Source organism: Bergeriella denitrificans NBRC 102155 (assembly GCF_001592185.1).
In the GTDB taxonomy this organism is placed as follows: domain Bacteria; phylum Pseudomonadota; class Gammaproteobacteria; order Burkholderiales; family Neisseriaceae; genus Neisseria; species Neisseria denitrificans.
The window spans coordinates 1-54,322 of record NZ_BCWL01000001.1 but is presented as its reverse complement, the minus strand read 5'-3'; the positions used below and the strand labels follow the sequence as shown (position 1 = coordinate 54,322).

Here is a 54,322-nt window from a genome sequence, read left to right as displayed (position 1 = left end):
GGTTTCCTGCCCCGTGACCGTGACCGCCTGCATATTGCCCTGCGCCATAAACAGCGCGGGCTGCTCGAAACGGGAAACATCATTCCAATGCAGCAATTTACGGCTTTTGGTAACAAAGCCGTCCAATGCCTCCAGTTTCGCCCACAGTGCGGCATATACCGCTTCACGATTCATCATCTCAAAGCCCTTTCTACAGCCATCTGCAAATCCGCTTCAATTTGCGGCTGCAAATCCCGCAGCGCCGAGCGCAGAAAAGAGCGCTCCGGCAGCTTCACATGGCGCGAATGCGCCTTAATCTGCACAGAGCGGCTTTCCCTCAGCGGCCGGCCGAATGCCTGCTTAATTTGGCGTAAATGCGCCTTGACCGACACCGCGCCGCTAAAGCCGTATTCATGCGCCACGCCATAACGGACATTGGTTTTGACCATACCGACCGTTTTTGTGCCGTTCCGTTCGACCACTTGGTTTATCGAGCGGCGCAAATTACCCGTCCGCTTGCCCAACACCTGCCCGGACAGCTTATTGGCGACTACATAGCGCTGCAACATCAATACCGAGCGACCGATAGACGCCTCAATCTGCGCATCTATCCCGGCAGAGTAAGACTTCAACACCGCCGCAATGGTATCGCCGCCGATAAACTCAAAACGCACATTCATGGCTACACCTTGCGCCGGTATTTCTTTAAAATCTCAAACGCCGCAGGCGGCATACCGCCTGATTGCGAGAAATTTGAGAAAGAAACCGTCTCGCCCGCCAGCGATTTACTGGCTACGCCCTTGTTTTCCATCTCGTTCACACGCTGCGCCGCGATAATCAGCACCGCTTCCCGAATATCCTCAGGAATGGTCTCATAGCCCGCCACATAAGCGACTTCCACGTTACGCAGGCCGTCTGAAAAACTGTCATCATAAATCAGCAGCCAGTCGTCATTATCAAAGCCGTGAATCTCACGCCCGTTGACCTTGACCGACTTAACCTCCAGCACAGGATATTGGTTCAACACAATGGCCTTTTTGCGGTTGCCGTTGTAGCGTTCCACATAATCGCGTTTCAGCAGGGTGCGTTGCAGCCAGCTTTCCACCGCCGCTGACACACCCGCCAACACCTGTTTCAGCTCTTCATCGCGCCGATTGTGTTCAATCGCCAAGCGTATTTTCAAATCTGCTAAATCCGCCAGCATGGTTACGCACCCTCTGCGGGTTGGTCCGCTTTGGCACGGCTGCGGCGCGTTTTCTTCGGCTCTTCCGCCTCAGGTTCGGACGGTTCAGGTTCGGACGGTTCAGGTTCGGACGGTTCAGGTTCGGACGGTTCGCCTTGCTCCCCGGCAGCTTCCGGTTTTACCGTAAAGCCGAACTGAAACAGAAATTCGAGCGCCGCCTCCGGTACTTCGACCACACCGTCAACTACCGCGAAATTCTCGCCGCCGAACGACACGTCAGTCATGCACTCTGGTGCATTCAAAACAATTTTCGACATAAAAAAATCCTTTCAAAGAAAAGGCCGTCCAAAACCGGGAAAATCCCGTATTTCAGACGGCCTAAAGCCATTAAGCCGCGTTGGTAATCACGCCGAATGCCGGCATAAAGAAGCCTTGCAGCACCTCGTCCGCGTAAACGCCGTATTCATAGCGGCGCGTGCGCAGCGGCCATTCGATTTGATAATAATCTTGGCGCGTGCGGATTTGCACAAGATTGGTAATGCCTTGCACATAAGCGGGCAGCTTGCTGGAATAGAACATATAAGTACCGGCAGGCAGATTCGGATGCACCACAATATCCAGCTCGTCGCCCGTTACCTTATTCAGGTAAGAAGCGACGACCGTACCGGCCTTAATGCTGCTGATATTGTTCACGTCCACATTCAGCTTAATCAGCGGCGCACCGTTGTTGCCGATAATCAGGCGGGTCAGCGCCACCAAATCGCGGGCATTGCAGTAGATGGTATCGGGCGACAAGCGGTATTTCGTGAAGAACTGCACAAACGCTTCTTCAAATTCATACACGCCGCCCGCGCCGTCCGAAGTCAGGCCGGAAGCCTTATTGTCGCGGTAATAAGCGCCGGAATCGGGCAGGGCGATTTGCGTCAGCAGGCCGTCAAATTCCAAGCTGGAAGTGGAATGGTCTTTATCGGGCAGAGAAGCGGCTGTTTGGCGGCCTTGCGCATCGGCGGCGATTTCCACTTTGGCCGTTGTTGTGACCGCCCCCAGTTTTTCCGCACCTGCCGCGCCCCAGAACCACGCATAAGCCACCGCGCCGCGTACCGCATCCACCTGCGCCGTTACCACCTTGCCCGCACCGGCAGACACAGAGGCCGCCGCCGACTTCTGCGCCGAGCCGCCGCCGAAAGTATCGGTAGAGCCGTCTGCATTTTGGCGGGTGATTTCAGTCGGAATTTCCGCGTCCGCAATATTCAGATATTGGCCGACCGCGCCGTTGTTTGCGCCGGCCACGTCCCAGTAAGCCTGCAAGCCCAAGGCCACGCAGATAACCGACAGGCCAGCGCTGGAAATCGTCCCTTCGCCCGCCGCCGCAACCAGCTTCGGAGTAGGGGTTACGCCGAATTTCAGGCCGGTATTGCCGCCCAAAATCATCATTTCCTCCGCAAGCATCGTCGCTTGCAGCGTTTGCGTTACCGCCAAGGCTTTCACATCTTCAAAACCGCGTGCCGCGTAATCGGCTTCAAAAGTTACATTGTTTTCCAAGCCGAATGAGCGGTAAGCGGCCATGCGCTCCACAGTTTCATGCTCGATAACGCCGCCGCGTTGGCCTTCCGATACGCCCGCGCGTTGGTTTTTGGTATTGATACCGGTAATGGCTTTCCAGTTCGCCTGTACCGCGCGGCCGCCGCCGACACGCGGAATACGGTTACGCAGCGGGGTCAGCACCGGATAGAGTTTTTGAGACGGCGCAGACAGGTCATACATCTGCAAGCCGGTCAGCGCATCGGTCGGTTGGGTAAAGCCTTTGTGCAAGGCTTCACCGCCTAATTGAGCCGACTTCATCAGCTCGATGGTTTCTTGAGTAACACGATTCATATTTACACTCCAAAATAAAAAACCGCCTGCAAGGGCGGGGTTGCACTTACAGGCGGCCGGATTGGGCTGCCTTAACCAGCGTAGCGGCTTCGTCCAGCGAGCCGTCGCCTTTCACAATCGGCGTGAAGCCCTGCAAGAGGTCTTCATTACCGCCGTTGTCTTCGCTTTTCGCGATAACGTGTTTCACACCGCCTTTAGGCGGCGCAGCCTGTTTCTTCAAGGCTTCCAGTTCGGCTTTCGTATCGGCCAGTTCTTTTTGCACCTTAGTCAAATCATCGACTTTCGCATTAAAAGCCTTTTGCAAATCGTCGGGCGTATCGGATTTTTCCGCCGTTTCATCTCCGACCTTGCCTGCTTCGTGACCGACCAGCGACACCAGCGCATTAGCCAGCGTTTGCGCCGCCTGCTTTGCTTCTGCCGTCACATCGTCCGGCAATTCCTCATACTTCGCCGAATTGACAAACCATTGTACCTCTTGCAATACGCTTGCCAGCGACTTCACGCTGTACATCGACTTCTGCACCGACTCGGCTTTCGGCTCGTTTTGCGCCTCGGCCTGTTTCAGGAATTTACGCAACACATCCAGCTCGGCCGCCGAAAATGCCACTTTTTCGGTTTCGTCATCGTCTTTTTTACCGTTTTTGCCGGTATCGTCGTCAGATGATTTTTTGCCGTCTTCATGATCGGATTCAGACGGCTTTTTCTTGGCTTCGTCTTTATCCGCTTCGCCGTTTTCTTCAGGCTTTTCATCATCGCCCTTATCGATTTTGAAGCAGGTGAATACCGCATCGGGGTTAGCAGGGCGGTCAACCAAGCTGATTTCCGTCAGGTTGATGGCCGTAATTTCCGCCTTATTCAATTCGTTGCGGGCTTTCACGCTGCCGCCGATGGAAAAGCCCTTGTAAACGCCCGTTTCCACCTTTTTTACGGCCACAGGGTCAACGATATGCGCCTTGAAAAACGTGCGGCCGTCATCTTCAACCTTGATTTCGACTGCTGTTCCCGCCGCACTCTTGCCGTGCATTTCACGCACCGCGCCGAATTTCATATATTCGGGAATGGCCGCTTTCATCGCCTCGGCGGTAATGATTTCGCCGTCCGAATCCACCGCGCCGCTGGAAGCATAGCCCGATACCGTAATCGTACCGTCGTCCTGCTTCTCTGCCTTGCTGATTTCGGCATACAGTTTTGCCATAACTTGCTCCTTTAAAGGTTTTTCAACACAATGATTAATCCCGCAAAGACACTTCTTGCCTACCTGCCAAAAAAGCAGTATGATTTTCCTAATCCCTTATGCAACGGCTGGGTGTCGTACTTGCCGCTTTCGGTATCCGCCCCAGATATACTGCATAAGGGATTATTCGTCTTTCAGAACGAAATGGTCATAATATTTATGTCCGTCTTTAAGTTCTCTGACTACCATACCTATATTCAATCTTTCATTCCCTACTACTGCTATTCCGGAATATTTGTGTGCCGCAATAATATCAGGCCGTCCGCTTTTGTCCGGGAAAGAGGCTTCGTACTTTAATTTCACGGGTAATTCATCCAGCTTTACAAACAGTGCCAGCTCTACAGGATTGGCATTTGATGCCGCGTGCTTGACACCCTGCCAAGTAACCTGAATATCATGCCCGCTGCTTTCGTTGCGGTAGGTTTTACCGACAAAGTGATCGCGGGCATACTGCATGGCGGCCTTACGCATGGTTTTGGTATCGTCGAAGCTGCCCAACTCGTCTCCCGATACCGTTATTGCCGGAGAGCCGTCCGTCCACCGCCCGCTTTTATCGCGCGGCTGGTTCGGGTTGTATCCCTTGGCCAATTTAGCCGTATCGACTACCGGCAGCACCACACACCGACAATTTGGGTGCGACGGCGGCATTAAATCCCCACTGGGGAAATGCTCGTGCAAGCCGACCACGCCCGCCGCGCCGTTTTCATTGCAGATTTCAGATACCTTATCGTCTTCCGCCGTCAGCCACTCTTTGCCGTTTACCAGCCCCGTCTCCGACCAGCCGATATAAGTACCCATGCCGTCCGCCCGCGCCATCTCCGTGCGGGCAATCGTTGTCGCGCGGGTTTTGCTGAATGCGTGCGAGGTTTTCAGACGGCCTGCCAGTTCGGCGGGGCTGTCGCCGTTTTCCAGCGCGTCTTTAACCGCCTGCCGTATCATGCCGCGCGCACCCTCGGTAATCTGCCATTCGGCATTGGGGTTTTGAACCAGTAGGCCGTCAACCCATTTCATGCCGACCATTTCCGCCGCCCGCTGCGCCGCCCATGCTGCCGCGCGGGCGCGTATGGCCGTTACCATGCCCACGGCAGGGGCGGGCATAACCTGAATCAGCGCAGTATAGGCCGCTTGCTGCGCCGCCTGCCGCAAAACAGGCTCGACCGCCGCCGCCAACACCGCCCACGGCGCAAAGTCCAAGCCTTGCGATACCGTCTCGGCAATGCGGCGCACTTCCGCCTGCCAGTCATCGGCTTCAAAATCGATGGCCGCGTTTTTCAGCATGGCGGCTACCTGCGCCGCCACATCATCGGATAAGGCCGCCAGTTCAGCCTCAATAAGCGCGGCGGCTTCCTCTGCGCTGATTGGGCTTTCCGACTTTCCCAGCTTTTCAGCCTCGTTATCGGAGTTATCGGGTATATTTTCAGACAGCTTTTCAGGCTTGCCACTTTCGCCATCGGGCGGCGGCTCGTCATCGTCAGGCTTGCCGTTTTCAGACGGCATTTCATCTTTCGGCAACGGGTCTCGTCCCAGCTCCGCACGCACCTCATCAACCGTCAGAATATTGGCATTGGCGTACATCACGAAAATTTCCGCCTGCTCGCGCGGAGATTGCGCGTCATCGCTTACCCATACGAACTCATATTCAGCCATACCCATAAAACGGGAAAGCACATCATCAATAATGCTCTTGACCCAGTTTTTCAGCGGCTCCAAGCCCTCGGCCAGCGACTGCTCGCGGCTCGTTTCCGCCACAGCGCGGTTAACCTGCGCCACAAACGGCGTCGGCTCGATAGAGAAGCAGAAGCACACCACCCGCGCCAGCCATTCGTCGTACATATCCTTCAGCGGCGGTTGCTTCGTCTCATGAAAATTGCGGGAAAGCTCGCCCGGCACAAAACGCATCTTGCGCCGCTCGGCATTATTGCCCGAAATCAACAAGTCCCAGTAATCCTGAAAACGCTGAATATCATCGCGCGTCCACGATTCCGGCACACCCACAAGCGCGTCCGGCACGCTGCCCGAACGATAATACTCAAGCTGGTGCGACATACGGCGCAGCGCGATATTGACCGTAGTAATAATCTGCTCCACGGGGCTGTAACCGTAAACTTTATAAGTGCGCTGGTTACGCGGACGGTAAATCAGCTCATCTGCCGTATAGTCCACCGCAGGCAGGCCGCGCAGCACCTGCTGATAAGCCGTTTCAGGCGGCATCGGCGTTCTGCCGTAATCATCAATCACACGCTTGATGGTCGCCCCGTCTATCAGCTCCAGCGCATACAAATCCCCGCCCAGCGTTTTACGCGGATAAATGCACGGCGCATCAATCACAAACAAATCTTCAAGCAGCATCCGCAGCCAGTCGTTCCAGTTATTCAACTTGTCAGGCCGTCTGAAAAACGCCACCGCATCATCAATCCTGCCGTCTTTACGCTTCGATTCATCATCAGCCGTCGCCTCAACATCGCGCCGCTGTATCGTCCAATCCAGCTTTTCCATCTGGTCTTTGCGCGTCTCAATAACCAAGCGCAGAATGTCGTAGTTATCGGCCAAATAGCGCAAATCCCGAAAGCCGACAGCCTCGCCTTGGCGCGGGCGGCTCTGCCCCGTATTCCAATAAGGCTCGTAATCCTGCGCACGGCCTTTCACATCATCAGGTGCAACCGGCGGCGGCGCACTCCCCGCATTGAACCAATCCGACTTACCCGTCAATGCAAACTTGATACCCTCGGCTGCCCGGGCAACAAACCCTGCCGAAAGAGGCGTTTTATTGCCCATAATCAGCCTTTCAATACAAAAAATGCCAAGCAACCCGTAGGGCCGTTTGGCATTTGTGCTAAAAATTACTGTCCGCGCCTGGCCGCTTCTTCTGCAATCCAATCCAGCATACCGGTGGTACTGCGCGTCATCGGCTCCAGCGCATAGCGTAGCGCATCGATATAGTGGTTATGCTTGTCCTCGGGCTTAGGCTTCACATCGCCGCTTAAGCGGTCGGTCTCGTAGCTGTACAGCCTGAACTCCCGCGCCACCTCCTCACAGCGCGTATGAATCACCACCTTATCGAACGAACGGATAAAACCGATACCGTCTTCCACGCTGCCTTTGCCTTTCAGTGCCCCCGTAATGCGGGGCAGGCCGTGGCGTTTCAAATAGCTGATACTCTCAGGCCGCGCAGAATCCGCACGGATAACGTATTTCTCCACATCAGGCATGGCTGCTTTTAGCTCCGCCGCCGTATCGTCAAGCTCGATACCTGCGCCGCCCGCCTCACGCTCAATCCACAGCTTGCCGTCATAAATCCAACACTTCACACAAGCCGTCGGGTCAACCGAAAAGCCGAAGTCCAAGCCGAAATAAGGGCCTTCCCAATCTTCAGACGGCTCAAAATCATCTATTCGGTATTTATTCCTGAAGACTTGCGCGTCCGAAAGCTCATAATACGCACCCTCCCATATCCACGCATACCGCGCAGGGTCAAGGCTCTTTTGCTGGTGCAGGCGCTGCTCTTTAAGCACATCAGGGAAAAACGGATTGTCGTTGTAATTCATCTCCACGATACACGAGCGCGGCGGCACATCTTTTCTAAACCGCCTGTCTGTCGCGCTGTTCTCGTTTTTCGGATTCCAGATTACCCAAATTTCCGACTTAGGCGCACGTATCGTCGGCTCCAGAATTTCCCAGGCTGTCTCCGCAATATCCTCAGCTTCCTCAACGATACACACATCAATCTTAGCCAAAGACTTCACAGACTGAATATTGTTACGCAAACCCTTAAACAGAAACTCCGTACCGTTTGCCCCGCGCAGATAGTCCACGCCCACATCGTAAAACGTCTCCAGCCACGGCTCGGAAGCAATCGCCGCCTTCAACTCCGCATGAAAAGATTGCGGGATAGAGTTCTGAAACTCACGCACGCACAAAAAGCGTAACGGCTCCATATACCCCCATATCGCCGCCATCTTCGCAAAATTAAATGATTTGCCCGAACCGCGCCCGCCGAACGCCCCGCGATAACGCAGCGCACCGCGAGGCTGCGTAAACACCTGTCTTATTTTTCGGGGCAGCTTAATCTGTACCTCACTCATCAGGCACAACCAGCTTAATCACAGTAGGGGATAGGCTGCCGTCTGAACTTGTATTGTCCACCTTGTCAGTATAGCCGTGCTTCGTCATCAACAGCTTGGCAAACGGCGCATTAAACTCGCCTGTCAGCGTGTTATCAATCAGCAGCATTTCTTGTGCGGTGTTGATTGCCTTTAATATGTCAGAAAAATTTTCGTTTTTTCTTGCCCATTCGTAAACACATTCACGGCTTCGTCCCAGTGCAAACGCCAAACCGGCTATGCTTGGCACGGCATTTCCTTGTTCTTTATAACCGCCTTTCAAATATGCCCACGCGCACTCAATCACTTCATCAGTCAATTTACTTGACCCTAAAGGCCGCCCGACAGGGCGTTTTTTATCGCTCATATCAAACCCCCCATATCTTTTTGAAAAACAATAAAAAAATCCGCCACAAAAGGCGGATTTGTTGTGAAAAATGCTTGACTTTTGTTTTAGTTTTAACTAAAACAATACCTGTTGAGCGGTTCAACAACGGGAAAAGCCCCACCGAAGCGGGGCGATTACATAAGGGATTAGAAAATGAATAACATCACTATTCAAATTCTGTTCTTTCTGTTTCTGATGTTGGTAAGCGCAACGGCTTACTGAAAGCTAGGCGGTGGCGGCAACCGCCGCCTAGTTCCCTTATCTTACAAAACCCTGCCGAAAAAATCAAGGAAAAGCCATGACAAACATTTCCCCCGAAGCCAAAAAGCGCTATGCTAAAACTGCCACCGCCATTAATCAAGCCAAGCTCAAAAGCGGCGAATACCGCCGCATCGGCGTGCAGGGCAAAGCGGCAGAGATGGATATTATCGACGCCGCCATCGCCAAAGCGGGCGGCTCAAAAACCCAGGCATTGGTTGCCATCTGTTCATTTTATTTGGAAAACGCCTGATTTAATGATTGGCAGGCGGCTTCAGCATAAACAGCTTTTCATATTTCCCGCTGCCGTCATTACCGCCGCCCGCCAATGTTGAACGGGCTTTTTCAAAGTGGAATACGGCTTCAAAACGCGGGTCTGAAATATGATAGCTGCTGATAATCACGATATTCTTTTGCGCCATCTCTGCCGCCCAATCGTAAAACGCGGGGCTGTCGAAACGGCTTTGCGTGTAGCCGCCCATATCGCTGTTTTCATATGGCGGGTCGCAATACAAAACCGCGCCTTCTATTTCAGAAAAGGCGCGGTAGTCTTTGGCGGTTGTTTCCAGCTGTTGAAGCTGTTCCAACTGTTGAAGCCGTTGAAGCTGATGAATCCGTGTCATCTGTTCCAGCCGTATCTGTCCCAGCTTCAGAAGCTGCCGATAGGTTTCTGTTTCCCGATACCCGCTAAAGGTATCATGCCTGCGGATAATTTCAATCGCGGCCCGATACTTCATATCGGCAATTTTCCTACTGTACAGATAACTGCGGCGGTTGTAGCCGAAGCTGTTCACCAGCAGCTTGATTTCGTCATCAATACTTTTTTCAGGCAGGGCGCGGATATGCAAAAATTCTTCACGGCTGACAATCAGGGATTTCAGCCAATCGCGGTCTTGACTGATAACCCGTTTCAGCATCGCGCCCGAAATTGGGCATAAGTCGTTGTAGCGGACATCAAGGCCGTTCAACAGGCATTCCACTGTAACTGCTCCGCCGCCGCCGAACAAATCATATACAGGTTTTTCGCGTCCGAAATTCTGAATGATGATTTGCACAATCTGTTTGCTGATTTTCTTTTTACTGCCCTGATACGGTAAGCCGATAGGGCGGCCTTTACGGATTTTTGATGGGTTTAAATACAGCATAATCACAACCATAAAAAAGGCCGTCTGTTTTCAGACGGCTACCACCATTTCACGGCGGCAATTACTGCCGCCAAGCCAACCAAAGAAGCAAAAATCAAAGCGGCATTGGCCAGCTTGTCGCCAACTTTATCTGCACCGTATTCACTCATTTTCCCACCTATCTTTAAACGCGTTTTCGGGTTATACTTCATTCAATTTTCAATCCTTTGTCCGTTAAAGGGTTGTAAACAGAAAAGCCCTGAAAGATTCCAGCCTTTCAGGGCTTTTTGCCGTACTGCACGCCGATATTTCAGGCGTAAAAAAACCGCCTTTTTAAGGGCGGTTTCTCTAGATACAAGAAGATACAGTATCAAATTAGGGGGAATTATTTTACACTTTTGTCAAATTGTCAAGTGTAAAGGTTATTTGCCTACTTCAAGTTTGCTGCCGTCCTCAAAGATTACAACTTCTGGCTCGTAAGTGAATTTCATATCTTTTGTCGGGGTTTCTGCAAATTTAATATCCTCTTGGATAAAGTGATTAACATCTACCGTACCGCTAAAATCAAATTCTTTTCCCGGTGCCAGTTTTCCATCAAGCTCTATAAAATCGCTCTTGAACTCAACTTTTTTCAAGACATCATCAAATTTATCAGTAAAAGTGAGAATCCCTTTAATCCCGGTAATGGCTTTATCGGATTTATTGATAATTTTGAGTGCAATACGAACTTTGTCATCATATTTATATTTACCCTGCTGAAACTCATGATGAACAAAAATTACGTCAACCGCTGAATTTAACACAGTCCGCTTTGCCTCCAGCTCTTTTCGGGCTTTTTCTTCCTCAGCTTTTTTTGCCTCTTCTTTTACCTTTTGCTCTTCTGCAAATTGTTTTTGCCGCTTGATTGCTTCCCCTACAGTAATACCGTAGTTGTCACTTGCGTTTGCTCCAAAAATTTGCCCGGCTTCAGCACGAAAAACATAGGCAACCAATAATTTTTTCTCATCATCAGATAATTTTTTAATCTGCTCGGCGTTTTTCTCAACATCTTCTGCTTTTGTTAACAGAATATCTTTAGGATCTGAGCAAGCAGCCAGCAAGCCAATCATCAAAATAGCAATTAATTTTTTCATATTAATATACTCCTTTAGAGTTTAATTAATTTAAACATGGCGTAGAAATATAACATTCTGGGAATAGAATCATCATCAAGTTCATGATTAAATTCATATCTCAAGAACCATTTAGGAATTTTTGAAAGTCCCCAAATATACATAAAAGCGGCCATCGCCTGAGCTATTTTTGCTTGTTCTTTAGTTAGAAAAGGAACAGCCTGGATTGCATCATCGAAAATGGTTTCTAATATTTCAATGTTATTGGCGTACGGATAACCTTGCCAATAAATACGTCTATTCCCCCCAATTCCTCGAGGTTTTTCGCTGGATGCTTCATAAAGTGAAACAATTAACGTTATCACTTAAAACCGAACTACTTTTTCAAAAGCCACGCTGTAAATTAGCCGCCACGCCAAACCATGCGACCAAGCAACTGAAACTGATGTGAAGACTCTGGCGTTACTTCGATAGGAGGGTAGTCGGGATTACTACTAATTAACAGTAGACCATCTTCAGTCTGCCTAATACGCTTAATATAAAACTTATCTTTAAAGACAACGGCGTAAATTTCATCATCCGCTATATCCAAATCACTGATGTCTATAATCACAGTATCCCAATCTTTCAAATCGGGCTCCATGCTGTTACCGCGTACATACATCCCCCTAAGGGTGTTTGGATTCAGTCGCCTTGCTCTAAACCATCTCTCCCTGAAAGTTAGCGGATCTTCTTTGTGATTTGTGACCCATACGAAATTACCCGTACCTGCAGAAAGCTTGTATTCATACATTTGAATTTCAAAATGGGTATGCTCTGTATCAACTTCTTCTTGAATGGCAATCGCCCCTGCTTGAGGCATCAGGCTTTCTCCAAATTGCAGCCACGGCGCAGATACATTTAATACTTCAGCCAAACGCTCCATACCGTCCGTCCGTGGCTGCGCCAGCCCTAATGTGTAGCGTCTCACCATCTCATAGCTGATTCCAGTATTTTTAGATAGCTCGGGAAGTTCTATTCCGGCTTTTTCTTTCGCCTTGTTCAGGCGTTCGGCAAATTCAGGATATTTAACTTCTTTTGATGTCATGGTAGCTGCTTTCTACTTTTGGTAGAAATCATAACGAGAAAGTTAAGAGATTGCAATTCTATTTTCAGTAGTATAAAATCTACTTTAAGTAGCTACCTTAAAATTAATTGTGCACTGATTATGAATAATGAAGCATTTCAAAAAATGCTGGATAACTGCGGCAGCATTTCCAGCATTGCAAAACATTTTGGCATTCGTCCGTGGGCTGTATCGAAGTGGAAGAAGCAAATCCCGGCAGAACGGTGTCAGGAATTGGTAAAACTTTCTAAAGGGAAATTAAAGCCGTCCGAACTCCGCCCCGACATTTTCGATTAAGGGAAAGTAATGAGTGCTTTTGAAAAAACCGTGCTGCTTCTTTTAGGCATTCAGACGGCTTTACTGTTACGGATTACGATTGATCGAGCTCAATCATCAATTCGAGAGCTGCGAAAGCGTTTAGAGCGTCAATATGCACATATCTGTCGGAAACCCTCAGTTTCCCCGGTAGGCCGTAAATACCTTCGATATTCAGAATATCCCCTCGTTGCGGTATCGCAAATTCCGGTATTTCGATACTGGTATTTTGCAAGAGTGCGACGGCTGGGTGATTTGCTGAGGGAAGAAAATGTAGTTTGACCTTCATTGTTACTCCGTTAATTGTGGTTGTGGAGCTTCAATTATAGCGGAGACATGACAAAGCGGACAGACGCTTGACAGCCCGGACAGACGGGTAACAAACGTGAAAAAGCCCACGCGCGAACGTGGGCAATTTCTAGGTACTTACTTTTTGCAGGTAGGTTTGAAGATTATGAATGAAAAAACAGATTTAAGCAAGCGCGAAAAGCGACTTTATGAGTTGCGTATGCTGATTGTCGGCTATATGCAGATTGAAAACATTTCCAAAGCCCGTGAACATTTTGAGCTGTGGCAGGCTGAATTAGAGTTAGAGAAAGACAAGCAGGTGGCGCAATGAGTAAATATATCGTAAATGCCTTTCAAGTGCCGAATGCGGTTGTTGACGAACTGATGTGGCAACTTTCGCCAAATGCTTTCAAGCTGTACATCATGATTGTGCGCAAAACAACGGGCTGGGGGAAGTCTTCGGACAAAATTTCCATCAGTCAGTTCATGCAATACAGTGGCATTAAAAAGCGAGATACCGTTATGGCCTGTTTGGCCGAATTGGAAAAATTCAATCTGATATGCCCCGTAAAACGCTCAGGAATGACTAACGAATATACCCTAAAAAAATTGCCCGAAAATATGGGTGAACCAGTCCCGAAAATGGGGACTGCTACCAGTCCCGAAAATGGGGACTACCCAAAAAACGGCACCAGTCCCGAAAAATGGACTAGGGTAGTCCCGAAAATGGGGACTGCCACCAGTCCCGAAAATGGGGACACACAAAACCCAATACAAAACCCACTAGACAAAAAGAGTGTCGTCGATGGAAATTTTGCAGGCGAAAATGACTTGGCTGAAGACCAAAATTTTGCAGGCGAAAAACAGATTGCTGAAGACCGAGAGAGTGTCGCCGCCGAAGCGGCGACTCCCGCCCCGAAAAAATCCGTTGCTGAAAACAAAAAACGGTTTGAGGCGGTCGTCGAGGTGTTCAATCGGGTTTTCGCTGATTGCGATGGGGTTGTGAAAGTCAACCTGCAAACTGTACCCAACCCCAAGACTGGGCGCATGGGTTACACGCAAACCAACGAAAAACGCCTGAAGCTAATCCCCTACGCATGGCAGATTGCCAAACTGCGCTTGGAGGCTTGGAAAGACGAAAACGGCCTGATTGACGGCGAAGAGCCGAGCGGCAAGCACGTTTTGCAGTGGTTTGAAACCTACTTCGGGGAATGCCTGCAAGACCCGTTTATCAACGGGACGGCTGAACGCCACAGCCACAAAACTTGGAAAGCCGGGATTGATTACCTGCTGCGCCCTGAAACGCTGGAAGCCCGCGTACTGGAGAAATAACCGTGAACGAATTTGAAAACAACCCGATGGAAGAGCTGTTTAGCCAGGAAGCGGAGCAGGCAGTATTGGGCGGCCTGATGGTGGACACTGCCGCATTTGCCAAGGTTGCAGACCTGAAAGCCGAAATGTTTTACCTGCCGTCGCACCGCATGATTTTCAGCGCGATTGCTGACTTGGCCGCAGACGGCAAAAGCGCCGACGTAGTTTCCGTATCGGAACGCTTGAAGGCCAAAAGCCAAGCTGAAGAAGCGGGCGAGCTGGCCTACCTGATTGACTTGGCGCAAAACGTGCCGTCTGCCGCCAATATCCGCCGATACGCGGAAATCGTGGAAAACCGCCATACCGAGCGCCGCTTGCTGGCGGCGGGTGCAAAAATCGAAGAAATCGCCTTGAGCCGTGAAGGCAAAACAACTGCCGACAAATGCACGGAAGCCGCAGCGGTACTGCGTGAAGTCAACGACACGCTGCTCAAACGGGCGAAAACCGAAATGACGTATCACGAAGCCCTGAATGACGTGCTGGACTACATTTCCGAAGTTCACGAACGGGGCGATTTTTTGGGGTTAAGCACAGGACTGAAACAGCTTGATGACGCCATCAAAGGCTTGCAGGCGGGAAACCTGATTGTGATTGCAGCCCGCCCGAGCATGGGTAAAACCATCTTGGCAGAAAACATTGCCCGAGCCGTTGCCAAAGCGGGTAAGGTTGTTCACTTCCAAAGCTACGAAATGACGCAGCGGGAGTTGATGCTGCGAGCGATTGCAGCGGAGGCGGGCATCGACATGGGCAACCTGATGAAAGCAAGCCTGACACAATCCGAATACCACCGTCAAAGCGATTTTTTCAGTGCGGCGATGGACTGGAAATTTACCATCGACACCGCCCCGATTGACGCCGACCGCCTTTGCTTGCTGGCGCGGGATAAAAAACTTTCAGACGGCCTTGATTTGCTGGTTATCGACCATCTGCACTTAATCCCCAAGCCGGGCAGAAACAGCGAAGTGCAAGAGCTGGCCGATATTACGGGCAAGCTGAAACGCTTGGCGGCAGAGTTAAAAATCCCCGTGATTTTGGTGGCGCAGTTAAACCGCGCCGTTGCCAAGCAGAACGACAAACGCCCGACAATGGCGGATATACGCGGCAGCGGCGGGATTGAGCAAGACGCGAACATCATCATCATGCCCCACCGTGAACACTACTACGACCCTGAAAACAGTAATCCCGACCTGGCAGAGTTGATTATCGCCAAAAACCGAAACGGGGAAATGGGCAAGCTGATTGTCGGTTATCAAGGCCGTTTCCAACGCTTCACGAACGAGCCTGATTATTTCTGGCAGCCGCCGAAGCATGACGAACAACCGAAAAGGCGGAGCGCATGAAGCAATCTTGCCTGACCTGCCGCCATTGGCGCGTACCGACCGAAATCAACGCCGACGGTGTGCGTGTGCTGGGTTGGTGGGCAAGACAGGGTTACGGGGAATGCGCGAAGGAGGGCGTAGGGCATTGGAAGCCGCGCGGCCATGTTTGCGGGGATTTTCAGACGGCAGATGCGGTGGAAAAGGTGAAACGGGAACAGGCGTTTGCAAAGTTAAGGAGAAAATCAACGCTAGGCGGGTAAATTTAAGCAGGAAGGCGGGTTAAATCGTTTTCCTATATCTACCCCTGCCAAGAGCCAAAAGTGCGCTTAAAACGTAAATTTGAGAGATTTATTAAAAAAGAAAGCGGGCTGCAAAATGAGTGAAGCATTGTTTGCCGTAATTGTCATGGCGGGATTTTTTCTTTTGATAGGTTTTGCCCTTTATCTCGACTACAAAGACCGCAGCAAATATTTAGGACTGCTGGAAGCCTTGGCCAATATGGAAGAAGAACTTGAGAAAGAGCGTAAATCCCGAAAGCAGGCGCAAATCGAGCTGCAAGACTGCATTGAAAAGCGTAACCGTATGGGATTGGAATTTAGCCGCCGTTTGTGCGAAGAGCGGCGCAAGCGGGAAAGTGAAAACAAATGAGCATACTGATTGAAATGATTTGCAGCTTGGCCGTGGAGTTCGGTTTATGGCGACGGTAGGAAGCAAATACGGCAACCGCAAGACCAACGGCTACGACAGCCGCAGAGAAGCGCAGTATGCCGCCAAGCTCGAAGCATTGCGCCGCGCCGCCGACCCTGAAACGCGCGTGGCGGATATTCGAAAGCAGGTGCCGTTTGAGCTGATACCGGCTCAGCGCGGCGCAGATGGCAAAGTGGTAGAGCGGGCGTGCAAATATATTGCTGATTTTGTGGTAACGCGCGCCAGCGGCAGGGTAGATGTGATTGATGTGAAGGGTTTCAAAACGCCCGACTACATCATCAAACGCAAATTGATGTTGAAAGTTCACGGCATACGGATTTTGGAGGTTTAGGCAATGAGTGAGTTTATCGGGCTGTATGGCCGCGTGGCCGATGTAAAGGCGGTGAAATCGTTGGGCGTGTGCCGCGTGGTGGTGGAGGTGCCGATTGAGCAGCATAAGGCGGTAACCAACGGCTTTTGGGACGCTGATGTGTTGGTAACGCTTTCGGACGGCCGCCAAGCCTACGGGGTGGCGAAAGCGGAGGCTGCCGATGTGGAAGAAGCCGCCGACGCAGCCCAAGACTACGGCGCGTATTATCAAACTCTGTATAAAAAAGGTTTCTTCAACAATCCGTCCCTGTGGTTCGTTATCGGCAGCGATGAGGCTTATCAGCAATGGACGCGCAGCCGTCCGTCTGCCATCAGTAATAAGGGCGATTGGGTGGAAGAAATCGGCGAATACCGCTGCGAATATGCGCATGTGCGCCGTGTGGCCGCAGGCAGCGGCACGGCTTCCAAGCCCGAATATTCAGGCTTACCGCTGCGCCATGAAGAACACGCATTGCAGCATTCGTTGGGCGAAATGGGCGTATTACAGCACTACGGCAAAAACATCAACACCCCAAGCGAAGCCGCCGCGTGGTTTGAAAAGAAAGCCGCCGAAAACCGCACCGCATGGATTAAAGACGCGCTGCACCGTTTGTTTGGCGTGGAGAGCCTGAAAACCGTACCGCCGTCTGAATTTGCCGATTGGGCAAAGGCAAACGGCCTTTACGCCGCCTTGCCCGCCGCTTTTAAATGAAAGAACTGAAAAATGCTTGATGAAATCCTACATGTTTACGGGCAGCAGCAATATCACGACGATTTAATCATTTGCGGCACGCGTCCTGCATTGGAAAAGCTGAAATCCGCTATCGAAGCCGCCTTAACTCATTCTGACGGCTTTGAAATGGGAACAGGCTTTCAGAATGACGGGGAAGGCTATGACATCGAAGTTTACTTAGTTACAGAGGCCGAAGCCATGACACTAAACCACGCCTACCACAATACGGAAATGTTTCCGGATTCAATCGGCTTCGACGGCTGGGACGGCTACGATACAAAACCATACAGCCCGAAGTCTGCAAACTAACAGCCGTATTCAAATAACCCGCAGGAAATCCCGCACCATGACAGAGCAAGCACCATTCCGCAGCGCAGAAGACGCCTTAACATTCGCCTTTCATTACTCGTTTGAGCAATCCCCCAAAAACATCATGAGCGGCCTGTTAAATCAAGGCGCCATCGGCAGCGGCCACGGCTTACACGGTACAGACGGCGCAGCGCAGGCCGCCATGATACACAACATTTTAAACGAGCTTCCCGACCCGCAGCGGTGGGCATTGACCGTGCGCTTTGCCGACACCCCGGGCGAATGCCCCTGCTGCGGCGGCGAACGCCAATCGCAGGCATGGACGCAGGCCGCCGACAATTTGGGCTTGCTGGCCGCGCAGGATAAAGGCGAACTGGACGGCATAGGCAAAGCCGCACGGCGTGAGCTTATCGGCAAAATCCTGAACCGCAGGAAAACCGACATTACCGCGATTGCCCAATCCGCAAGCTGTACGAGGCAAACCATCAGCAACAAGGTTAAACGCCTTGCTCAACGCCTGAGCCACTACGAACGCGCGGGGCTGGATGCCTGCCGTGCTATTTTCAAAGAGCGGGGCGTTATCGGGTAAAATGAGATGTAAAACGGTTTAAATAGGCTGTTTTGTGTTTTGTAACAATATCTTCAACTTTTCAACTAAAATACTTGAAATATGCTTTATGGTTTGGTATTATCGGCCTGAATCAAATGCAGTATAGTTACTGTATATACAGAAAAGGAGCTTGCACAATGGGACTGACTACATTCGGCGAAGCCGTTCGAGCGGCTCGTCGTCAAACCAAACAAACTTTACAAACAATGGCGACTGCACTAGGTACTTCCCCTGCCTTTTTAAGTGCCATGGAAACCGGTCGCAGTAAAGTGCCAATGGATTTTGTTGAAAAAGTTGAGGTTTTTTTCGAAAAATTAGGTCATCCAGTAGATAACCTAAAGCAAAAGGCCATGGTTTCTAATGAGAATGTATCGTTAAGCGGCTTAAGTTTGCAGCAACAAATGTTGGTAGCTGGTTTTGCCAGCTCGGAATTCAGCAAAGAACAATTGAATCGATTTGCTGAATTATTAAGAACCATTCATCAGAAAGAGTCATTGAAAGAAGGTGATGATGCAGCAAATTAAATACTCAATGCGTGGTACGCGCGTGGAAACGTTAAGTGAAGATACAATTCGGTTTTTTGCAAACGAGGCCGCCAAGTTTTTGGTGGTAGATAAGCGTACCCGTAAAAAAATGGATACGTTTATGGAAATGTTGGAAGAGTATGGTATTGTAATTGATGTTGTGGCAGATGATGAGTGGCTGGATATTACCAATGCAATGTGTAATAACGGTACCATCCTATTGCCGAATAGCCTCTACTCGCGTATTTGTTTTGGCGAGGATGAGGCCATTTTTATTTTCTTTCATGAATTGGGACATTTGCTATTAGGTCATAAAGCGATGCTGCATCATAGTGATGCTCTACCTACACAGCAAGAAGATTCCGAATGGCAGGCAGACCAGTTTGCAAAATGTATTTTGAAACAAATGGGCATTAAGTATTTCCCAGAGCAGTTAACTTTGAAATTTTAAAAAGAAAACGACTTGGAATGTTGGCGCATCCCAAGTCGCGTATAGTTAGTGATTTGAATGTGCAACTTTACACTAACCGCTGTGTATTATGAGGATACACAAATTTACTAGACCGTGAATTATCCTATGATACCGGCGCAGGAGCAAATTTTTTACATTTCGAAAGGTTGTAAAAAAATTGAAAACGTAGCACGCATTACAATAGGAGATCAGATAATGACCTGCAATTGTAACTGTACTGGCTTAAAACCAGTTCGCGTTCGCCAATATGACCGTTATCGCAACGGCCAATGGGAAATTGTATGCACTCATTGCCGCAGTTTGCCTAGCCGATAACTGATGCTAATTATGGCAAATTAGCCATAATTAGCTGCCGAGTAACCAAAACCGCCCAAAGTAGGGCGGTTTTTTTATAAAAATGCTTGGCTTTATTATATGGCTACGATATAATACATTTATGGATTAGGAAAGAAGAAATCCCGCCGTTGGAGGCGGCGGGAAATCCGAAAAAGAAAGGAGGTGATGAAAATGATTAAGTTCTTAATCCTGTTGATTATGTTACTTATCTCTAGCAAAGCATGGTAACGTAGTTAACTAAATCGGGGCGGTGGAAACGCCGCCCTTCCTCCAAACTTTATATAACCATCTTACCAAAGGATACCCGAAATGGCAAATTCCAATACCGAGCATTCCCGCAAGCTGCGGCAGACCACCGCCGCCGCCTTTGCCAAAGCCAAGCTCGCCAGCGGCGAATACAAGCAGTTTGCCGTTAAAGGCAAAGCCGAAGACATCGATGCCGTTCTGGCGGCCATCGAAAAAGCAGGGGGCAGCAAAATCCAAGCCCTTAAAAAAATCTGTACCGAATGGCTGGCAAGCCGATAAGCTAAAGCACACACCAAACCCGCCCAGAGCGGGTTTTTATTTTGCCTGTAGCAAGCCGCCCCAATGGGGCAGTTTTGTTTATTTCATAAATTCACACACAAAATTCTATTTAAAATCAACAAACACTACTTTTAGTATGAAATAAAGGCTACTTTAAGTTGCTATTTAATACTACTTAAAGTAGAATACACCCATCGAAGCAAAACACTTCAATGTTCTTTAACAGTTAGGTGCAAAAAGCAGCGAGAGCTGCTAGGCAGGCTTTCTGATACAGCCTGCCGCAAACAAGCCGAGGCTAGACAAAAATCTAGTGTGAACGAGGCAAATCAGATACGACGCTGGGAATAAGCGAAGTAGGCAGCGCAAGGCTGCTGAAAGAGGACATTTAACAGGGCGGTTTGCACCGCAGGCCGCCCGATTAAATATCTTCAACAAACAAGGAGCAAGCAAATGAAACAAGCCAACCAAATCAAAATCGCCCGCACCATCGAACAAGTACGCGGCATTCAAACCAACATTCACCGCGCCCGCCACATCGGCATCATGGCCGCCGACAACGAGCGCATCGACACCCAAGTTCACATCATTAAACAGCTCTACAGCGAAATCGACACCAAAACCCAAGGCGGCGAAAAAGAAGACCACGCAGTAGAGCAGGCCATTCAGCAAGCCCTGTATCGAGTGCAAAGCTGGCAGATGGCCGCAGCCTAAACCACCCGCCCCGCAACAGCGGCCGCAAGGCAGAAAGCAGGGCGGGGCAACCACAGCAAAGGAAACACCATGAGCCCCACCAAATACCTGTTAGAACGCTACAAATGGCACTTTGAGATTGCCTATCTCGAAATACCCGACTGGCTGGACGAGCCGACCAAACAGGCAGCCATAGAGCAGGCCCACCGCCGCGCCATGCAGCAGGCCGAAGACGACCTCGAATACTGGAGTGAGACATGACCGAAGCAGAATACTACCGCCGCGAAAACCAACGCCAGCTTGACGACAGCGAGCGCGAACGCATCGCCCTTGTATATAAAGCCGACTGCCAAGCCATCGCCCAAGTCGAAGCCTGCCAGTATCAAGAAAACGCAGCAGACTCAGGCGAAGAATACGATACCGACAACTGGCGCGAATGCCTGATTTACGCCGCCGAAGACATCGGGGAAGCCGAAGCCGAAGCCATGGCCTTTTGGATTGAATACCGCGCCGACTTCACATTTACCGACCAAATCGACAAGTTGGCCGCCGAGAGCCGCCAAGCACAAAAACAAGCCGCCTGAAAATGGCGGCTTTTTTCATGGAGCAAAAAAATGAAACTACGCTACCCCCTGCTGACCGCCGCCGCCTTTGCCCTCGGCTTCTGCACCCACGGTATCGCCTACAGCAGCAAGCCCGAGCAAACCACGCAGGCCGAATGCATGACGACCGAAACCCAAATCAACTTTGAAGCCTGCCCCCATCTCGCAGGGGGCGGCATGGTAGAAGAGCCAAGCCATGATTGACGAAATCCAAACCCGCAGGGAATTTGAAAAATGGTACGCCAAGCAACCCACCAAATACCGCAAACGTCTTGAGCGGGATATTTTAGGCGACTACTTCAGCCCCACCACCGATATAGTGTGGCAAGCATGGAAAGAGCAAGAACACAGAAAAAAGGCCGTCTGAAAAAGACGGCTTTTTTACGGAGAAAACAAATGAGCTACCGAGAAGAAAGCCTGCCCGCCGACCCTAGCGACACCGACCGCTATCACGGCAGCGACCCCACCCGATATAAATAAGGAAAGCCCGAAAATGAGCATCATGACCCTGATTTTAGGCGAAAGCGGCACAGGAAAAACCACATCGCTGCGCCATCTCGACCCCGCCCAAACCCTGCTGATACGCAGCATTGCCAAGCCCCTGCCGTTTAAATCGGCAGGTTGGCAAAACTTCAACACCGACAACCCGCAGGGCAGCATCTACACCACCGACCAGAGCGCCACCGTCTGTAAGCTGCTTCAATCCCCTTACGTGCAGCAAAAACAGATTATCGTCTTAGACGACTTCCAATACATCATGGCAAACGAATTTTTCCGCCGCAGCCATGAAAAAGGCTTTGAAAAATTCGCCGAAATCGGACGCCTGGCATTCGACATCATCAACCTTGCCCAAAGCCTGCCCGACCATATCCGCGTTTACTTTCTCTGGCACACCGAAACCGACGCATTCGGCAAAACCAAAGCCAAAACAGTAGGCAAAATGCTTGATGAAAAATACACCCCCGAAGGCGTATTTACCATCGCCCTCAAAACCGTAGTCAATCAAGGCCAATACCAGTTTGCCACCCGCAACAGCGGCAACGATACCGTAAAAGCCCCAATCGGCATGTTCGAACATGAACTGATTGATAACGACCTGGCCGAAGTTGACCGCGCCATCTGCGACTTTTACGACATACCCACCCAACCCCAAACCACGGAGACCACCCAATGAGCATCATGTTCCAATACGACCAAACCGCCGCCGTTACCGCAGGCGAAAGCAGCTACATCAACCAAAGCGGCGCATACACCGGCAAAATCACAGCCGCCAAATGGACGCGCGGCCAGCACACCCAATCACAAGCATTAGAGCTTTCATTTGAAAGCGCAGACGGCCAAAAAGCCAACTACATCAGCATCTACCACACCAAAGCAGACGGCAGCCCCAACCAATACGGCATCGCCCACATCAACGCCATAATGGGCTTACTCAACCTGCAAAACCTCACAACCGCACCGCAGGGAAGCGACCACATCTGCCCCGAATTGGTCGGTAAATCCATCGGCCTGATACTGCAAAAAGTGCTGACTACCAAAACAGACGGCAGCGACAGCTACAAATTCGAGTTAGTACTGGCATTCAGCACCCGCAGCCGCCTTACCCTGAAAGAGCATTTGGAAGGCGGCCCAGCTGAGCGCGTGGACAAAATCCTTGCCACACTCAAAGACAAAGACGAACGCAAGCAGCAGAGCGGAGCAGGCCATCAAGTACCGCCCCCGCCGAGCCGCCAAAGCGCCCAGACCGTGCAGCCGCGCGAAGACATCGACGACGACATTCCGTTTTAAACAATAGGCCGTCTGAAAAGCGCATAAAATATTTACAACCGCACAGAAACAGGTTAGCATATTTTCCCTTACAAAAGCAGCGAAGAACCATGCTCAACCTGTTTAAAAAGCCCATTATCAAGAGCGACTTTGAAGCATGGGCGAAAATGGCCGATGACATAGCCAAAGTTGCCATATTGGGCGTTCCCGTTGTACTATATGGAAAAGACCCCATATCCATCAAACTGTTGAACACATTTTTACTGCTGACTTCAATCTACTTTTTCCTGATTGGCGGCAGGCTGTTCAGAAACCAAGCAGAAAGGAATAAACCATGACATTCGGTTTACTGGTATTCGCCCTTGTCGGCTTGGCCGTAGCCCTCACAGCCCGACACCTGAGCAAACAATAACCCAAACCCCGCCCCGAAAAGCGGGGTTTTGTTTTAGACGAAAATTTAAACTGTACAACCGCAAAGAAACAGGTTACTATATCCCCGTTGCTTCAATCAGCAACGCAGGCTTGGTCGCCTGTTTTTTCAAGCGCAATTCAATATTGCCGCATTTGCGGTTTTTTTATTGCATAAAAGTTTACCCGCAAGGGGTGGGATAAAATACCACCCCTTTATGAAAGTTAAAAGATGAGGGGGATAAAATCCCACCCATCTTAAAAACCTCAACGGGGCGGGCTTTTCGGGACATCGCAAGATGTGCTGTTTCGCTTGAGCAGTCGACCAACCTGAAAAGTACCGCCCCACCTCATACTTGGTCGTATGAGCGGCGGATTTAAAAAACTTTCAAGCGAGTAAATAAAATGCAAACTCAAATTTTCCAATTCCAAGCTGCCCAAAACGTGCGTGTTGAATTTCAAAATGGCGAACCACTGTTCTGTCTGAAAGACGTTGCCGATATTTTGGAAATCCCCCGAAGTTCTGATTTACTGCAAGTTTCAAAGGGGGTCGTTAAAAACGACACCCTTAAAAATCGAGGCGGTCTAAAAGCATCAGGCATTTTCAAAATCCAAACGGCCACCGCAGGCGGCAAACAAGAGTTGACCTACATCAACGAGCCGAACCTCTACCGCGTCATCTTCCGCAGCAACAAAGCCGAGGCCGTCAAATTCCAAGACTGGATATTTGAAGAAGTTATCCCGCAAATCCGCAAAACAGGCAGCTACACCAACCCCCAACACAGCGACACCTTGAATGCCTACGAGTGCCGCCAAATCCAAGCAGCCGTCAAACAACGCTGCCAGCGTACAGGCGAAAGCAGTCGCGCCGTCTATCACAAACTGCACTGCTACATGAACGTCTTCAGCTACACCCAAATCAAGCAGGCAGACTTTCAGACGGCCTTAAACTACTTGGCAAGCATACCCAACGCCCCCGAAGCCTACGGCACAGCCAATCCCCAAACCAGCGGCGCAGACGTATTAAGCATTACCCGCCTGTTGCTCAATGCAGAAAGAATGCGCCGCATAGTCGGCTACCACCTGCCCGCATTCCAAAACCTGGGTCTGACTTACGGCGGCGTAGTATGGAGCTACGTCCACGACACCGATACCATCTTCGAGAAAGTGCAAAACTGGTGCGAGCGCAACAGCCGCACCCTGAACCCCGAACAGCAAAGCATTTACGGCAGGCTGCAACACAGTATGCAGCAAGGCATTTGACCAGCAAAGCCGTCTGAAACCCTAAACCCAAACCAAGCCCGACCTAAACAGTCGGGCTTTTTACATATCCACACGGAGCCAATCATGCAAGCCCAAACCGCCCAAACCCGACCCACCGCCAGCCAAATCATCGCCGCCCAACGCGCCGCCAAAAAAAGCAAACGCATAGAGCGTAACAGCAAAATCATCAGCCAGATCCAAAACGGCACACTCAAAGTAGATAAAAACAAAGCCGCCGCCACCGCCTCCCGCGCCGACAAATACATCCGCAGCCTGTGCCAAAGCCCCGCCATGAGCGAAAACGACTACCTCGACTGCAACATCAAACTTTGGCTTGAATTTAACGAAATGCGCCGCGTCCGCACCGCGCAGGCCACCTACTTCATGCAATACCTTATCCGCCAATACCGCATACTGGCCGTCTTAATCTACCGCAGCCCCAGCCAGCAACACCTTTTACAAACCCACATCAAAATCTGCAACGAAGCCTACCAAGCCCTCGAAGCATGGTTTGACCAGTTCCACGAATTAAGCCCCAACCAGCGCGACACCGTATTACAGCCCCTGCAAACCCTCTGCCGCGCCGCCAGCCGCACCATGCCCGAAGTCCCCGTAGAGCTTGCCCAATACTGCGCCAAATACAGCCTCGCAGTCGGCGTATTAAACAAAGGCCTGCGCTTCATCGAACACCCCAGCAACATACTTTGTGCATTCGACGAAACCGCACGCGGCAGCAACGCCTACCACACCGCCAGAAAATACCACCTCAAATACAGCGACTACCAAGCCCAAATGCTCGACTGCGCCAACCTCATTTACGAAATCCACCAATCCAGCAGCCAACCCGACCCCGGCTTCCAACGCCCCCAAACCATCGCCCAATGCCGCCACCCCGTCATCCAGCGCATGGTAGAAAACAACGCCGACCGGCTCGTCCAAATCATTCACGACGCCCAATACTGGCTGGAGCGCATGGAAGCCGCCACCCAAAAAAGCACATTCGACTGGGCAGGCTACACCGCAAGGCTCGCCAAAAGCCAAGCCATCGCCAAAGCCGAACAAAGCAAACAAGCCGTCTGAAAAATCCAGTTATCAAGTAAAAGTTGACAACTGAAAACAGACGGCCTTTTTTTACGGAGCAACAAAATGAGCATTTTTACCATCGAAAAAAACATACCCGTTCCACCAGCAAGCAAATTTTCTGGAGAAAGCAAGTACCCGTTTGACGACATGAAATATGGCGACAGCTTCTTTATCGCCAGCCCGACAGGCAAAGAGAAAGCCAAAAAAGAACAGTTAAGAGTTAGCAACGCCTTTTATAAATGGAGGGTACGTAACAATATCAAAGATATTGCCTATACCGCTCGCATAGTAGAAGAAGACGGCATTGTAGGCGTGCGTTTCTGGATATTAAAAAAGGAACAAAAATGAACCCCTTCCAAAAACTCAAAACATGGCTGTTCGGCCGCCCCGCCGAAAAGTTCGATGAAGAATTTGCCCAAGCCATCGAAAAACTGCCGCTCGAAGCCGTGGACATACCCGAAGCCACCATCAGCCGCCAAAAGCGGCTCAAAAACCGCGCCGCCCGCAAAGCCAAAAAGAAACGTTGAACCCACCCCACCCCCGAAATCGGGGGAATAAACAGGAGCAAAACATGAGCGCCTTTCTAACCCGCGAAGAACTCAAAGAACTCACAGGCCGCAGCCACCCCCGCAGACAAATCGAAGTTCTCAAACAAAACCGCATCCCCTTTACCACCACCGCTGCAGGCCGCCCCGTTGTCGCATGGGAAACCCTGTACGGCAAACGCACCAAAGCCCCCGCAGTCCAAGAACCCACCTGGCAGCCCGCCGTCTTATTCAACACCGCATAGGAGAACACCATGGGCAGAAAAAACACCGTACACCTCAACCTGCCCAAAGGCATGAGAGCGCGCACCCGCAGCCGCAAATACAGCGACCCCGTCACCTACTACTTCTACGACGCAGGCGGACAGCCCCGTAAAGAAATCCCACTCGGCACCGACTACGTATTGGCCGTAAAAAAATGGGCAGAGCTCGAAACCAAAAAACAAGTTCCCGCCGTTACCTTTAACCAACTGGCCGCCCGCTATATCCACGACATCATCAACAGCGGCAAAACCGCCCCCAGCACCGCCAAAAGATACCAAGCATGGCTCAAGCCCCTGCAACAATTTTTCGGCAACCCAGACGCACCCCTAAACAAAATACACCCCAGCCATATCAGCCAATACCTGCAATGGCGCAAAGACACCCCGACCACCGCCAACAACGAAATATCCCTGTTCACCATCATGTGGAACTACGGACGCGAACTAGGCTACACCAACCAAGCCAGCCCCGCACAAGGCGTCAAAAAACACACCCTGAAAGGCCGCAAAGACGTGTATATCGAAGACCACATCTACAAATTCGTTTACAGCCACGCCGACGAAACCATACGCGACCTAATGGATTTAGCCTACATCACAGGCCAACGCCCCATCGACCTAGTCAAAATCCACAGCCATCACATTCACGACGGCATACTGCACATCACCCAACAAAAAACAGGCGCCAAACTGCGCTTCCACATCACAGGAGACCTGGCAGACATCATCAACAAACGCAACACAGGCAGCTACCTGTTTCACAACAGCCAAGGCGCACCGCTGACCCGCAAAGCCCTGACCGAAAGATGGGTAAGACTACGCCACAACCTGATTGCCCGATACCCCGAAATGGCAAAAGATTTAGAGAGCTTCCAATTCAGAGATTTGCGGGCAAAAGCCGGTACCGACATCTACCTTTCCAGCGACGCCGACACCGCCCGCGCCCAGCTCGGCCACACCTCAACGGCCATGACGAAGCAATATATCCGCAAAGACAAAGTGCTTGAGCCGCTGAAGCGCAAATAGCATTTTGCGGAACACTTTAGATATTTGCGGAACGTTTCTTGTTAAAAGCCATTATTAATCATATAGCTAAACAAAGCCGTCTGAAAACAGTATTTTCAGACGGCCTTGTCCGCCCCCACCCCGCCCCGCAGCCTGCACGCCGCCGCTTTTTTGTGCTACATTCCCGCTTCACATCACGCACGGAAACATTTATGAAACCGACTTATCTGGCCGACACCATCGGCCAAACGCCGCTTATCCGCCTGACGCGCGTCGCCGCGCACACCCAAGCGCAGGTGTGGGCGAAACTCGAAGGCAACAACCCTGCCGGTTCGGTGAAAGACCGCCCCGCCTACCACATGATTGCCCAAGCCGAAGCACGCGGCGACATCCGCCCGGGCGACACGTTGATTGAAGCCACCAGCGGCAACACCGGCATCGCGCTGGCGATGGCCGCCGCCGTCAAAGGCTACCGCCTGATTCTGCTCATGCCCGCCAATTCTACCCAAGAGCGCAAAGACGCGATGGCGGCTTACGGCGCGGAATTGGTGGAAACCGAAAGCATGGAAGCCGCCCGCGACCAGGCTTTGGCCATGCAGGCGCAGGGCTTGGGCAAGGTGCTCGACCAGTTTAACAATCCCGACAATAAAGAAGCGCACTATCTCACCACCGGCCCCGAAATTTGGGCGCAAACCGAGGGCAAAATCACCCACTTCGTCAGCTCGATGGGTACCACCGGCACCATCAGCGGCGTGGCGCGTTATCTGAAAGAACAAAACCCCGCCATTCAAATCATTGGTTTACAACCCGACGAACAGTCCGCCATCGCCGGCATCCGTCGCTGGCCGGCCGCCTATATGCCGGGCATTTTCGAAGCCGATTTGATTGACGAAACGCTGGACGTGAACCAGCAGGAAGCCGAAGCCTTTATGCGCCGCCTTGCCCGCGAAGAAGGCGTGTTTGCCGGCGTATCATCGGGCGCAGCGGCCTTGAAAGCAGTGGAAATCGCCGAACAAAATCCGGGCGCGGTGGTGGTGTGCATTATCTGCGACCGCGGCGACCGCTATTTGTCCACGGGGTTGTTCGGGCAGCCGTAAGTTGGAAGTTGGTGCAAGCCGCGCGGCGGTTTGACCGTAAAAAAGCCGTCTGAAAAACGCAGCAGCTGCATTTTTCAGACGGCTTTTTATATGGATTGAGCACCTGCGTTACTCGGCACGCTCCAGCAAAGCAAAGCCTTCAGTCTTGTTGCGCGGGCGTGCGCCCTGCCACAGTTTCACCCAGCCCTGCGGCGCGGCGCTGTCTTTCGGTTGCTGCACCAGGCGGTAGCGGCAGTCGGCATCGGTGTGCAGGATGATGCTGCCGTATTGCTGCCAGGCCAGGCGGGCGCGGTCGTCGTGGGCGGCGACGCTGATGCATTCGCGGCCGTCTGAAAAACGCTGCGCCAAATCCGCGGGCAGGGCGGCCTGCATCTGTTTCACCACCGGCGCATAGCTTTTGGCGGCATCCAGCCAGGGCAGAAACAGCGTCATCAGCAGCGCCCAAACCAGCGTTACGCCCGCCGCCCAGTTGGTGACGGCTTGGCGGCCTTTGATGTTTTTGCGCGTAATCGCCAGCAGCCACAGCGGGGTAAACAGAATGGCCACCGCCATCGGCACGATGTCGATATCGGGCGTGTAATACGGGCTGAAATACGCCGCGCGTTCGGCCAGCTTGGCCGGCCAGCCGTAGTTGATGGCGAAAAAGCCCACCCACAGGAAAGCGGCCGCCAGCCCGAAGGCCATAATGCCGAACCAGTTGATAAAGGCCGCCGCGCCGCGCCGCAGGCCGTCGAGCTGCGCCGCGCCCAGCAGCGCCATCGGCGGCAGCAGCCATACCAGATAATCCTGGAATTGGCGCGGCATGGCAGCCAAAAGCGTCAGTGTAATCAAAATCCACGCCACGGCCAAAATGCTCCAACGCTGCGAATCGGCGCGGGTACGCATCAGCGTCCACAATGCCAGCGGCCAGGCGGGCAGGGCAAACCACAGCAGGTTTTTTAGATAGTAAGGCAGGGAAAAGGCCGTCTGAAAATCCGCCAGGCCGCCGAAGCTGCCGAAAATATGGCGGTTCAGCCACAAATCAAACAGCGCCGGCTGCAATCTGGCGAGCAGGAAAGGATAGACCACCAGCAGCGGCAGGCCGATGGAGAGCGCGCCCAGCAGCGTGAGGTAATAGCGTTTGAAACGCCATTGCGGGTGCAGCGGCAGCAGCAGCGCCATCGCCAGCAGCGCCAGCGGCAGGGCGAAACCGGCCGAGAGCGACAGCAGCGCGGAGCCGCCGCCCAGCAGCAGCGCGGCGGCAATCACGCGGCGGTGCGCCAGCGAGAAGCCGTGCAGAATCATGCCCAGCGCGGCGAAGCCCACGGTCAGGGTGTTCATAAAATGCGCCATCTGCAGCAGGCCGAAGCAGCCGATTAAAATCAGCGCCACGCTGCGGCCGTGGTGGCGGCCGAGAAAGTTGAAACCGGCAAATCCGCAGGATGTCAGGCCGATGACGGTAAACAATACGCCGGCAAAACGCGCCGCATCATAAGGCGTGGCCGCCCACGGCGAAAACAGGTTTTGAAAGGCCGCCGCCGCCCACAGGTAAACGGGGGAAATCTGGAAAGCCGGTTCGCCCAATACTTCGGCGGCCAGCGGCGTGGCGCCCTGCTGCAGCGTTTCGACGGCGGCAAATACGGCCGGCTCGCCCGGGTTCCACAGGCCGTGTGAAAATACGCCCGGCCACAGCCAGGCAAAAGCCATCAGCATCAGCAGCCAGGGCTTTTCGCGGGTTTTGGCGGCGGGGCGGGATTCGGGCGGGGTATAGGTCAGCATGGCGTGTATTTCGTTTGAATAAGGCGGTGGGGGCGGTGAAGCGTTATTAAGCGGCTTCATACGGGTGCGGTCGGGGCGTGGTCGGCTGTTTTGCCGCGTTATCCGACTATCAGGGTGAAGTGTAACAAATTCTGCCGCAGGCGGGAAACGGCGTGCGCCCGCAGCGCAGCAGGCCGTCTGAAAACAAAAAAGACCGCCGCGGCGGTCTTTTTCAGGCAGATGTTCCGACGGATTAGCGTTTGAACAGGTTGCCGAATTTGTTGTTGAAGCGGTCCACGCGGCCGGTGGTATCCACGATTTTTTGCGTGCCGGTGTAGAACGGGTGGCACAAAGAGCAAACCTCGATGTTGAAGCTGTCTTTTTCCATAGCGGATTTGGTCGTGAATTTGTTACCGCAAGAGCAGCTTACGGTGATTTCGTGGTAATTTGGGTGAATACCTTGTTTCATGGGATTTCCTTTCAATTAAGCGGGTATAGGGATTTTGCCTATACTTCAAGACAAGCTGGCTATTATTGCGATTTTCCGCCTTGCCGTCAAGCAGATATTGCGGCGCTTGGCGGTTTTGCAACAGGCGTGCGGCGCGGCTTTGGTGGTATAGTAGCGGCACTTTAATTTTAAGGCCGTCTGAAAAACGCGGGGCGGGATGATGAAAACCAAAATTCTGTTGAAATTGTTGAGAATGCTGGGCGGGCTGCTGCCGCCGTCTTACAGCCGCCCGTTCGGCGCGGCGGCCAAGCGGTTGCGCTACAGCCTGGCGCGGCGCATCAGCCCGCATCTCGGGCGCAACGTCAATATCGAAAAAGGCGCGTATGTGCTGCCGGATACGGTGGTGGGCGATGATTCGGGCATCGGCGTGTCCTGCGAAATCTGCCCCGGCCTGAGCATAGGGCAGCGGGTGATGATGGGGCCGGAATGCCTGTTTTACTCGACCGCGCACAAGTTCGACAAAGCCACGCGGCGTTTCGAGGGCTATACGGATGTGGCGCCGATTCGGATTGAAGACGATGTGTGGATAGGCCGCCGCGCCATCATCATGGGCGGCGTCACTATCGGGCGCGGCGCGGTCATCGGCGCGGGCGCGGTGGTGACGAAAGATGTACCGCCCTATACGTTGGCGGCGGGCAATCCGGCGGTGGTGAAAAAATCGTTGTTGGATTGAGTGGGTCGGGCGCATTTGAGCGCGGGCTGGAAAGGCTGCTTGATGCCGTAGAAATTCTACTTTAGCTTTACAGAAACGCCGTTTTAGCTTCGCTGAAATTTCATTTTAGCTGCGCTGAAACTTCGTTTTCAGACGGCTTTTGCGGCGGAACGCGCAGCAGCGGGGGAAAGCGGCGGGCGGCCTTTTAATCTTGCCGCCTTTGCTATATCATTGCCCCATTATTGGAAAAGGAAACCGTCATGTACGAAGTCAACCGCAGCGTATTTTTACTGATTCCGCTGGAGCCGTTTTGGAACTGGCTGCAGAGCCTGCCGGGCAACCATCTCGACGGCATCACTTTGGAAGACTTGCAGGCCGATGCCAATGCCTATCTGGTGCGCCCCTGCGAAAATTCAGACGAGGTGTGGGACGAAATCGAAGCGCGGTTTGAAGATATTTTCGCCGCCGAGCTGGCCGACTGGTGCGAAGACGAGCGCGAGTGGCCGGATCTGCACGCCGATATTTTCAACGAATGGTTCGACATCCAGCTCTCTACCGTCATCACCGATTTGGAAGCCGAGCCGCTGGCACGCGAAGCTTTCCAGCCCATTAATCTGAACTGACGGCCGTGCGCGTCCGCAATTACCATCTCGACGGCTACGGCCACGTCAACCATGCGCGCTATTTGGAGTTTCTCGAAGAAGCGCGCTGGGCGTTTTTCGAGCAGCACGGCCTGCTGCCGCTGCCCGACGGCCTGCAGCTGGTGGTTGCGCGGCTGGACATCCGCTACCGCCGCGCCGCCACCGAAGGCGCGGTATTGCACTTTGCCGCCGAAATCAAAGAGCTGACGGCGCGGCATCTGGTGCTGCGCCAGCGTATTATTTTGTCGGAAAGCGGCAAAAGCGCGGCGGAGGCCGACGTGACCCTGATGCCGGTGGACGGCGGCAGCGGGCGCGGCATCCGTTTCCCCGAGCCTGTATCGGCTTTTTTGCAATCCCTGATTACCCCTTGAGCATCATGAAAAAACTGCTTACCCTGGCCGCAGTCGCCCTTGTCGGCGCCTTGCTGGCTTTTGTGCTGATTCCCGACAGTAAAACCGCGCCGGCGTTCAATCTGCCCGATTTGAACGGCAAACCCGTGTCCAACGCCGATTTGCAGGGCAAGGTGACGTTTATCAATTTCTGGTTTCCCTCCTGCCCGGGTTGCGTGAGCGAAATGCCCAAAGTCATCAAAATGGCCAAAGACTATCAGGGCAAGGATTTTCAGGTATTGGGCATTGCCGAGCCGTTTGACCCGCTGGAGAGCGTGCACGAATATGTGAAGCAGTACGGCCTGCCGTTTACCGTGATGTACGACCCGGATAAGGCCGCCGCGCAGGCTTTCGGCACGCAGGTTTACCCGACTTCGTTCTTAATCGACAAACAGGGCGTGGTGTTGAAAACCTTTGTCGGCGAGCCGGATTTCGGCAAACTGTATCAGGAAATCGACCGCGAGCTGGCTAAATAGAGACAAGCCGCCGCTTTCGGGCCGTCTGAAAAACGCCGCAGCTAAAGCCGGAAACCTGCCGCTGCGTCCTGACCCGTATTGGGTCAAGGCGTTGCAGACGGCAGCGTGCTTGGCCTGCGGCGTTTTTCAGACGGCCTTTCTGCGTTTTACGGCGGCGGCGGGGAAGCGTACAATCGTTTCATTTAACGGATTTTAGGAACATCACAATGCATTCCGTAATTTTGCTCGACGGCGGCATGGGGCGGGAGCTGCACCGCCGAGGCGCGCCTTTCCGCCAGCCGGAATGGTCGGCGCTGGCGCTGACCGAAGCGCCGGAGATTGTGCGCGATACCCATCTCGACTATCTGCGTGCCGGCGCCGATGTGGTGACCGCCAACAGCTATGCGCTGGTGCCGTTTCATATCGGCAGCCGTTTCGAGACGGAAGCGGAAACGCTGGCGGCCACGGCGGGGCGTTTGGCGCGGGAAGCGGTGGAACGCAGCGGCCGCGCGGCCAAAGTTGCTGCTTCGCTGCCGCCGCTGTTCGGCTCTTACCGCCCCGATTTGTTTGATGCCGCCGCCGCGCCCGCTTTGGCTGCGCCGCTGCTGGCCGGCTTGGCGCCGTATGCCGATATTTGGTTGAGCGAAACGCAAAGCAGTATTGAAGAAGCGCTGTTTTGGCAAAGCTGCCTGCCCGACGACGGCAAGCCCTGGTGGGTGTCGTTTACGCTGGAAGACACGCGCGCGCATGATGAGCCGCTGCTGCGCTCCGGCGAGCGGGTCGGCGCGGCGGTGGAAGCCGTCTGCAAAGCGGGCGCGGCGGCGGTGTTGTTCAACTGCAGCCGCCCCGAAGTGATGGCCGCAGCCGTGGCCGAAGCGCGTGCGGCTTTGGACGCGCAGGGCAGCCGCGCCCGCTTGGGCGTGTATGCTAATGCTTTCGAGCCGGTGGCAGAGGAAATGAACGCCGCCAATGAGGGCTTGGACGCCATCCGCCAAGATACCACCCCGCCGAATTATGTGGCGTGGAGCCGCGAATGGCTGGCAGCGGGCGCGGATACCGTGGGCGGCTGCTGCGGCATCGGCCCCGAGCATATCGGCGCGTTGGCGGCGGCTTTGAAAGCGGTTTAAACGATAAGCGCGCCGTGTAACGGATTGCATTAATAAAGCCGTCTGAAAACGGGCGGGTATGGTTTCAAAACGCCCGCGCCCGTTTTCAGACGGCCTGTTGGGAAAATCAGGAGAGGAGAAGCGATGACACTGCATCAAAAACTGCCGCAGCCGATGCTGCCCGACGAAACCCGCCGCGAAGTGCAGGCGCGGGAGTCTTACCATGTGCTGAAAATCATTTCCGAGTTTGTCGAGGCGGGCGAAGAGCTGCGGGCTATCCAGCCGGCCGTCAGCATTTACGGCAGCGCACGCACGCCGACGGATCATGCGGATTATCTGTTTACCGAACGCTTGGCGCGCAAACTTTCCGATGCCGGTTTTTCCGTGATTTCGGGCGGCGGGCCGGGCATTATGGAAGCGGCCAACAAAGGCGCGTTTGCAGGCGAAAGCCCTGCGGTGGGGCTGAATATCGTGTTGCCGCACGAGCAGCATGCCAATCCGTATCAGGATTTGTCGATTAAATTCCAGCATTTCTTCCCGCGCAAAGTGATGTTTGTGAAGCACGCGGTGGCTTATGTGGTGATGCCGGGCGGCTTCGGCACGCTGGACGAGCTGTTTGAAAGCCTGACGCTGGTGCAGACGGGCAAAACGCCCAACCGCCCGATTATCCTGGTCGGCCGGGCGTTTTGGTCGGGGCTGGTGGAGTGGATACGCGAGCGGCTCTTGGGCGACGGCCTGATTTCGCCCGAAGATATGGATTTAATCCAACTGATTGACGATGAAGACGAAATCATCGAACACATCTTCGCGCATTATGAAAACCGCCTGGCGGATTTGGCCGATGCGGGGAACGATGCGTGGTTGTTGGGCTTGTGATGATTGGTGTTCGATAAATTGATCATCAAAGGCCGTCTGAAAACCGGGTGTTTTCAGACGGCCTTTCCCGTTTATTTTTCCAATACACATTCCGATGCCAAGCTGCGTTTTTCCAGCCATTTGGCGCGGGCGTGGTCGAACATCCAGTTGAATACCAGCGCGTACACGGTAATCAGCGCGGTCAGGCCGATGTCGGCCAGCAGGGCGTGCCAAAGGCTCAGTTGCAGCAGGTGCGCCAATACGGGTACGGTAAACAGCAGCAGTCCGGCTTCAAACGCTAAAGTATGGAATACACGCAGACCGAGACCGCGTGCTTCGCGTTTGCCGGTAAAGATTTTGTCGAAACCGTAGTTGAAGATGAAGTTCCACACCATCGCCATGCCCGCCATCACCAGCCCGGCGCCGGCCGCGGTGCCTGCGTCGTGGCTGCCTGCGGCCACAACGGCGAGGGTGGCGACGGATACGGCGCCGATTTCAAATAAAACGGAGTGGAAAATGCGTTCTGCAAAGTTCATGGCGAAACCTTTGGGTTGAAAATGAATGATGGGGCGCATTATGGTTCATTATTTCAGATTGATAAAGTTAACATCTATCGGGTTTTGTGATAGGTTGGCGGGGTAGAGATTAAGTATAGTTATTTGAAAATAGAATGACACACTTTATAGGTCGGCTCCCCGAGCTGGTGCTTTTATTAACTAGTTTTGTCGGCTCGGAGAGCCAATCTACTGAATGTATCATTTTGTTTTGAATTGATTATACAAAACTTTGAGTGATTATCCGTAGGACGGGCATCCTTGCCCGTCGCTCGCTCATAGAGCGAGATAAATCTTTCGATTGACCATTTTTCTTTGCTTTGCGGCAAAGCGACGGGCAGGGATGCCCGTCCTACGGCTGCTATGACTGCGGAGAGATTTCAGATGCTTTTTTGTAGTCGAAAAGGTTTCAGATTGATAGAAAATGGAAACAAATAAAAGGAGCATTTATGCACACCCTCGAACAACTCAAAATCTTTGCCGCCGTATGCGAGCACGGTTCGTTGTCTGCCGCCGCGCGCCATTTGGGGCGGGCGCAGTCGGGTGTGAGCCAGATGATTGCCAATTTGGAAATCGATTTGGGTGCGGCGCTGTTTGTGCGCGACAAGAGCGGGGTGGTGCCGACGGAAACGGCGCGGGCGCTGCTGCCGGAGGCTTTGGCGGTGCTGCGGCAGAGCGGCTATTTCGAGCAGAAGCTGAGTGCGTTGACGCGGGCGGAGCCGCCGCAGTTTGCGCTGGCGGTGGAGGAAAGTTTGATGAGCGACGGCTTGGCGGCGTTGGCGGTGCAGTTTGAAGCGGCGTTTCCGCAAACTTCTCTGGAGCTGATTGCTGCGCCGACGTTTGATATCGAGCAGATGATTTCAGACGGCCTAGTGCAGATGGGTGTGGCGTATAAAGACTTTAATGTGCAGAAAGATTTGGATTTTTTCTTTTTGGGCTACAACCGTTTTATTACCGTGGCCGCGCCGCAGCACCCGTTGGCAGGCGTGCGGCAGATTACGCCGCCGCAGCTTTCGGCGCACCGCCATATCGTCCACCGCAGTTTGGGGCGGCAGGAGCTGTGGTTCAGCACCAGCCTGTCGCGCCAATGTTGGTATGCCAACAGCCACCAAACGCTGCTGCAATTGGCCTGCCAAAATCTCGGCTGGGCAGATTTGCCGGAAAAATTTGCCCGCCCTTATTTGGAAAGCGGGCGGCTGGTGCAGCTGGATTTGGATTTCGAGCCGGACGGCAATCTGATTACTGTGGTGGGGCTGCATTCGCGCGCGCATTTGCGTAACGCCGCCGCCGACTTTTGGGCGGAGCGTTTGCAGGCGTTTTTCAGATAGCGGATTTGGCAAAGTCTAAGGCCGTCTGAAAATCGGGTGTTTTCAGACGGCTTTTGATGGATTTGCAGGGCATTTGCGGGCAGCCTTAATGGTTAAATCTAAAGGATTAGTTTATCGCCGAGATAGGTATTACTTATGATGTGTTAGCATGTAAATAATAACCATTATCATAAAAATATTGAATTTATTGGCTTTTTTTGCGGTTTCGGCGCTGCGCCTGCTTTTAAGTGCGGTTGAAAAGGGCTAAAATATCGGGATATTTACCGACGATTTTTAGATAAACAACACAGGTGCGTCCATGTTGGCCAGCTATTTTCCCGTTTTAGTCTTTATCCTCATCGGCTTGATTGCCGGTGTGGCTTTCATTTTATTGGGTACGGTTCTCGGCCCGAAGCGCCATTACCATGAAAAAGATACGCCGTTTGAATGCGGTTTCGAGGCTTTTGAAAATGCGCGTATGAAGTTTGATGTGCGCTATTATCTGGTGGCGATTCTGTTTATCCTGTTTGATTTGGAAGTGGCGTTTATGTTTCCGTGGGCGGTGGTTTTTAAAGAACTGGGTGCTTTCGGATTCTGGTCGATGCTGGTGTTTATTGCGGTGCTGACCGTCGGCTTTGTTTACGAATGGAAAAAAGGTGCGCTGGAATGGGAATAGAAGGCGTTTTGAAAAAAGGTTTCGTCACGACCAGCGCGGATACGGTATTGAATTATATGCGTACCGGCTCGTTGTGGCCGGTTACGTTCGGTTTGGCCTGCTGCGCGGTTGAAATGATGCATGCGGGCATGGCGCGTTATGACCTTGACCGCTTCGGCATTATCTTCCGCCCGTCTCCGCGCCAGTCGGATTTGATGATTGTGGCCGGTACGCTGACCAATAAAATGGCACCCGCGCTGCGCCGCGTGTACGACCAGATGGCGGAACCGCGCTGGGTGTTGTCGATGGGTTCTTGCGCCAACGGCGGCGGCTACTACCATTATTCGTATTCGGTGGTGCGCGGTGCGGACAGGGTGGTGCCGGTCGATGTGTATGTGCCGGGTTGTCCGCCGACTGCCGAAGCGTTGATTTACGGTCTGATTCAGTTGCAGCAAAAAATCAAGCGCACTTCAACGATTGCGCGCGATTAAGGAGCGGTGATGTCGAGTTTGCAGAATTTATATGAGGCGGCTGCCCGTGTGTTGGGCGGTAAGGCTTCCAAAATCATTTCCGCTTTGGGTGAAATTACCGTTGAGTGCCTGCCGGAACATTACGCTGCCGTTATGGCCGAATTGCGCGATCATGAAGACCTGCATTTCGAATTGCTGGTTGATTTGTGCGGTGTGGATTACAGCACTTATAAAAACGAAGTATGGCAGGGCAAGCGTTTTGCCGTGGTCAGCCAGCTTTTGTCGGTGAAAAACAACCAGCGTATCCGCGTGCGCGTATGGGCGGCGGATGATGATTTTCCCGTGGTGGCTTCGGTAACGGATATCTACAACAGTGCCGATTGGTATGAGCGCGAAGCCTTCGATATGTACGGTATTCTGTTCGACAACCATCCGGATTTGCGGCGGATTCTGACCGATTACGGCTTTGTCGGCCATCCCTTCCGCAAGGATTTCCCGGTGTCCGGCCATGTTGAAATGCGTTACGACGAAGCCGAAAAACGCGTCATCTACCAACCTGTAACCATCGAACCGCGCGAGATTACCCCGCGTGTCGTGCGCGAGGAGAACTACGGTGGCTAATGCAAATAAATTAAGAAATTACACCATCAACTTCGGCCCGCAGCACCCTGCGGCGCACGGCGTATTGCGGATGATTTTGGAGCTGGAGGGCGAAACCATCGTCCGCGCCGACCCACATATCGGCCTGCTGCACCGCGGTACGGAAAAATTAGCCGAAACAAAGACCTACTTGCAGGCGCTGCCGTATATGGACCGCTTGGATTATGTATCCATGATGGTCAACGAGCAGGCATACTGCTTGGCGGTGGAAAAACTGGCCGGTATCGACGTACCCGTCCGCGCCCAATACATCCGCGTGATGTTCGCCGAAGTGACCCGCATTTTGAACCACCTGATGGGCGTCGGTTCGCACGCACTCGATATCGGCGCGATGACCGCCATTCTGTATGCCTTCCGCGACCGCGAAGAGCTGATGGATTTATACGAAGCCGTGTCCGGCGCGCGCATGCACGCAGCGTATTTCCGTCCGGGCGGCGTTTACCGCGACCTGCCCGACTTCATGCCCAAATACGAAAGCAGCAAGTTCCGCAACGCCAAAGTATTGAAACAGCTCAACGAATCCCGCGAAGGCACCATGCTCGACTTTATCGACGCCTTCTGCGAGCGTTTTCCCAAAAACATCGACACCCTCGAAACCCTGCTGACCGACAACCGAATCTGGAAACAGCGTACCGTCGGCATCGGCGTGGTTTCGCCCGAACGCGCCATGCAGAAAGGCTTTACCGGCGTGATGCTGCGCGGTTCGGGTATCGAATGGGACATCCGCAAAACCGCGCCGTATGAAGTTTACGACCAAATGGACTTCGACATCCCCGTCGGCGTCAACGGCGACTGCTACGACCGCTACCTCTGCCGCATGGCCGAAATGCGCCAATCCGTGCGCATCATCAAACAATGCGCCGATTGGCTGCGCGCCAATCCCGGCCCCGTCATCACCACCGACCACAAATTCGCCCCGCCCAAACGCACCGACATGAAAGAAGGCATGGAAGATTTGATTCACCATTTCAAACTCTTCACAGAAGGCATGCACGTACCCGAAGGCGAAACCTACACAGCCGTCGAACACCCCAAAGGCGAGTTCGGCGTATACATCATTTCAGACGGTGCCAACAAACCCTACCGTCTCAAAATCCGCGCCCCGGGCTTCGCCCACCTGCAAGGCATGGACGAAATGGCCAAAGGACACATGCTGGCCGACGTCGTCGCCATCATCGGCACACAAGACATCGTATTCGGAGAGGTGGACAGATAATGTTATCCGCTCAATCACTTAAAGAAATCGACACCGAATTGGCAAAATACCCGGCCGACCAACGCCGCAGCGCCGTGATGGGCGCATTGCGTATCGCCCAAGTCGAAAAAGGCTGGCTCGCACCCGAAACCATCGCCTTTGTCGCCGACTACATCGGCATTCCCGCCGCCCAAGCCTACGAAGTGGCGACTTTCTACAATATGTACAATCTCGAGCCGGTGGGCAAATACAAGCTCACCGTCTGCACCAACCTCCCCTGCGCCCTGCGCGGCGGCGTGGACGCAGGCGAATATTTGAAGCAAAAACTCGGTATCGGCTACGGCGAAACCACTTCAGACGGCCTCTACACCCTGATTGAAGGCGAATGCATGGGCGCATGCGGCGACGCCCCCGTGATGTTGGTCAATAACCACAGCATGTGCAGCTTTATGACTGAAGAAGCGATTGAGAAGAAACTGGCGGAATTGAAATAAGGCCGTCTGAAACGATAACAGTAGTTCGAACTCCCCGAATCCGAACTACTGAGCTGCCACGGAGCAAGCGAATGAAAACCGTAAAATATACCGCCGCCTTCCTGATATTGTCCGGCCTGTCCGCACCGTTGTGGGCTTGCAGTGCCATGCCGCCGGAAAGCAGCTTTATTTACAGCAACGACCGCAACGGCGACGGTATGCTCAACAGGAGCGAGTGGCGGGAAAGCCGGGCAGATGAAGGGCTGGCAGCGAAATTTACCGTCGGAGGCCGCAAAGTGTTCCGCTATCTGGATAAAGACCGAAACGGCGCCATCGACAGAGGAGAGTTGGCCGGACGGATTGATTATATTGAGCACCCCTGTGCTGCATGGGAGCGTGCCGTGCGGCAAATGTCGGACGAAGCCGCCGCCGGACAAGACAGATAACCGTAGGTCGGATTCCCCGAATCCGACGCTTGCTTGCAGAGCAAGACAAACCGTTAAACAAGCGGCAAGATTTTGTCCTTACGGCCAAATGTCGGATTCAGAGGAATCCGACCTACGGCTGGCGGAATTGGAATAAAGGCCGTCTGAAACGTTGGGTTGTCAATCCAACCTACGGATTGGGCAACCCAAACGGCAAAACATAACGCAACCCAAGAATTTTCAGACGGCCTCCCCGTTACCCGACAGGCCGTCTGAAACCCAAACCACAAGAATTACCGAACAAAGGCAATCCAAAATGGCCATTTACCAATCAGGCGTCATTTTCAACCGGGTCGATACCGCAGCCTCTGACTGCTGGACGCTTGCGGCTTACGAACAGCGCGGCGGTTATCAGGCATTGCGCAAGATTCTGTCCGGCGGCATGACGCAGACCGAAGTCATCGAAGAAATGAAAACCTCCGCCCTGCGCGGTCGCGGCGGTGCGGGTTTCCCCACCGGCCTGAAATGGAGTTTTATGCCGCGCTCCTTCCCCGGCGACAAATATGTTGTCTGCAATACCGACGAGGGCGAGCCGGGCACGTTTAAAGACCGCGACATCATCATGTTCAATCCGCACGCGCTGATTGAAGGCATGATTATCGCCGGTTTCGCCATGGGTGCGGGTGCGGGCTACAATTATATCCACGGCGAGATTTTCGAAGGCTACCAACGCTTTGAAGCCGCGCTGGAAGAAGCACGCCGTGCAGGTTACTTGGGCAGGAACATTTTAGGCTCAGAGTTTTCGTTTGAACTGCATGCGCACCACGGTTACGGCGCGTACATCTGCGGCGAAGAAACCGCCTTGCTCGAATCGCTGGAAGGCAAAAAAGGCCAGCCGCGCTTCAAACCGCCGTTCCCCGCCTCCTTCGGTTTGTACGGCAAGCCGACCACCATCAACAACACCGAAACCTTCGCTTCCGTCCCTTTTATTATCCGCGACAGCGGCAAGTCGTTTGCCGATTTGGGCGTGGAAAATGCCGGCGGCACCAAGCTCTTCTCCATTTCCGGCCATGTCGAGCGTCCGGGCAACTACGAAATCCCGCTGGGTACGCCGTTTGCCGAATTGTTGGAAATGGCCGGCGGCATGCGCAACGGCAAAAAACTCAAAGCCGTGATTCCCGGCGGATCGTCCGCACCGGTATTGCCCGCCGACATCATGATGGCGTGCAACATGGATTTCGACTCCATTTCCAAAGCCGGTTCCATGCTCGGTTCGGGTGCAGTGATTGTGATGGATGAAGATGTCTGTATGGTTAAGGCATTGGAACGGTTGAGTTATTTCTATTTTGAAGAATCCTGCGGCCAATGTACGCCCTGCCGCGAAGGCACCGGCTGGCTCTACCGCATTATCCACCGTATCGTACAGGGCAAAGGCCGCATGGAAGACTTGGAACTTTTGGATTCCGTCGGCAACCAAATGGCCGGCCGTACCATCTGCGCGCTGGCCGACGCCGCCGTCTTCCCCGTACGCAGCTTTACCAAACACTTCCGTGAAGAGTTTGTGCATTACATCGAGCACGGCAAGCCGATGAAAGAACATAAATGGTGTTGATAAGGGTAGCTTGGGTTGCAAACCCAACATTAATTTCGGAACAACCCCGCACCTGTTCATTTTCAGACGGCCTTAACTTTTAATAAGATAAAAACATGACCCGCCCCATCCGTGATCTTGATATTTTAATCAGCACCATGCAGCCCGAGCTGCACGAGGGCGTGTACTGTTTTGCGACTTTAAACAGCGGTAACGCCGCCCGTATCCGCGCCGCCGATATTCTGGCCTCCATCGTCGAAGCCGAAGGTTTGTCGGTGGTGGTGCGTGAAGAAGTCGCATTGCAACACGGTTTGCCCACTGATTTCCGCGCCGCGTGGATTACCCTGACGGTACATTCCGACCTCGCCGCTGTCGGCTTGACCGCCGCTTTTGCAACGGCGTTGGGTCAGGCGGGTATCAGCTGCAACGTTGTAGCGGGCAACTGCCACGACCATATTTTCGTACCGCATGAGAAGGCGCAACAGGCGATGAATGTATTGCGCGGGTTGCAGCAGAATGCGGCCAAGGCCGTCTGAAAAAACAAATTCGGCAGAGTAGGGCGGGTCTGCCGACCCGCCGCTTGTCCGCAGGATAAGTCCACAGTTGCGATACAGACAGCTTATCGACAACGGAAAACGGCGGGGTAGCCACCCCTCCCTGCGGTTGGAAAACCGGCATTAGAGTGGATAAGCCGTCGTGGGTTGCAACCCCAAAAACAACCGGCGTTGGGTTTACACCCAACCTGCAGCATGCCGGCGGTTTGAAAGCCTTTTTCAGACGGCCTCACAAAAAATCATCCGAAACACCTATCGTAACTAGGAAGCAAACCATGTTACAAATCGAAATCGACGGCAAACAAGCCACAGTGGCGCAAGGTACGACCGTTATTGAAGCGGCGCACCAAGTCGGTACTTACATCCCGCACTTTTGCTACCACAAAAAACTCTCCATCGCCGCCAACTGCCGCATGTGCCTGGTGGAAGTGGAAAAAGCCACCAAGCCGCTGCCGGCCTGCGCCACTCCGGTAACAGACGGCATGGTGGTGCGCACCCATTCGCCCAAAGCCAAAGAAGCCCAAGCGGGCGTGATGGAATTTCTGCTGATTAACCACCCGCTGGATTGTCCGACCTGCGACCAGGGCGGCGAGTGCCAATTGCAGGACTTGGCCGTAGGCTACGGCAAATCGGCCAGCCGCTACACCGAAGAAAAACGCGCCGTAACCGGCAAAGACATGGGGCCGCTGGTTTCCGCAGCGGAGATGAGCCGCTGTATCCACTGCACCCGCTGCGTGCGCTTTACCGAAGAAATCGCCGGCGTGCAGGAAATCGCCATGGCAGGCCGCGGCGAACACTCCGAAATCATGCCGTTTATCGGCAAAGCGGTGGAAACCGAGCTGTCCGGCAACGTGATTGATTTGTGTCCGGTGGGCGCGCTCACCAGCAAACCCTTCCGTTTCGACGCGCGCACTTGGGAATTGAACCGCCGCAAATCGGTGTCGGCACACGATTCCCTGGGTTCCAACCTTATCGTGCAAACCAAAGACCACACCGTGCGCCGCGTACTGCCTTTGGAAAACGAAGCGATTAACGAATGCTGGCTGTCCGACCGCGACCGTTTCGCCTACGAAGGCCTGTACCATGAAAGCCGTCTGAAAAACCCGAAAATCAAACAAGGCGGGGAATGGCAGGATGTCGATTGGAAAACCGCGCTGGAATATGTGAAAAACGCGGTGGAATGCATTGCCAAAGACGGAAACCAAGACCAAGTGGGCATTTGGGCCAATCCGATGAATACGGTGGAAGAGCTGTATCTGATGAAAAAACTGGCCCGCGGCTTGGGTATCCGCCATATCGCAACCCGGCTCCGGGAGCTGGACAGGCGTGTTTCAGACGGCCTCTCGGGTGCGCAGTGGTTGGGACAGGGTATTCGGGAGTTGGCGCAAAACGACGCCGTGCTGCTGGTCGGTGCCAACCTGCGTAAAGAGCAGCCTCTGCTGGCGGCGCGTTTGCGCGCGGCGGCGAAAGGGCGGCTGCAGCTCAGCGTTATCGGCAGCAGCAAAGAAGTGCTGAATATGGACTTGCTGGCGCAGGAAACCCTGCACCCTGCAGAATGGGCAGGCCGTCTGAAAACCTTGGCGTCAGATACGGACAATCCGATTGCCGCCAGTTTGAAAAACGCCGGAAAAGCCGCGCTGATTTTGGGTGCGGAAGTGCAGAACTCGCCCGATTACGCCGCCGTTTATGCCGCCGCGCAAGAGCTGGCCGACGCGGCCGGCGCGGTATTGGGCATTCTGCCTCAGGCCGCCGACAGCGTCGGCGCGGATTTGCTGGAGGCCGATACCGGCGACAGTCTGCAGGAGATGATTGCGTCGCCGAAGCAGGCGGTGCTGCTGTTCAACGTCGAACCGGAAATCGACGCCGCCAACGGTGCGAAAGCCGTTACCGCCTTAAAACAGGCGAAAAGCGTGATGGCGTTTACCGCCTACGAGAGTGAAACGCTGCTGGACGTTTGCGATATCCTGCTGCCGGTTGCGCCGTTTACCGAAACGTCGGGCAGCCTGGTGAACATGGAAGGCCGTCTGCAGTCTTTCCACGGCGTGGTTCAGGGTTTCGGCGAGTCGCGTCCGCTGTGGAAAGTATTGCGCGTATTGGGCAATCTGTTTGAGTTGGACGGTTTCGAATACCACGATACCGCCGGGATTTTGCAGGAAGCCCTGCCGCAAGGCGTGCCGTCTGAAAAATTAAACAACCGCGCCGCCGTGGTTTCCGGCGGGGAGGGTTTTCAGACGGCCTCCGATTTGGTACGTGTGGGCGGCGTGGGGCTGTACCATACCGATCCGATTGTGCGCCGCTCGCTGCCGTTGCAGCAAACCGTTCACGCAGCCGTCCCTGCTGCCCGGGTCAACCCGCAGACATTGGCGGCACTCGGCCTCCAAAGCGGCGGCGAAGCGTGGGCGAAGCAAAACAGCGCGCGCTTCAGCGTAACCGTCGAGGCCGATCCGTCTCTACCTCAAAACGTGGTGTACCTGCCCCTGCACAGTAAAAATGCAGGTCTGGGTGCGCTGATGAATACAATCGAACTGGCGGGAGCTTAATCATGCAGGAATGGTTTCAAACATTGTTCGCCGCCACGCTCGGCTTGGGCGAAATCGGCAGTACCATCGGACTGGTGGTGTCGGTGGTGCTCAAAATCGTCATTATTTTGGTACCGCTGATTCTGACCGTCGCCTATCTGACCTACTTCGAGCGCAAAGTCATCGGCTTTATGCAGCTGCGCGTCGGCCCGAACGTGACCGGCCCGTGGGGGCTGATACAGCCGTTTGCCGACGTGTTCAAGCTCTTGTTTAAAGAAGTTACCCGTCCGAAGCTGTCGAATAAAGCCCTGTTCTACATCGGCCCCATGCTCTCGCTCGCGCCCTCTTTTGCGGCTTGGGCGGTGATTCCGTTTAACGAAGAATGGGTGTTGACCCATGTACACGCCGGTTTGCTGTTTATCCTGATGATTACATCATTATCGGTGTACGGCGTGATTATCGCGGGCTGGGCGTCCAACTCCAAATACTCTTTTTTGGGCGCGATGCGCTCCTCCGCGCAAAGCATTTCCTACGAAATCGCCATGAGCGCGGCGTTGGTGTGCGTGGTGATGGTGTCGGGCAGCATGAATTTCAACGACATCGTAGCGGCGCAAGCCACCGGTATCGCCGGCGGTTCGGTTTTCTCGTGGAACTGGCTGGCCTTGTTCCCCGTATTTATCGTCTATCTGATTTCCGCCGTGGCCGAAACCAACCGCGCGCCGTTTGACGTGGCCGAGGGCGAGTCGGAAATCGTTGCCGGTTTCCACGTCGAATACTCCGGCTTCGCATTCGCACTGTTTTTCCTGGCCGAATACATTTTCATGATTCTGATTGCCGCGCTGACTTCGCTGATGTTCTTCGGCGGCTGGCTCTCGCCCTTTCCGCAAAGCTGGGGCTTTGTCGGCAATCCGAGCGCGTTTTGGATGTTTGCGAAAATGGCGTTTGTGCTGTACGGCTATCTGTGGATACGCGCCACCTTTCCGCGCTACCGTTATGACCAAATCATGCGTTTGGGCTGGAAAGTGCTGATTCCGATCGGTTTTGCCTGCATTGTATTGCTGGGCGCATGGATGATTTCGCCTTTGAGTTTGTGGTAATCAGTTTGAAGGCCGTCTGAAAAACGACGGATTATTCCCAATAAGGGTATAGAATTTATGGCTAATTTAGTAAAAACCTTTCTGCTGGGCGAGCTGGTCAAAGGCATGGGCGTCACGCTCAAAAACTTTTTCGCCCGCAAAGACACGATTTATTTCCCCGAGGAGAAAACGCCGCAATCGGTGCGTTTCCGCGGTTTGCACGCGCAGCGGCGTTATGCCAACGGCGAAGAACGCTGCATTGCCTGCAAGCTGTGCGAGGCGGTGTGTCCGGCGATGGCGATTAATATCGAATCGGAAGAGCGCGAAGACGGCACGCGCCGTACCACGCGCTACGACATTGATTTGACCAAGTGCATTTTCTGCGGCTTCTGCGAAGAAGCTTGTCCGACCGATGCGATTGTGGAAACCCATATTTTCGAGTATCACGGCGAGAAAAAAGGTGATCTGCATATGACCAAACCGATTCTGCTGGCCATCGGCGATAAATACGAAGCCGAGATTGCCAAGCGCAAAGCGGCCGATGCGCCGTATCGTTAAAGGGGCGGAGCGATGACTTTTTCTACGATTCTGTTTTATATCCTGGCCGCCATCGTGCTTTACGGTGCGGTCGGTACGGTGGTTTCTAAAAACCCGGTACACGCGGCGCTGCATTTGGTGCTGACTTTCTGCGTGAGCGCGATGATCTGGATGCTGATGCAGGCGGAGTTTCTCGGCCTGACTTTGGTGGTGGTGTATGTCGGCGCGGTGATGGTGTTGTTCCTGTTTGTGGTGATGATGCTGAATATCGACATCGAGGAAATGCGCGCGGGCTTTTGGCGGCATGCGCCGGTGGCGGGAATTGTCGGCGTATTGTTGGCGGTGGCGCTGATTTTGATTCTGGTCAACCCGCAAACCGATTTGGCTGCTTTCGGTCTGATGAAGGATGTGCCCGCCGATTACAACAATATCCGCGATTTGGGCCGTCAGATTTATACGACTTACCTGCTGCCGTTTGAATTGGCGGCGGTGTTGCTGCTGTTGGGTATGGTGGCGGCGATTGCGCTGGTACACCGTAAAACCGCCAATCCGAAATACATCAGTCCGGGCGATCAGGTCAAAGTCAATCCGAATGTCGGCCGTATGCGTTTGGTGAAAATGCAGCCGGTGAAACCGCAAGCCGAATTGGATGCGGAAGCGGCGCTTTCAGACGGCCTGAAACAAGAAGGGGAGGGCAAAGCATGATTACCTTGACGCATTATCTGGTGTTGGGCGCGCTCCTTTTCGGTATCAGCGCGATGGGCATTTTTATGAACCGTAAAAACGTGTTGGTTTTGCTGATGTCGATTGAATTGATGCTGTTGGCTGTGAATTTCAACTTTATCGCGTTTTCGCAGTATTTGGGCGATACGGCGGGTCAGATTTTCGTGTTTTTCGTCTTGACCGTTGCGGCGGCGGAATCCGCCATCGGCTTGGCGATTATGGTATTGGTGTACCGCAACCGCCAAACCATCAACGTGGCCGATTTGGATACATTAAAAGGTTAATCGAAGGGTATATATAAATGAACGATATGACTTTATATTTGACGATTGCCTTGGTGCCGCTGGCCGGCTCGCTGCTGGCGGGTTTGTTCGGCAATAAAATCGGCCGCGTCGGCGCGCATACGGCGACGATTTTGGGCGTGGGCGTGTCGGCGGTATTGTCGGCTTATGTGCTGTGGGGCTTTATCAACGGCACGCGCGCCAAGTTTGACGAGAATGTCTATACCTGGCTCACCATGGGCGGCTTGGATTTTTCCGTCGGCTTTTTGGTGGACAGCATGAGTGCGATGATGATGGTGGTGGTGACGTTTGTGTCGCTGATGGTGCATATCTACACCATCGGTTATATGCACGATGAAAAAACCGGCTACCAACGTTTTTTCAGCTATATCTCGCTGTTTACCTTTTCCATGCTGATGTTGGTGATGAGCAACAACTTCATCCAGCTTTTCTTCGGCTGGGAAGCAGTAGGTTTGGTTTCCTATCTGCTGATCGGTTTCTACTTCAAACGAGAGAGCGCGATTTTCGCCAACTTGAAAGCCTTCTTGATGAACCGCGTCGGCGACTTCGGCTTCCTGCTCGGTATCGGTTTGGTATTGGCCTATTTCGGCGGCAGCCTGCGCTACGCCGATGTGTTCGCCTACCTGCCGAATCTTCAGACGGCCACAATTCAATTATTCCCCGGGGTGGAGTGGTCGCTGCTGACCGTTACCTGCATTTTGCTGTTTGTCGGCGCGATGGGTAAATCCGCGCAATTTCCGCTGCACGCTTGGCTGCCTGATTCCATGGAAGGTCCGACCCCGATTTCCGCGCTGATTCACGCCGCCACCATGGTGACCGCCGGTCTGTTTATGGTGTCGCGCATGTCGCCGATGTACGAAATGAGCGATACCGCCTTGAGCTTTATCATGGTCATCGGCGCCATTACCGCGCTGTTTATGGGCTTCTTGGGCGTGATTCAAAACGACATCAAGCGCGTGGTGGCTTACTCCACGCTGTCGCAGCTCGGTTACATGACCGTGGCGTTGGGCGCGTCGGCCTACTCCGTCGCCATGTTCCACGTCATGACCCACGCTTTCTTTAAAGCCCTGCTGTTCTTGGCTGCGGGCAGTGCCATTATCGGTATGCACCATGACCAAGACATGCGCCACATGGGTAATTTGAAAAAATACATGCCGGTTACATGGCTGACCATGCTGCTGGGTAATCTGGCGCTGATCGGTACGCCGTTTTTCTCCGGCTTCTACTCCAAAGATTCGATTATCGAAGCGGCGCACGCCAGCACGCTCCCGGGCAGCGGCTTTGCCTACTTTGCCGTACTCGCCAGTGTATTCGTCACCGCGTTTTACGCTTTCCGCCAATACTTTATGGTGTTCCACGGCGAAGAGAAATGGCGCAAACTGCCTGAGCACCATGATGAACATTCAGACGGCCATCATCACGGCTTGGGCAAAAACGACAATCCGCACGAAAGCCCGCTGGTGGTCACTTTGCCGTTGATTTTGCTGGCGGTTCCGTCGGTTATCATCGGTTACTTTACCATCGAGCCTTTGCTGTACGGCGACTTCTTCAAAGACGTGATTTTCGTCAACGCCGCCGCGCACCCGACCATGGAAACCATGCGCGAGGAATTCCACGGCCCGCTGGCCATGGTGTCGCACAGCCTGCAGACGCCGGTGCTGTATCTGGCGGTTGCCGGTGTCGTTGCCGCGTGGTTTTTATATGCCAAGGCGCCGCACCTGCCTGCGAAAATTGCCGCCGCGTTCAGCCCTGTGTATAAACTGTTGGACAACAAATACTTCATCGACGTGATTTACTTCAATGTCTTTGCCAAAGGTTCGCAGGCATTGGGACGTTTCTTTTGGAAATTCGGCGACGTGGCGATTATCGACAACGGTATCGTCAACAACGCCGCCAAACTGGTGGGCGGTATCGCCGCGCAAGTGCGCAAAATGCAAACCGGCTTTATCTACACCTACGCCGCCGCCATGGTATTCGGCGTGCTGGTGTTAATCGGAATGACCTTCTGGCGGCTGTTTGCTTAAGATAAGGGAATTTCAGACGGCCTGTCCGATATTTCGGCAACCTGTTCCCTCCCCCGCCTTTGCGGGGGAGGGCTAGGGTGGGGGTAGTTGCTTCGACAGTATCTGTTGTTGCAACATCCTAACCTCCTCACGCCAGCAGGTGCAAGCGAAAAGCAGGGAAGGAGCAGATTACTGATGATTCGGCGGTTGTTGATTTCGAACAATATAAATTTGAAATGATTCAGGCCGTCTGAAAAAAAGCAAAAAATGTCCCTAACCCGAAACCACCGTTTACAACCATACGCCCGCGACTTGAAGCAAAACATGAGCGAGGCCGAACAGCGTTTGTGGTATCACTTGCGCGGCAAGCGGTTAAACGGCATTAAGTTTCGCCGCCAGCAGATTATCGGCAGTTATATTGTTGACTTTGTCAGCATGGAATATAAATTGGTCGTCGAATTAGACGGCGGGCAACATGCGGAGCGGACAGAATACGATGAAGCGCGGAAGCGCGGACGGTATTTTTAAACCGCGAGGGTTATCGGGTATTGCGCTTTTGGAATCATGAAGTATTGGGACAGACAGAAGTGGTTTTGGCGGAAATTGCTCAGGCCTGCGGTGCTTTGCCCCCACCCTAACCCTCCCCCGCTGGGGCGGGGGAGGGGACAGATTACAGGAGCGTTTGAGGTTTCAGACGGCCTGACAGATTGTAAAATGGTGGTCTATAAACAATCCTATCGCTTATATCACTGAGGGGATATAAGGCCGTCTGAAAATACAGGCGGATTAAGAGGCTTCATCCGCCATGTTGGGTAATGACGAAAAACGATGAAATGACAGTAACCGGTTCCCTCCCCTGTCTTGCGGGGGAGGGCTAGGGTGGGGGCTGTCGGGGTATCAGTTTTATCATTTTCCCCACTAACACACATCCGTAACATTTTTAATTTAAACCACAGGTTATAAATATGTTTTCCAACAATCTACTCAGCTTGGCAATATGGGTGCCGATACTCTCCGGCCTGCTGGTGCTGGCTACGGGCAACGATAGCCGTGCGCCGCTGGCGCGGATTATCGCGTTTTCGGGCGCGTTGGCGGGCTTTTTGGTGACGCTGCCGCTGTTTACGCAGTTTGACCGCCTGAGCGGCGGCTACCAATTTACCGAGTTTCACGAGTGGATTCCGCTCCTGAAAATCAACTACGCGCTCGGTGTGGACGGTATTTCGGTATTGTTCATTATTTTGAACGCGTTTATTACTGTGATGGTGGTGGCGGCCGGCTGGGAAGTGATTCGGAAGAAAACCGCGCAATATATGGCGGCTTTCCTGATGATGTCCGGTTTGATTAACGGCGCGTTTGCCGCGCAGGACGCGATTTTGTTTTATGTCTTCTTCGAAGGCATGCTGATTCCGCTGTATCTGATTATCGGCGTGTGGGGCGGCCCGCGCCGCGTGTATGCGTCGGTGAAGCTGTTTCTCTATACCTTGTTCGGTTCGCTCCTGATGTTGGTGGCGCTGGTGTATCTGTCGTACCAGGCGGGCGGCAGCTTCTCGATTGTGGATTTCCAAAACATCAAGCAGATTCCTTTGGGTGTGCAGCAATTGTTGTTTGCGGCGTTTTTCCTGTCGTTTGCGGTGAAAGTGCCGATGTTCCCGGTGCATACCTGGCTGCCGGACGCGCACGTTGAGGCGCCTACCGGCGGCTCGATGGTCTTGGCTGCCATTACGCTGAAGCTGGGCGCATACGGTTTCTTGCGCTTCGTCCTGCCGATCGTGCCCGACGCTTCGCGCTATTTTGCACCGGCTATTGTTGTATTGAGCCTGATTGCTGTGATTTACATCGGTATGGTGGCATTGGTGCAGACCGATATGAAAAAGCTGGTGGCTTATTCTTCTATCAGCCACATGGGTTTCGTGACTTTGGGTATGTTCCTGTTTTCAGACGGCAGCCTGAATGATTGGGCGCTGAAAGGCGCGGTTATCCAAATGATTTCGCACGGCTTTGTGTCCGCTGCGATGTTTATGTGTATCGGCGTGATGTATGACCGTCTGCACTCGCGCGATATTGCCGACTACGGCGGCGTGGTCAACGTGATGCCGAAATTCGCCGCCTTTATGATGCTCTTCGGTATGGCCAATGCCGGTTTGCCCGCAACATCGGGCTTTGTCGGCGAATTTATGGTGATTATGGGCGCGGTGGAAGTGAATTTCTGGATTGGCGCATTGGCGGCTCTGACCTTGATTTACGGCGCGTCTTACACCCTGTGGATGTACAAACGCGTGATTTTCGGCGCGGTGTCCAATCCGCATGTCGGCGAAATGAAAGACATCAACTGCCGCGAATTTGCTATTTTGGCAATTTTGGCGGTAGCCGTATTGGGCATGGGCTTGTATCCGCAGGCCTTTATCGAAGTGGTACATCAGGCGGCAAACGATTTGATTGCCCAAGTGGCGCAAAGCAAGATTTGAGGTGTGTGAATGAACTGGACTGATTTGAATTTGATTCCCGCCATGCCTGAAATCGTGCTGCTGGCGGTATTGAGCGTGATTTTGCTGGCCGACTTGTGGATTAGCGACAGCAAGCGTTACCTTACCCACACCATGAGCCTGCTGGCGGTGGCTGCGGTTACGCTGACCCAGCTTGCCGTATGGGAGCAGGGCAGCGTATCGGCCTTCAACGGCATGTATATTGCAGACGGCATGTCGCGTCTGGCGAAACTGGTGCTGTATGCGCTGACTTTCGGCCTGTTTATTTACAGCAAGCCGTATAACCAAGTGCGCAATATGTTTAACGGCGAATTTTACACCTTGTCGCTGTTTGCCCTGTTGGGCATGAGCGTGATGGTGAGCGCGGGGCATTTCCTGACCGCTTATATCGGCTTGGAACTGCTGTCGCTGGCACTTTACGCCATGATTGCCTTGCGCCGCGATTCTGCCCGCGCCGCCGAAGCCGCCCTGAAATATTTCGTGCTCGGCGCGCTGGCTTCCGGCCTGCTGCTTTACGGTATTTCCATGGTGTACGGCGCAACCGGCTCGTTGGAATTCGCCACCGTATTGGCCACCGCTTTCGACGAGCAATCCAACGAATGGCTGCTGAAACTGGGCTTGGTGTTCATCGTCGTCGCCGTCGCGTTCAAACTCGGCGCCGTGCCGTTTCACATGTGGGTACCCGATGTGTACCACGGCGCGCCGATGTCAGTCACCGCCATCGTCGGTACCGCCCCGAAAATCGCCGCCGTCGTGTTTGCCTTCCGCATTTTGGTCACCGGTTTGGGCACCACCTTTGAAGACTGGTCGCCGATGCTGGCCATCTTGGCCGTGGCCTCCCTGATTGTCGGCAACCTTGCCGCCATCATGCAGACCAACGTCAAGCGCATGCTGGCTTATTCCACCATCTCCCACATGGGCTTTATCCTGCTGGCGTTTATGGCGGGTGCCGTCGGTTTCGCCGCCGGACTGTATTACGCCATTACCTACGCCATCATGGGCGCGGTCGGCTTCGGCGTATTGATGGTATTGTCCACCGAAACCGTCGAATGCGAAGAAATCAGCGATTTGGCCGGTTTGAACCAACGCCATTCCTGGTATGCGTTTTTAATGCTGCTGGCGATGTTCTCCATGGCCGGAATCCCGCCGCTGATGGGCTTCTATGCCAAGTTCGGCGTGATTAAAGCCTTACTGTCGCAAGGCCATGTCTGGTTGTCGGTATTTGCCGTCGTGATGTCGCTGATTGGCGCGTTTTACTACCTGCGCGTGGTCAAAGCCATGTACTTCGACGATGCCGCGCACGACCAGCCGGTCGGCGGCAACTACGCCGTCAAATTCGCCCTGAGCGTCAACGCCCTGCTGTTGGTGTTGTGGGGCGTGATGCCGCAAACCGTTATCGACTGGTGTGCGGCGGCGTTGAACAATACTTTGTAGCCTATACAAAACCAAACGGCAGCCCGCATAAAGGCTGCCGTTTTGGCATTGGGCGAGGCGTGATATAATTGTATAGCTG

General features: G+C 53.3%; 70 protein-coding genes and 1 pseudogene (1 of these 71 cut by a window edge). 53 read left to right on the top strand and 18 right to left on the bottom strand.

Features of this window, described 5'->3' with window-relative positions; all coding sequences use genetic code 11:
* The 9 genes from BDE01S_RS00330 to BDE01S_RS00290 form a co-directional block, all read right to left on the bottom strand.
* Positions 1-177: the start of a hypothetical protein gene (locus BDE01S_RS00330; RefSeq protein WP_245934314.1), read on the bottom strand. 255 nt of this gene lie to the left of the window's left edge; only the first 177 of its 432 coding nucleotides appear in the window; the start codon lies at positions 175-177; the stop codon falls past the left edge of the window.
* Positions 174-659 (bottom strand): hypothetical protein, encoded by a 486-nt coding sequence (locus BDE01S_RS00325; RefSeq protein WP_066075657.1) that lies wholly within the window; start codon positions 657-659, stop codon positions 174-176. Before BDE01S_RS00325 ends, BDE01S_RS00330 begins: the two co-directional genes overlap by 4 nt.
* Before the next feature lie 2 nt (positions 660-661).
* The gene (locus tag BDE01S_RS00320; protein ID WP_066075653.1) at positions 662-1,183 is read right to left on the bottom strand and encodes a head-tail connector protein; all 522 of its coding nucleotides are present in this window, start codon (positions 1,181-1,183) and stop codon (positions 662-664) included.
* Between the two features lie 2 nt (positions 1,184-1,185).
* The gene (locus BDE01S_RS00315) at positions 1,186-1,479 is read right to left on the bottom strand and encodes a hypothetical protein (protein WP_066075650.1); all 294 of its coding nucleotides are present in this window, start codon (positions 1,477-1,479) and stop codon (positions 1,186-1,188) included.
* Positions 1,480-1,549: 70 nt separating this feature from the next.
* Positions 1,550-3,037, bottom strand: a complete 1,488-nt coding sequence (locus tag BDE01S_RS00310; protein ID WP_066075647.1) for a hypothetical protein — start codon at positions 3,035-3,037, stop codon at positions 1,550-1,552.
* Between the two features lie 46 nt (positions 3,038-3,083).
* Positions 3,084-4,232 carry an HK97 family phage prohead protease gene (locus BDE01S_RS00305; RefSeq protein ID WP_066075644.1) on the bottom strand — a complete coding sequence of 383 codons (1,149 nt, stop codon included), beginning with the start codon at positions 4,230-4,232 and terminating at the stop codon, positions 3,084-3,086.
* Positions 4,233-4,394: 162 nt separating this feature from the next.
* Positions 4,395-7,046, bottom strand: coding sequence for a phage portal protein (locus tag BDE01S_RS00300; protein WP_082790370.1), 2,652 nt, complete (start codon positions 7,044-7,046; stop codon positions 4,395-4,397).
* 65 nt (positions 7,047-7,111) lie between these two features.
* Entirely contained in the window at positions 7,112-8,353 is a 1,242-nt protein-coding gene (locus tag BDE01S_RS00295; RefSeq protein WP_066075641.1) for a PBSX family phage terminase large subunit, read from the bottom strand.
* Positions 8,346-8,738, bottom strand: a complete 393-nt coding sequence (locus BDE01S_RS00290) for a terminase small subunit (protein WP_066075638.1) — start codon at positions 8,736-8,738, stop codon at positions 8,346-8,348. Before BDE01S_RS00290 ends, BDE01S_RS00295 begins: the two co-directional genes overlap by 8 nt.
* Positions 8,739-9,057: 319 nt before the next feature.
* Here BDE01S_RS00290 and BDE01S_RS00285 point away from each other — a divergent pair, with 319 nt between their 5' ends.
* Complete coding sequence (locus BDE01S_RS00285; protein WP_066075635.1) at positions 9,058-9,270, top strand: hypothetical protein; 213 nt, start codon at positions 9,058-9,060, stop codon at positions 9,268-9,270.
* A 1-nt stretch (position 9,271) separates the two neighbouring features.
* Here BDE01S_RS00285 and BDE01S_RS00280 read toward each other — a convergent pair whose 3' ends face one another.
* The 5 genes from BDE01S_RS00280 to BDE01S_RS00265 form a co-directional block, all read right to left on the bottom strand.
* The gene (locus tag BDE01S_RS00280; protein WP_218015840.1) at positions 9,272-10,174 is read right to left on the bottom strand and encodes a DNA adenine methylase; all 903 of its coding nucleotides are present in this window, start codon (positions 10,172-10,174) and stop codon (positions 9,272-9,274) included.
* Between the two features lie 26 nt (positions 10,175-10,200).
* Positions 10,201-10,353, bottom strand: a complete 153-nt coding sequence (locus tag BDE01S_RS11395) for a hypothetical protein (RefSeq protein ID WP_169798076.1) — start codon at positions 10,351-10,353, stop codon at positions 10,201-10,203.
* 210 nt (positions 10,354-10,563) lie between these two features.
* The gene (locus tag BDE01S_RS00275; protein WP_066075633.1) at positions 10,564-11,274 is read right to left on the bottom strand and encodes a hypothetical protein; all 711 of its coding nucleotides are present in this window, start codon (positions 11,272-11,274) and stop codon (positions 10,564-10,566) included.
* 14 nt (positions 11,275-11,288) lie between these two features.
* Positions 11,289-11,618: a hypothetical protein gene (locus tag BDE01S_RS00270; protein ID WP_066075630.1), complete on the bottom strand. Its 330-nt coding sequence runs from the start codon at positions 11,616-11,618 to the stop codon at positions 11,289-11,291.
* Between the two features lie 38 nt (positions 11,619-11,656).
* Positions 11,657-12,340: a LexA family transcriptional regulator gene (locus tag BDE01S_RS00265; protein ID WP_066075627.1), complete on the bottom strand. Its 684-nt coding sequence runs from the start codon at positions 12,338-12,340 to the stop codon at positions 11,657-11,659.
* Between the two features lie 120 nt (positions 12,341-12,460).
* Here BDE01S_RS00265 and BDE01S_RS10990 point away from each other — a divergent pair, with 120 nt between their 5' ends.
* Positions 12,461-12,655: a transcriptional regulator gene (locus BDE01S_RS10990; RefSeq protein WP_082790369.1), complete on the top strand. Its 195-nt coding sequence runs from the start codon at positions 12,461-12,463 to the stop codon at positions 12,653-12,655.
* Between the two features lie 73 nt (positions 12,656-12,728).
* On the opposite strand, the gene BDE01S_RS00260 is transcribed toward BDE01S_RS10990, so the two are convergent.
* Positions 12,729-12,962: a hypothetical protein gene (locus tag BDE01S_RS00260; RefSeq protein ID WP_066075624.1), complete on the bottom strand. Its 234-nt coding sequence runs from the start codon at positions 12,960-12,962 to the stop codon at positions 12,729-12,731.
* A 96-nt stretch (positions 12,963-13,058) separates the two neighbouring features.
* Between BDE01S_RS00260 and BDE01S_RS11175 the strand changes: the two genes are divergently transcribed.
* The 27 genes from BDE01S_RS11175 (at position 13,059) to cysM (ending at position 28,939) form a co-directional block, all read left to right on the top strand.
* On the top strand, positions 13,059-13,292 hold the full coding sequence (locus tag BDE01S_RS11175) for a hypothetical protein (RefSeq protein WP_169798075.1): 234 nt from the start codon (positions 13,059-13,061) through the stop codon (positions 13,290-13,292).
* A complete protein-coding gene (locus BDE01S_RS11170) occupies positions 13,289-14,293 on the top strand; it encodes a replication protein (protein WP_066075621.1) in 1,005 nt (334 codons plus the stop codon). Before BDE01S_RS11175 ends, BDE01S_RS11170 begins: the two co-directional genes overlap by 4 nt.
* 2 nt (positions 14,294-14,295) lie before the next feature.
* Complete coding sequence (locus tag BDE01S_RS00250) at positions 14,296-15,672, top strand: replicative DNA helicase (RefSeq protein WP_245934315.1); 1,377 nt, start codon at positions 14,296-14,298, stop codon at positions 15,670-15,672.
* Positions 15,669-15,911 (top strand): hypothetical protein, encoded by a 243-nt coding sequence (locus BDE01S_RS00245; protein WP_066075617.1) that lies wholly within the window; start codon positions 15,669-15,671, stop codon positions 15,909-15,911. Before BDE01S_RS00250 ends, BDE01S_RS00245 begins: the two co-directional genes overlap by 4 nt.
* Positions 15,912-16,026: 115 nt before the next feature.
* The gene (locus BDE01S_RS00240) at positions 16,027-16,299 is read left to right on the top strand and encodes a hypothetical protein (RefSeq protein WP_066075614.1); all 273 of its coding nucleotides are present in this window, start codon (positions 16,027-16,029) and stop codon (positions 16,297-16,299) included.
* A gap of 46 nt (positions 16,300-16,345) precedes the next feature.
* Positions 16,346-16,690 carry a DUF1064 domain-containing protein gene (locus BDE01S_RS00235; protein ID WP_066075611.1) on the top strand — a complete coding sequence of 115 codons (345 nt, stop codon included), beginning with the start codon at positions 16,346-16,348 and terminating at the stop codon, positions 16,688-16,690.
* A 3-nt stretch (positions 16,691-16,693) separates the two neighbouring features.
* Positions 16,694-17,419, top strand: a complete 726-nt coding sequence (locus BDE01S_RS00230; protein WP_066075610.1) for a hypothetical protein — start codon at positions 16,694-16,696, stop codon at positions 17,417-17,419.
* 12 nt (positions 17,420-17,431) lie between these two features.
* Positions 17,432-17,749, top strand: a complete 318-nt coding sequence (locus BDE01S_RS00225; RefSeq protein ID WP_066075607.1) for a hypothetical protein — start codon at positions 17,432-17,434, stop codon at positions 17,747-17,749.
* Positions 17,750-17,786: 37 nt separating this feature from the next.
* Positions 17,787-18,338, top strand: a complete 552-nt coding sequence (locus BDE01S_RS00220) for a hypothetical protein (protein WP_066075606.1) — start codon at positions 17,787-17,789, stop codon at positions 18,336-18,338.
* A gap of 158 nt (positions 18,339-18,496) precedes the next feature.
* Positions 18,497-18,883, top strand: coding sequence for a helix-turn-helix domain-containing protein (locus BDE01S_RS00215; protein WP_066075603.1), 387 nt, complete (start codon positions 18,497-18,499; stop codon positions 18,881-18,883).
* Positions 18,867-19,334 carry an ImmA/IrrE family metallo-endopeptidase gene (locus BDE01S_RS00210; protein WP_245934316.1) on the top strand — a complete coding sequence of 156 codons (468 nt, stop codon included), beginning with the start codon at positions 18,867-18,869 and terminating at the stop codon, positions 19,332-19,334. Before BDE01S_RS00215 ends, BDE01S_RS00210 begins: the two co-directional genes overlap by 17 nt.
* A gap of 666 nt (positions 19,335-20,000) precedes the next feature.
* On the top strand, positions 20,001-20,216 hold the full coding sequence (locus BDE01S_RS00205) for a hypothetical protein (RefSeq protein ID WP_066075598.1): 216 nt from the start codon (positions 20,001-20,003) through the stop codon (positions 20,214-20,216).
* Between the two features lie 450 nt (positions 20,217-20,666).
* Positions 20,667-20,927 carry a hypothetical protein gene (locus tag BDE01S_RS00200; RefSeq protein WP_066075595.1) on the top strand — a complete coding sequence of 87 codons (261 nt, stop codon included), beginning with the start codon at positions 20,667-20,669 and terminating at the stop codon, positions 20,925-20,927.
* Positions 20,928-20,996: 69 nt separating this feature from the next.
* A complete protein-coding gene (locus BDE01S_RS11165; RefSeq protein WP_156472585.1) occupies positions 20,997-21,167 on the top strand; it encodes a hypothetical protein in 171 nt (56 codons plus the stop codon).
* Positions 21,164-21,490, top strand: coding sequence for a hypothetical protein (locus BDE01S_RS00195; protein ID WP_066075592.1), 327 nt, complete (start codon positions 21,164-21,166; stop codon positions 21,488-21,490). The genes BDE01S_RS11165 and BDE01S_RS00195 overlap by 4 nt, the downstream gene beginning before the upstream one ends.
* Before the next feature lie 30 nt (positions 21,491-21,520).
* Complete coding sequence (locus BDE01S_RS00190; RefSeq protein WP_066075588.1) at positions 21,521-21,712, top strand: hypothetical protein; 192 nt, start codon at positions 21,521-21,523, stop codon at positions 21,710-21,712.
* Entirely contained in the window at positions 21,705-21,875 is a 171-nt protein-coding gene (locus tag BDE01S_RS11160; RefSeq protein WP_156472584.1) for a hypothetical protein, read from the top strand. The genes BDE01S_RS00190 and BDE01S_RS11160 overlap by 8 nt, the downstream gene beginning before the upstream one ends.
* 126 nt (positions 21,876-22,001) lie before the next feature.
* Positions 22,002-22,682 (top strand): AAA family ATPase, encoded by a 681-nt coding sequence (locus BDE01S_RS00185; RefSeq protein WP_066075585.1) that lies wholly within the window; start codon positions 22,002-22,004, stop codon positions 22,680-22,682.
* Positions 22,679-23,296 (top strand): hypothetical protein, encoded by a 618-nt coding sequence (locus tag BDE01S_RS00180; protein ID WP_066075582.1) that lies wholly within the window; start codon positions 22,679-22,681, stop codon positions 23,294-23,296. The genes BDE01S_RS00185 and BDE01S_RS00180 overlap by 4 nt, the downstream gene beginning before the upstream one ends.
* A gap of 89 nt (positions 23,297-23,385) precedes the next feature.
* A complete protein-coding gene (locus tag BDE01S_RS00175; RefSeq protein WP_066075579.1) occupies positions 23,386-23,613 on the top strand; it encodes a hypothetical protein in 228 nt (75 codons plus the stop codon).
* Between the two features lie 475 nt (positions 23,614-24,088).
* Positions 24,089-24,946: a BRO-N domain-containing protein gene (locus tag BDE01S_RS10980; RefSeq protein ID WP_082790368.1), complete on the top strand. Its 858-nt coding sequence runs from the start codon at positions 24,089-24,091 to the stop codon at positions 24,944-24,946.
* A gap of 84 nt (positions 24,947-25,030) precedes the next feature.
* The gene (locus tag BDE01S_RS00165; RefSeq protein WP_066075575.1) at positions 25,031-26,026 is read left to right on the top strand and encodes a hypothetical protein; all 996 of its coding nucleotides are present in this window, start codon (positions 25,031-25,033) and stop codon (positions 26,024-26,026) included.
* 66 nt (positions 26,027-26,092) lie between these two features.
* Complete coding sequence (locus BDE01S_RS00160) at positions 26,093-26,377, top strand: DUF7303 family protein (protein ID WP_066075572.1); 285 nt, start codon at positions 26,093-26,095, stop codon at positions 26,375-26,377.
* Positions 26,374-26,556, top strand: coding sequence for a hypothetical protein (locus BDE01S_RS00155; protein WP_066075569.1), 183 nt, complete (start codon positions 26,374-26,376; stop codon positions 26,554-26,556). The genes BDE01S_RS00160 and BDE01S_RS00155 overlap by 4 nt, the downstream gene beginning before the upstream one ends.
* Positions 26,557-26,600: 44 nt before the next feature.
* On the top strand, positions 26,601-26,819 hold the full coding sequence (locus tag BDE01S_RS00150) for a DUF4224 domain-containing protein (RefSeq protein ID WP_066075566.1): 219 nt from the start codon (positions 26,601-26,603) through the stop codon (positions 26,817-26,819).
* A gap of 9 nt (positions 26,820-26,828) precedes the next feature.
* Positions 26,829-27,863: a tyrosine-type recombinase/integrase gene (locus tag BDE01S_RS00145; RefSeq protein ID WP_066075563.1), complete on the top strand. Its 1,035-nt coding sequence runs from the start codon at positions 26,829-26,831 to the stop codon at positions 27,861-27,863.
* A gap of 191 nt (positions 27,864-28,054) precedes the next feature.
* Positions 28,055-28,939 (top strand): cysteine synthase CysM, encoded by an 885-nt coding sequence (gene cysM, locus BDE01S_RS00140; protein WP_066075561.1) that lies wholly within the window; start codon positions 28,055-28,057, stop codon positions 28,937-28,939.
* Positions 28,940-29,047: 108 nt separating this feature from the next.
* Here the strand turns inward: cysM and BDE01S_RS00135 are convergent, their stop codons facing one another.
* Entirely contained in the window at positions 29,048-30,697 is a 1,650-nt protein-coding gene (locus BDE01S_RS00135; RefSeq protein ID WP_066075558.1) for an ArnT family glycosyltransferase, read from the bottom strand.
* 232 nt (positions 30,698-30,929) lie between these two features.
* The gene (rpmE, locus tag BDE01S_RS00130) at positions 30,930-31,145 is read right to left on the bottom strand and encodes a 50S ribosomal protein L31 (protein WP_066075555.1); all 216 of its coding nucleotides are present in this window, start codon (positions 31,143-31,145) and stop codon (positions 30,930-30,932) included.
* 199 nt (positions 31,146-31,344) lie between these two features.
* Between rpmE and BDE01S_RS00125 the strand changes: the two genes are divergently transcribed.
* The 6 genes from BDE01S_RS00125 (at position 31,345) to BDE01S_RS00100 (ending at position 35,303) form a co-directional block, all read left to right on the top strand.
* Positions 31,345-31,857: an acyltransferase gene (locus BDE01S_RS00125; RefSeq protein WP_066075701.1), complete on the top strand. Its 513-nt coding sequence runs from the start codon at positions 31,345-31,347 to the stop codon at positions 31,855-31,857.
* 239 nt (positions 31,858-32,096) lie between these two features.
* Complete coding sequence (locus BDE01S_RS00120; RefSeq protein ID WP_066075552.1) at positions 32,097-32,459, top strand: VacJ; 363 nt, start codon at positions 32,097-32,099, stop codon at positions 32,457-32,459.
* Positions 32,460-32,464: 5 nt separating this feature from the next.
* Complete coding sequence (locus tag BDE01S_RS00115; protein WP_416178181.1) at positions 32,465-32,848, top strand: acyl-CoA thioesterase; 384 nt, start codon at positions 32,465-32,467, stop codon at positions 32,846-32,848.
* Between the two features lie 5 nt (positions 32,849-32,853).
* A complete protein-coding gene (locus tag BDE01S_RS00110) occupies positions 32,854-33,342 on the top strand; it encodes a peroxiredoxin family protein (RefSeq protein WP_066075545.1) in 489 nt (162 codons plus the stop codon).
* A gap of 206 nt (positions 33,343-33,548) precedes the next feature.
* Complete coding sequence (locus BDE01S_RS00105) at positions 33,549-34,448, top strand: homocysteine S-methyltransferase family protein (protein ID WP_066075542.1); 900 nt, start codon at positions 33,549-33,551, stop codon at positions 34,446-34,448.
* 123 nt (positions 34,449-34,571) lie between these two features.
* The gene (locus tag BDE01S_RS00100) at positions 34,572-35,303 is read left to right on the top strand and encodes an LOG family protein (RefSeq protein WP_066075539.1); all 732 of its coding nucleotides are present in this window, start codon (positions 34,572-34,574) and stop codon (positions 35,301-35,303) included.
* A 71-nt stretch (positions 35,304-35,374) separates the two neighbouring features.
* Here the strand turns inward: BDE01S_RS00100 and BDE01S_RS00095 are convergent, their stop codons facing one another.
* Positions 35,375-35,857 (bottom strand): PACE efflux transporter, encoded by a 483-nt coding sequence (locus tag BDE01S_RS00095; RefSeq protein WP_245934317.1) that lies wholly within the window; start codon positions 35,855-35,857, stop codon positions 35,375-35,377.
* A gap of 428 nt (positions 35,858-36,285) precedes the next feature.
* On the opposite strand from BDE01S_RS00095, the gene BDE01S_RS00090 reads away from it, so the two are divergent.
* The 18 genes and pseudogenes from BDE01S_RS00090 to nuoN all read left to right on the top strand — a co-directional run bounded on the left by BDE01S_RS00090 (position 36,286) and on the right by nuoN (position 54,243).
* Positions 36,286-37,164: a LysR family transcriptional regulator gene (locus BDE01S_RS00090; protein WP_066075536.1), complete on the top strand. Its 879-nt coding sequence runs from the start codon at positions 36,286-36,288 to the stop codon at positions 37,162-37,164.
* 298 nt (positions 37,165-37,462) lie between these two features.
* Positions 37,463-37,819 (top strand): NADH-quinone oxidoreductase subunit A, encoded by a 357-nt coding sequence (locus BDE01S_RS00085; RefSeq protein ID WP_066075533.1) that lies wholly within the window; start codon positions 37,463-37,465, stop codon positions 37,817-37,819.
* Positions 37,810-38,289 (top strand): NuoB/complex I 20 kDa subunit family protein, encoded by a 480-nt coding sequence (locus tag BDE01S_RS00080; protein WP_066075530.1) that lies wholly within the window; start codon positions 37,810-37,812, stop codon positions 38,287-38,289. Before BDE01S_RS00085 ends, BDE01S_RS00080 begins: the two co-directional genes overlap by 10 nt.
* A gap of 9 nt (positions 38,290-38,298) precedes the next feature.
* Positions 38,299-38,889 (top strand): NADH-quinone oxidoreductase subunit C, encoded by a 591-nt coding sequence (locus tag BDE01S_RS00075; RefSeq protein ID WP_066075527.1) that lies wholly within the window; start codon positions 38,299-38,301, stop codon positions 38,887-38,889.
* Complete coding sequence (gene nuoD, locus BDE01S_RS00070) at positions 38,882-40,144, top strand: NADH dehydrogenase (quinone) subunit D (RefSeq protein ID WP_066075524.1); 1,263 nt, start codon at positions 38,882-38,884, stop codon at positions 40,142-40,144. Before BDE01S_RS00075 ends, nuoD begins: the two co-directional genes overlap by 8 nt.
* Positions 40,144-40,617: an NADH-quinone oxidoreductase subunit NuoE gene (gene nuoE, locus BDE01S_RS00065; RefSeq protein ID WP_066075521.1), complete on the top strand. Its 474-nt coding sequence runs from the start codon at positions 40,144-40,146 to the stop codon at positions 40,615-40,617. Before nuoD ends, nuoE begins: the two co-directional genes overlap by 1 nt.
* Before the next feature lie 71 nt (positions 40,618-40,688).
* A complete protein-coding gene (locus tag BDE01S_RS00060) occupies positions 40,689-41,042 on the top strand; it encodes a hypothetical protein (RefSeq protein WP_066075518.1) in 354 nt (117 codons plus the stop codon).
* 295 nt (positions 41,043-41,337) lie between these two features.
* Complete coding sequence (nuoF, locus tag BDE01S_RS00055; RefSeq protein WP_066075515.1) at positions 41,338-42,633, top strand: NADH-quinone oxidoreductase subunit NuoF; 1,296 nt, start codon at positions 41,338-41,340, stop codon at positions 42,631-42,633.
* A 95-nt stretch (positions 42,634-42,728) separates the two neighbouring features.
* On the top strand, positions 42,729-43,148 hold the full coding sequence (locus tag BDE01S_RS00050; protein ID WP_066075512.1) for an ACT domain-containing protein: 420 nt from the start codon (positions 42,729-42,731) through the stop codon (positions 43,146-43,148).
* A 293-nt stretch (positions 43,149-43,441) separates the two neighbouring features.
* Positions 43,442-45,706 (top strand): NADH-quinone oxidoreductase subunit NuoG, encoded by a 2,265-nt coding sequence (gene nuoG / locus BDE01S_RS00045; protein WP_066075508.1) that lies wholly within the window; start codon positions 43,442-43,444, stop codon positions 45,704-45,706.
* A gap of 2 nt (positions 45,707-45,708) precedes the next feature.
* Positions 45,709-46,782: an NADH-quinone oxidoreductase subunit NuoH gene (nuoH, locus tag BDE01S_RS00040; RefSeq protein WP_066075505.1), complete on the top strand. Its 1,074-nt coding sequence runs from the start codon at positions 45,709-45,711 to the stop codon at positions 46,780-46,782.
* A gap of 57 nt (positions 46,783-46,839) precedes the next feature.
* Positions 46,840-47,319 carry an NADH-quinone oxidoreductase subunit NuoI gene (gene nuoI, locus BDE01S_RS00035; RefSeq protein ID WP_066075502.1) on the top strand — a complete coding sequence of 160 codons (480 nt, stop codon included), beginning with the start codon at positions 46,840-46,842 and terminating at the stop codon, positions 47,317-47,319.
* 12 nt (positions 47,320-47,331) lie between these two features.
* Positions 47,332-48,003, top strand: a complete 672-nt coding sequence (locus BDE01S_RS00030) for an NADH-quinone oxidoreductase subunit J (protein ID WP_066075500.1) — start codon at positions 47,332-47,334, stop codon at positions 48,001-48,003.
* Entirely contained in the window at positions 48,000-48,305 is a 306-nt protein-coding gene (gene nuoK / locus BDE01S_RS00025; RefSeq protein ID WP_066075497.1) for an NADH-quinone oxidoreductase subunit NuoK, read from the top strand. The genes BDE01S_RS00030 and nuoK overlap by 4 nt, the downstream gene beginning before the upstream one ends.
* A 17-nt stretch (positions 48,306-48,322) precedes the next feature.
* Positions 48,323-50,347, top strand: a complete 2,025-nt coding sequence (gene nuoL, locus BDE01S_RS00020; RefSeq protein WP_066075493.1) for an NADH-quinone oxidoreductase subunit L — start codon at positions 48,323-48,325, stop codon at positions 50,345-50,347.
* 246 nt (positions 50,348-50,593) lie between these two features.
* A pseudogene (locus BDE01S_RS00015) lies at positions 50,594-50,964 on the top strand (endonuclease domain-containing protein).
* A gap of 327 nt (positions 50,965-51,291) precedes the next feature.
* Positions 51,292-52,791 carry an NADH-quinone oxidoreductase subunit M gene (locus tag BDE01S_RS00010; protein WP_066075490.1) on the top strand — a complete coding sequence of 500 codons (1,500 nt, stop codon included), beginning with the start codon at positions 51,292-51,294 and terminating at the stop codon, positions 52,789-52,791.
* A gap of 9 nt (positions 52,792-52,800) precedes the next feature.
* Positions 52,801-54,243 (top strand): NADH-quinone oxidoreductase subunit NuoN, encoded by a 1,443-nt coding sequence (nuoN, locus tag BDE01S_RS00005; RefSeq protein WP_066075486.1) that lies wholly within the window; start codon positions 52,801-52,803, stop codon positions 54,241-54,243.
* Positions 54,244-54,322 lie beyond the last annotated feature (79 nt).

Coding starts and splice junctions, on each gene's coding strand:
- BDE01S_RS00325 (WP_066075657.1), bottom strand. CDS start 659: ATGAATGTGCGTTTTGAGTTTATCGGCGGCGATACCATTGCGGCGGTG.
- BDE01S_RS00320 (WP_066075653.1), bottom strand. CDS start 1,183: ATGCTGGCGGATTTAGCAGATTTGAAAATACGCTTGGCGATTGAACAC.
- BDE01S_RS00315 (WP_066075650.1), bottom strand. CDS start 1,479: ATGTCGAAAATTGTTTTGAATGCACCAGAGTGCATGACTGACGTGTCG.
- BDE01S_RS00310 (WP_066075647.1), bottom strand. CDS start 3,037: ATGAATCGTGTTACTCAAGAAACCATCGAGCTGATGAAGTCGGCTCAA.
- BDE01S_RS00305 (WP_066075644.1), bottom strand. CDS start 4,232: ATGGCAAAACTGTATGCCGAAATCAGCAAGGCAGAGAAGCAGGACGAC.
- BDE01S_RS00300 (WP_082790370.1), bottom strand. CDS start 7,046: ATGGGCAATAAAACGCCTCTTTCGGCAGGGTTTGTTGCCCGGGCAGCC.
- BDE01S_RS00295 (WP_066075641.1), bottom strand. CDS start 8,353: ATGAGTGAGGTACAGATTAAGCTGCCCCGAAAAATAAGACAGGTGTTT.
- BDE01S_RS00290 (WP_066075638.1), bottom strand. CDS start 8,738: ATGAGCGATAAAAAACGCCCTGTCGGGCGGCCTTTAGGGTCAAGTAAA.
- BDE01S_RS00285 (WP_066075635.1), top strand. CDS start 9,058: ATGACAAACATTTCCCCCGAAGCCAAAAAGCGCTATGCTAAAACTGCC.
- BDE01S_RS00280 (WP_218015840.1), bottom strand. CDS start 10,174: ATGGTTGTGATTATGCTGTATTTAAACCCATCAAAAATCCGTAAAGGC.
- BDE01S_RS11395 (WP_169798076.1), bottom strand. CDS start 10,353: ATGAAGTATAACCCGAAAACGCGTTTAAAGATAGGTGGGAAAATGAGT.
- BDE01S_RS00275 (WP_066075633.1), bottom strand. CDS start 11,274: ATGAAAAAATTAATTGCTATTTTGATGATTGGCTTGCTGGCTGCTTGC.
- BDE01S_RS00265 (WP_066075627.1), bottom strand. CDS start 12,340: ATGACATCAAAAGAAGTTAAATATCCTGAATTTGCCGAACGCCTGAAC.
- BDE01S_RS10990 (WP_082790369.1), top strand. CDS start 12,461: ATGAATAATGAAGCATTTCAAAAAATGCTGGATAACTGCGGCAGCATT.
- BDE01S_RS00260 (WP_066075624.1), bottom strand. CDS start 12,962: ATGAAGGTCAAACTACATTTTCTTCCCTCAGCAAATCACCCAGCCGTC.
- BDE01S_RS11170 (WP_066075621.1), top strand. CDS start 13,289: ATGAGTAAATATATCGTAAATGCCTTTCAAGTGCCGAATGCGGTTGTT.
- BDE01S_RS00245 (WP_066075617.1), top strand. CDS start 15,669: ATGAAGCAATCTTGCCTGACCTGCCGCCATTGGCGCGTACCGACCGAA.
- BDE01S_RS00240 (WP_066075614.1), top strand. CDS start 16,027: ATGAGTGAAGCATTGTTTGCCGTAATTGTCATGGCGGGATTTTTTCTT.
- BDE01S_RS00235 (WP_066075611.1), top strand. CDS start 16,346: ATGGCGACGGTAGGAAGCAAATACGGCAACCGCAAGACCAACGGCTAC.
- BDE01S_RS00230 (WP_066075610.1), top strand. CDS start 16,694: ATGAGTGAGTTTATCGGGCTGTATGGCCGCGTGGCCGATGTAAAGGCG.
- BDE01S_RS00225 (WP_066075607.1), top strand. CDS start 17,432: ATGCTTGATGAAATCCTACATGTTTACGGGCAGCAGCAATATCACGAC.
- BDE01S_RS00220 (WP_066075606.1), top strand. CDS start 17,787: ATGACAGAGCAAGCACCATTCCGCAGCGCAGAAGACGCCTTAACATTC.
- BDE01S_RS00215 (WP_066075603.1), top strand. CDS start 18,497: ATGGGACTGACTACATTCGGCGAAGCCGTTCGAGCGGCTCGTCGTCAA.
- BDE01S_RS00210 (WP_245934316.1), top strand. CDS start 18,867: ATGATGCAGCAAATTAAATACTCAATGCGTGGTACGCGCGTGGAAACG.
- BDE01S_RS00205 (WP_066075598.1), top strand. CDS start 20,001: ATGGCAAATTCCAATACCGAGCATTCCCGCAAGCTGCGGCAGACCACC.
- BDE01S_RS00200 (WP_066075595.1), top strand. CDS start 20,667: ATGAAACAAGCCAACCAAATCAAAATCGCCCGCACCATCGAACAAGTA.
- BDE01S_RS11165 (WP_156472585.1), top strand. CDS start 20,997: ATGAGCCCCACCAAATACCTGTTAGAACGCTACAAATGGCACTTTGAG.
- BDE01S_RS00195 (WP_066075592.1), top strand. CDS start 21,164: ATGACCGAAGCAGAATACTACCGCCGCGAAAACCAACGCCAGCTTGAC.
- BDE01S_RS00190 (WP_066075588.1), top strand. CDS start 21,521: ATGAAACTACGCTACCCCCTGCTGACCGCCGCCGCCTTTGCCCTCGGC.
- BDE01S_RS11160 (WP_156472584.1), top strand. CDS start 21,705: ATGATTGACGAAATCCAAACCCGCAGGGAATTTGAAAAATGGTACGCC.
- BDE01S_RS00185 (WP_066075585.1), top strand. CDS start 22,002: ATGAGCATCATGACCCTGATTTTAGGCGAAAGCGGCACAGGAAAAACC.
- BDE01S_RS00180 (WP_066075582.1), top strand. CDS start 22,679: ATGAGCATCATGTTCCAATACGACCAAACCGCCGCCGTTACCGCAGGC.
- BDE01S_RS00175 (WP_066075579.1), top strand. CDS start 23,386: ATGCTCAACCTGTTTAAAAAGCCCATTATCAAGAGCGACTTTGAAGCA.
- BDE01S_RS10980 (WP_082790368.1), top strand. CDS start 24,089: ATGCAAACTCAAATTTTCCAATTCCAAGCTGCCCAAAACGTGCGTGTT.
- BDE01S_RS00165 (WP_066075575.1), top strand. CDS start 25,031: ATGCAAGCCCAAACCGCCCAAACCCGACCCACCGCCAGCCAAATCATC.
- BDE01S_RS00160 (WP_066075572.1), top strand. CDS start 26,093: ATGAGCATTTTTACCATCGAAAAAAACATACCCGTTCCACCAGCAAGC.
- BDE01S_RS00155 (WP_066075569.1), top strand. CDS start 26,374: ATGAACCCCTTCCAAAAACTCAAAACATGGCTGTTCGGCCGCCCCGCC.
- BDE01S_RS00150 (WP_066075566.1), top strand. CDS start 26,601: ATGAGCGCCTTTCTAACCCGCGAAGAACTCAAAGAACTCACAGGCCGC.
- BDE01S_RS00145 (WP_066075563.1), top strand. CDS start 26,829: ATGGGCAGAAAAAACACCGTACACCTCAACCTGCCCAAAGGCATGAGA.
- cysM (WP_066075561.1), top strand. CDS start 28,055: ATGAAACCGACTTATCTGGCCGACACCATCGGCCAAACGCCGCTTATC.
- BDE01S_RS00135 (WP_066075558.1), bottom strand. CDS start 30,697: ATGCTGACCTATACCCCGCCCGAATCCCGCCCCGCCGCCAAAACCCGC.
- rpmE (WP_066075555.1), bottom strand. CDS start 31,145: ATGAAACAAGGTATTCACCCAAATTACCACGAAATCACCGTAAGCTGC.
- BDE01S_RS00125 (WP_066075701.1), top strand. CDS start 31,345: ATGAAAACCAAAATTCTGTTGAAATTGTTGAGAATGCTGGGCGGGCTG.
- BDE01S_RS00120 (WP_066075552.1), top strand. CDS start 32,097: ATGTACGAAGTCAACCGCAGCGTATTTTTACTGATTCCGCTGGAGCCG.
- BDE01S_RS00110 (WP_066075545.1), top strand. CDS start 32,854: ATGAAAAAACTGCTTACCCTGGCCGCAGTCGCCCTTGTCGGCGCCTTG.
- BDE01S_RS00105 (WP_066075542.1), top strand. CDS start 33,549: ATGCATTCCGTAATTTTGCTCGACGGCGGCATGGGGCGGGAGCTGCAC.
- BDE01S_RS00100 (WP_066075539.1), top strand. CDS start 34,572: ATGACACTGCATCAAAAACTGCCGCAGCCGATGCTGCCCGACGAAACC.
- BDE01S_RS00095 (WP_245934317.1), bottom strand. CDS start 35,857: ATGCGCCCCATCATTCATTTTCAACCCAAAGGTTTCGCCATGAACTTT.
- BDE01S_RS00090 (WP_066075536.1), top strand. CDS start 36,286: ATGCACACCCTCGAACAACTCAAAATCTTTGCCGCCGTATGCGAGCAC.
- BDE01S_RS00085 (WP_066075533.1), top strand. CDS start 37,463: ATGTTGGCCAGCTATTTTCCCGTTTTAGTCTTTATCCTCATCGGCTTG.
- BDE01S_RS00080 (WP_066075530.1), top strand. CDS start 37,810: ATGGGAATAGAAGGCGTTTTGAAAAAAGGTTTCGTCACGACCAGCGCG.
- BDE01S_RS00075 (WP_066075527.1), top strand. CDS start 38,299: ATGTCGAGTTTGCAGAATTTATATGAGGCGGCTGCCCGTGTGTTGGGC.
- nuoE (WP_066075521.1), top strand. CDS start 40,144: ATGTTATCCGCTCAATCACTTAAAGAAATCGACACCGAATTGGCAAAA.
- BDE01S_RS00060 (WP_066075518.1), top strand. CDS start 40,689: ATGAAAACCGTAAAATATACCGCCGCCTTCCTGATATTGTCCGGCCTG.
- nuoF (WP_066075515.1), top strand. CDS start 41,338: ATGGCCATTTACCAATCAGGCGTCATTTTCAACCGGGTCGATACCGCA.
- BDE01S_RS00050 (WP_066075512.1), top strand. CDS start 42,729: ATGACCCGCCCCATCCGTGATCTTGATATTTTAATCAGCACCATGCAG.
- nuoG (WP_066075508.1), top strand. CDS start 43,442: ATGTTACAAATCGAAATCGACGGCAAACAAGCCACAGTGGCGCAAGGT.
- nuoH (WP_066075505.1), top strand. CDS start 45,709: ATGCAGGAATGGTTTCAAACATTGTTCGCCGCCACGCTCGGCTTGGGC.
- nuoI (WP_066075502.1), top strand. CDS start 46,840: ATGGCTAATTTAGTAAAAACCTTTCTGCTGGGCGAGCTGGTCAAAGGC.
- BDE01S_RS00030 (WP_066075500.1), top strand. CDS start 47,332: ATGACTTTTTCTACGATTCTGTTTTATATCCTGGCCGCCATCGTGCTT.
- nuoK (WP_066075497.1), top strand. CDS start 48,000: ATGATTACCTTGACGCATTATCTGGTGTTGGGCGCGCTCCTTTTCGGT.
- nuoL (WP_066075493.1), top strand. CDS start 48,323: ATGAACGATATGACTTTATATTTGACGATTGCCTTGGTGCCGCTGGCC.
- BDE01S_RS00010 (WP_066075490.1), top strand. CDS start 51,292: ATGTTTTCCAACAATCTACTCAGCTTGGCAATATGGGTGCCGATACTC.
- nuoN (WP_066075486.1), top strand. CDS start 52,801: ATGAACTGGACTGATTTGAATTTGATTCCCGCCATGCCTGAAATCGTG.